Genomic DNA, 57671 nt, shown 5'->3' on the forward strand with positions numbered 1-57671 from the left:
TCCTCGCTAACTCCAGTGCAAAACACGACGTTTGCACTCGCGCTAACTCCGACTAGGTCAACGTCCGGGCAAGGCGGCCGCTATCGGATGCGTACACTTCAGCTGTCCGATGACCTCGAAGACAACCATTGGCGAACGGGCAAAAGGAAGACCAATGCAGAAATCAATTAGACAACATTCCTGCCCTTTGAACGTGGCGTGTCGAACGTCGGCTCTCGCCAGAAGCGGACGTTCTGTGCTTCCCCGACCGGCCATCAGGGTGCGACAACAGATAGGTTGGTCGCGGTCGTTGCGCTTTTGGTTCTTAGGGCAAGTGAGCGGAAATTCCCTTGCCGAGCGCGCGGGTTCGGCCGCGATGTGGCGGCCATGGCCGGCGCGCAGGTCTGGCGGACACTGCGCCCGGGGAGGAAAGCATTTTATCGGACCGCCGCTTGGGCGCAGGCGCGGCTGAGCCTAGGTGGTCGCGTTCGTCAGGACCCGGTCGCGCCTGCGCGCCCGCAGGATCCTCATGGCGGTGGGCGTGGCGGCGAATGATCCTTCGCCCGATCACAGGCGCGACCGACCGTCCCGTTTCACCACGATCCCGCCTTTCATCACGAACGACACGTCTTCCAGGACGCGCACGTCGGCCACGGGATCGCCGTCGACGGCGATGAGATCGGCGTAGCGTCCCGCCTGGACCGAGCCGATATCCTGGCTGGCGCCGATGAGGTCGGCGGCGTTGCGGGTGGCGGTGAGGATCGCTTCCATCGGCGTCAGCCCCGCGCCGACGAGCAGCGCGAATTCCTGCGCATTCTCGCCATGCGCGGAAAGACCGAAAGTGTCGGTCCCGAAGGCGATCTTGACGCCGGCGCGGTAGGCGTTGCGCAAGTTGTTGCGGATCCGCGGCGCGACCTCGAGCGCCTTTTCGGCGGTCGAGGGATTGAGCTGTTCGGGATGCGTCTTCGCGCGCTCGTAGACACGCTCGGCGACCAGCATCGTCGGCACGAGATACGTCCCGTGCCGCTTCATCAGGGCGAAACTCTCCGCGTCGGCATAAGTCCCGTGCTCGATCGAATCGACGCCGAGGGCGACGGCGCGGTCGATCGCCGCCTTGCCGTGCGCGTGCGCCGCGACCTTCATGTCGAGCGCATGGGCGGCGGCCACCACCGCGGCGATCTCGTCATCGGCCATGAGTTGGAGGCGCGGATTGTCGCCGATCGACATCACCCCGCCCGACGGCATGATCTTGATGACATTGGCGCCCTCGCGGTGGTGCAGCCGCACGGCTCGTCGCGCCTCCTCGGGGTTGTCGATCACGCCCTCGGCCCACTCCGGGTGCGAGAGTGCGGGGTCGAGACCGTTGGCATGGTCGCTGTGCCCGGCGGTCGGCCCGAGCGCCGCACCCGAGACCCACAGACGCGGTCCGGGCACCACGCCTGCGGCGACGTTGCGGCGAAGCGCGGCAACCGCGCGGGTATCGTCGCCCAGGCTGCGCAGCGAGGTGAAGCCCGCGAGCAGGCTCGCGCGCACATCGTTCACGCCATCGACCAGATCGTCGTAGGAGGTGCGCGTCACCGCATTGCGCACCGGATCGCCCTTGTGGAACGTGCTGAGGATATGGACGTGGCAGTCGATCAGGCCCGGCAGGACGGTCGCGCCGGTTAGATCGACGATCTCTGCGTCTGCCGGGCTGACGTAGCCCGGCTCGATCGCGGTGATGCGATCGTCGGTGATGAGGATCGAGACTTGCGATCGCGGCGCCGCGCCCGTGCCGTCGATCAGGTGCCCGGCGTGGACGACCACGTCGCGCGCGGCGGCCGCGCCCGCATCGAGCGCGCACCACGCCGCCAACACCGCGAGCACGATCTTCTTCATCGCAATTCCCCTGTTTGCCCGGCGGGCCGAAGCCGCCGTCCCGATCAGTGCAGCCGCCCGCCGCTTCGCTGCGGTGCGTCCTCGCGCGGCTCGGCCAGATAAGCGTGGATGTCCTTAACATCCTGCGCGCTCAGGACGTCGGCGAACGAGGCCATGCCAGCATCGGCGAAGATCCCCTCGCGCACGATCTGGTCGAAGGCATCGTGTACCTCGGGCGCGATTTTCCACAAGTTGGGGTAGCCGCCCAGACCCGTCGGACCGCCGTGGCAGCGCGCGCAGTTCTGTCCGTAGAGCGCCGCGCCGCGCGCCACCGCCGCCGCCGGGCCGCGGAATTTCGCCGGCGCCGGCAGGTAGGGCTGCTCGACCCGCTCGGGCGGCAGGGCGATTGCCGCGCCATCGAGCTTGAGCACCACCAGCCGCTCGTAGTTCTCGCGCTCGGCCGCGACGGCGCCGGTCGGATAGGCGACGTTGAGCGCCCCGCCGAAGCCCGCCATGACTGCCACGTACTGCACCCCGTCGATCGTATAGGTCATCGGCGCGGCCATCACCCCGGTGCCGATATTGACTCGCCGCAGCCGCTTGCCGCTGCGTGCGTCGTAGACGTCGAGGAATCCGTCGGCGGTGCCCTGCATGACGAGCCCGCCCGCGGTCGCCATCGCGCCGCCGCTCCAGAAGGGGATCGGATCGGAGGTCCAGACCGTCTTGCCCGCGACCGGGTCCCAGGCCTTGAGCACGCCCTGGAAAGTGGGCTTGGGCTGCCCCTCGAGCACCTTGGACTGCGCGGCATCCTCGTGCGCGCCGAAGGCACCGAAGGCCGGGAAGGCCGCGACGGAGGACTGCAGGTTGCTGTAGGGCCGCTTGGGCTGGGGATGGACCGCGAAGGTCATCGGCGCCTCGAGCACCGGAATATAGACCAGCCCGGTCTCCTCGCTATAGGCCATCGGCGGCCAGTTGTGCCCGCCCGCCTCGGAGGGCCAGACGAGCTTGGTTTCCTTCGAGTAGTCGCCCTGCGCCGTCATCACGGGCCGCCCGGTCTTGAGATCGACGCGATCGGCCCAGGTCACGGTCGTGTACTTCTCGGCCGAGAGCAGCTCTCCGGTGCTCCGGTCGAGAACGTAGAAGAACCCGTTCTTCGGCGCCTGCATCAGCACCTTGCGCGGCTTTCCGTCGATCTCGAGGTCGGTCAGGATCATGTTCTGCGTGGCGGTGAAGTCCCAGCTGTCGGCCGGGGTCGTCTGGTAGTGCCACTTGCGACGCCCGGTCCGCGCGTCGAGCGCGACGATCGAGGAGAGGTAGAGGTTGTCGCCGCCCGCCGGGCTGCGCACCCAGACCGGGTGCGGCATGCCGTTGCCGGTGCCCACGAAGACCGTCGCGGTCTCGGGATCGTAGACGATCGAATCCCACGCGGTGCCGCCGCCGCCCAAGTCCCAGCGCGACTTGGGGTCCCAGGTCTGGCGCGCCAGGGTGACGTCCGGGCTCTCGTCGCCGTTCGCCGGATCGCCGGGCACGACCCAGAACCGCCAGGCGAGCTTGCCGGTCTTGCGGTCATAGGCGCTGACATAGCCGCGCACGCCCATTTCGGCGCCGCCGTTGCCGATCACCACGACATCGCCCGCGACGCGCGGCGCGCCGGTGATAGCATAGCTCATCTTGCGGTCGGTGATCGTATCAACCTTCCACAAGGGCTTGCCGTCCTTGGCGTCGAGCGCGGCGAGGTAGCCGTCGAGCGTGGCGATGTAGACCTTGCCGCTCTCCACCGCCACGCCGCGATTGACCACGCCGCAGCAGGTCCGTCGGGCGAAAGTGCCATCGACTTGCGGATCGTAGCGCCACAGCTCCTTGCCGCTCTTGGCATCGAGCGCGTAGACGACGCTCCAGGGACCGGAAAGATACATCACCCCGTCAACCACGAGCGGCGTCGCCTCGACCCCGCGATGGGTGCGCCCGCGCACCACGAAATCGTCGAACTCCCAAGCCAGGCCGAGCTTGTCGACGTTGTCGGCGGTGACGTCGCCGGCCAGATAGTAGTGCTCGGTCTCGCGCGCCCAATCGGGCACGGCGCCCTCGCTGCCCCCGCTCGACGAACAGCCGGCGAGCGCGGCGAGCGACAGCAGACCCGCGGCAAGCGCGAGACGCAACCGCGCCATGGAACGGATCGAAGCGGGCGAAAGACGCGTGGGCATGCTGCGGGGACCTTCCGTTTCGCCTCAGAACTGGCGGCGGACTTCGACGCCGACGGTGCGCGGCCGGATCGTGGTCGAGCGATCGGAGCCGGCACCCAAATCGGTATCGATGAAGGGGCTCACGTCAAACAGGTTGTTGACGTAGAGCCGCACGGTGGTGTCGCCGTCGCCGAGCGAGGCGAAGGCGTTGACCACCTGGTAGCTCTCGCGGAACTCGGCGAGGTTGGGCACGGTGCCCGCGACCCCGTCGGAGAACGTCACCGCCTGGACCTGGCCGAACTGGCGCCGCGCGCGGCCCTGGTACTGGTATTCGGCGCGAAGCTGCAGCTCCCAGCGATCGGCGACGGGCAGGGTCTCGGCGGCGTAAGCGCTCAACATCCACTTGGGCACGGCCTGGACCGTGTCGCCGTCCTGCGCCGCGGTGCCGGGCGCCGCGCTGACGATCTTGGCATCGGTGTAGGTCGCGGTGCCGCCGACATGGAAGGCGTCCGAAAGGTTGAAGCGCGCCTCGATCTCGGCGCCCTTGATCTCGGCGCTGCCGGCGTTGCCGGTAAAGGCGAAGCCGCAGTTGGTGAGGTTGATCTGCTGCTGGATCTTCTTCCAGTCGGTGTAGAACAGCGCGCCGTTCAGCATCACCTTGTTGCCCGCGAACTGGTTCTTGGTGCCGAGCTCGTAGCTCCACAGGTTGTCCGATTCGAAGGCATCGGGTGCCGAACTGAGGCCCAGGCGCGAAAGGTCCGCCGAGCACAGCTCCTCGTTGATCTTGAAGCGGTTCGGGCCGCCCGGGCGGAAACCCTTCGCCGCCGAGGCGTAGACGAGGTGGTCCCGGTCGACCTCGTAGGAAACGCCCAACTTGGGATTAACCCCCTTTTCGTTGCTGCGGCGGTCCTCGACGACGGTGAGGCCGCCGTTGAACGGCCCGTCGCCAAGCAGGTCGAGCTCCTGCTTGATCTGGAAGAGGCGCACGCCGGCGGTCAGCGTGAGGCCGTCGATCACCTCGTAGTTGGCCTCCCCGAAGGCGGCGTACTGGTCGGTGACGGTGGTCGTATCGCCGAGGTAACCGGTCTCGGTGCCGATCACCGGGGTCGCGCCCGGCGTGGTCACGATCTGGTAGAGGTTGTCCTTCTGGTGCGAGTAGAACAGCCCCGCGACCCAGGTGAAGCGCGCGCCCGGTCCGGTGTCCGAGGCGATCCGCAGTTCCTGGCTGAAGGTCTTGGTCCGGCTCAGCGAGAGATTGTAGCTGTCGAGCGCGAAGAGCGGCGGCACCAGTCCGCCGATGAAGAAGCTGTAGTCCCGCTCGTAGCGCAGCTTGCGGTCGAAATAGGCGGTCAGCGAGGTGAGGCGAACCCCGGGGAGCTCCTTCTCGACGTTGATGCTGTAGATCCCGGCCTGGTCCTTGGTCGGCTGCGCCAGCCGGTAGGAGCTGGTCAGATCGGGCGTGTTGACGAAGAACTGGCTCGGATTGCGCAGGCGATAGTCCTGGTAGAACAGCGCGGGCGTGATCGACCAGCTCGGGTCGGGCTGCCACAGCAGCGAGAGACGCCCGACATAGGTGTTGGCGCTGTTCTGGTCATCCTTGTCGCGCGTGCTGAGCGAGGGCTGGGCGAGCGGCACGTAGTCCGGCGAAGCCGCGCTCGAATAGTTCGAGTTCTGGACGTCGAGCCCCGCGACATTGTCGATGTAGCCGCCGTCATGGCGGTAGAAGAGCCCGCCGCGGATCGCGAGGTGGTCCTCGACGATCGGCAGGTTGATCACCCCCTCGGCGGTGTAGGACGGATCGCCGTGCGCGGTGAAGGCGAGCCCCGCCGCCGTGCTTCCGCCGATCCGCGTCAAGTCCGGCTTGGCGCTCACGTACTTGATCGCGCCGCCCATCGAGCTGCCACCGTAGAGCGTGCCCTGGGGCCCCTTGAGCACTTCGAGACGTTCGACGTCGAAGAACACCGGATCGAAAGCGCCGCTGAAGGTCGTGGCGATCGTTACCAGCGAGATGTCGTCGAGGTAGATGCCCACCGTCGGCGAGGAGGCGACAGTGCTGACGCCGCGGATATTGTAGTTGCCGAGACCGCGCTCGACGCCCGAGAACGAGAAGCCCGGCACCACGCGCAGCACGTCCTTGACGTCGACCGCGCCGCGGTCGCGCAACTGGTCGGCGCTCACCGCATTGACCGAGATCGGCACGTCCTGAAGCCGCTCGCTGGTCTTGCGGGCGGTGACGACGATGTCGTCGCCGCCCGCCCAGCCCTGGTCCTGCGCGAGCGCTGCCGGCGCGAAGGCGGGCAGCACCGCGAGGCCGAGGGACGAACCGCAAAGCGCGGCAAGGCGAAGACGCGCGGCGGCGGTGGAGATACGGCAGGACGACATTTCAAACCCCCATTCGAAACTGTGACGCGCGCCGTTCGGCGGCGCGATCGATCGATCTCATCATGACGCTTCGGTGGCGGTCGTCCTCTTTGCCGCCATGGTTTTTGTTTGCGCAGCACCGAAAATCGCGTCGCCGCAAAGGTTCTTCGGGCCGAGCCATAAGCACACCGCGCCCATCGCGGGCATCTCTCGAAAATCGCAAGCTGTATCGACCGCATGGGGGCATCGCATGAATAGCACAAGTAATTCAATCGATTGGCGCGCCAAGGCCGCCGCCCTCAGCCTGCCGCGAGAGCACTTCGTGGACGGCCGCCATCTTGCATCGACCGGCCAGGACCGGTTCGAGACGATCGATCCGGCGACCATGGCCGTCCTCGGCGACTTGCCGCAGGGCACGGCGGCCGACGTCGATGTTGCCGTCGCGGCGGCGCGGCGCAGCTTCGAGCAAGGCGTCTGGTCGCGCGTCACGCCGCTCCACCGCAAGGCCGTGCTGCTGCGGCTCGCCGAGCTGATCGAGCGCGATGCCGACGAACTGGCGCTGCTCGATACGCTCGAGATGGGCAAGCCAATCGCCGCCGCACGTGCCGAGATCGCCTTCGCCACCGGTTTTTTCCGCTACTACGGCGAGGCGACCGACAAGATCTACGGCGCCACCAACCCCTCGGCCAGCGACACGATCGGGATGAGCCTGCTCGAACCGCGCGGTGTGATCGGCGCGATCGTTCCCTGGAACTTCCCGCTGGTCAACGCCGCGGTCAAGGCCGCCCCGGCGCTCGCGGCGGGCAATTCGGTCGTGCTCAAGCCTTCGGAACTGGCGAGCTTCTCGGCGCTGCGCCTTGCCGAGCTCGGCGCCGAGGCGGGCATCCCCGCGGGCGTGTTCAGCGTGCTCGCCGGGCTCGGCACCACCGTTGGCGAGGCGATGGGCCGCCACCGCGACATCGACCTCCTGAGCTTCACCGGCTCGACCGCGACCGGCCGGCGGCTGATGGTCATGGCCGGCGAATCCAACGGCAAGCCGCTCATGCTCGAGTGCGGCGGCAAGTCGCCGCAAGTGCTGTGCGCCGACATGGCCGACGATATCGAGGCGGTCGCCGCGCGCGTCGTCCAGGACGCGTTCTGGAACCAGGGCCAGTGGTGCGCGGCGAAGTCGCGGCTGATCGTCGAGGACTCGTTCCACGACACGCTGATGGACGCGGTGCTGGCGGCGAGCGCGACGCTCGTGCCCGCCGATCCGCTCGATCCGGCGAGCAACTTCGGACCGCTCGCGAGCGCCACCCAGGCGAACCGGGTGACGGGTTTCATCGCCGCCGCGCGCGCGGAAGGCGGCGAATGCCTCACGCCCGAACGGACCCTGCCCGAAACCGGCTGCTACGTCGCGCCGACGGTCTTTACCGGCATCTCGCGTGAGATGGGCATCGCGCAGGACGAGGTCTTCGGCCCGGTCCTCTCGGTCCTGCGCTTCAGCGACTTCGACGAGGCGATGGCGCTCGCCAATGCGACCCATTACGGCCTCGCCGCGACGGTCTGGACGCGCGACGCGCGCCGCACCCATGCCGCCGCCAAGGCGATCCGCGCCGGCAGGGTCACGCTTCGCGCCAGCGCCGCCGCCTCCGACCACAGCGGCTTCGCGCTCGGCGCCGAACCCTGGGGCGCATCGGGATTCGGCGTCGAAGGCGGCATCGAAGGGCTGCGGGCCTATAGCCGGCTCAAGTCGCTTGAATTGGTCAGCTGATGGTGTATGCTTCGGCATCGCGGCATGGAGCAAATCATTGATGGGAACAGCCGAGCAGCAGCGAATTGCCTCCCTCGATCCCACCTTGCGGCCGGTGATCGAAGCGCTCGATGTTCAGTTCGAATGGCCAGCCAATGCCTCTGCGAGACTTCAGGGAACGCCGCGCCTGCGTAGCCGTAGCGAAGGCGTGGCCGGCTGGATGCGCGGGCTGACGATCCGCCCCGGCTTCTCGCTGGTGCTAAACGACACCAGGTACGGCGCGGAGCAGCTCTATCGCCACCGCTGCGCCGACGCTCTCAAGTTTCACGTCAAGCTCGACGGTGCGAGCATGGTCGGCAACGACGAGGGCCTCCAATCGGTTGTCCGCAAGGACCAGCTGAGCTACCTCGTCCTGCCGCCGCACTCGATGAAGGTCGAGCGGGTGGGCCGCATGACCCGCGAACGCTCGATCACGCTCATCTGCGAACGCGAATTCCTGCGTGCGATGTTCGAGGGGACTACGGGCAGCCTGCCCGAAGGGATCGGCGATTTCATCGCCGGTCGCTCGCCCCGCTTCGAGCATCGCGGCGCGCCGCTGCCGGCGAAGCTTCGCCGCATGGCCGAGGAACTGCTCGGCCAGCCCGAGGGCGCGCTCGGCGATCTCATGATTGAGGCCAAGGCGATCGAGCTCTTGTGCCATGCCTTCACCGAAGTGTGCGACATCCCGCCCAGCGCGGACGGGATCTCGGCGCGGACCCAGCGCCGCGTCGGCGATCTCGTCGCCATTCTCGACAGCGAGGGGGCAAACGGCCACAGCGTCGGCGAGCTGTGCCGCATGCTCGCCTGGAACGAGACGCAGATGATGGAGAGCTTCAAAAAGGTGACCGGCTCCACCATCTCAGGCTACCGCCATCGCCTGCGCATGGACGAGGCGCTGCGCCGCCTGCGCACGAGCGATGCCTCGATCACCGAAATCGCCTTCGATGCGGGATACGAGCACAGCAGCAATTTCGCGACCGCCTTCAAGCGCACCTTCGGCGTCTCGCCGACCGAAGCACGGACCCAATACTTCTGAGCCGCGCATAGAAGTTTCGGCGCTGCGCAAGGGCGCACCCTGGCGTGCTTGGCTAGCATCGGGCGATGACCACCGCACATAGCTTCAGCGCCGATTATCAGGGCGCCCGCGCTCGCTTTCGCGAGCACGCGAAACGCGCTGGCGGCACGCTCGACACGCTCGCTCATCCCGAAACCGGACCCGACGGCTGCACGCTCAGCACCGACATCGCCTGCTTCGGAGACCGTGACGCGCCCGCGCGGCTACTGCTAATCTCGGGCACCCACGGCGTCGAGGGCTTCTGCGGATCGGGCGCGCAGATCGACCTGCTGCGCCGCGGCGAAATGCAACGCCTGCCGGCAGGGATCGGCGTGGTCATGGTCCATGCGATCAACCCCTACGGCTTCGCCTGGCGCCGCCGCGTCACGCACGAAAACGTCGATCTCAACCGCAACTGGATCGATTTCGCCGCCCCGCTCCCGCGCAATCCCGGCTACGACGAACTCGCCGGGGCCATCGTTCCGCGCGCCAGGACCCCCGCCGCACTGAGCCAGAGCGCGGCCGCCCTCGACGCTTATGGCGAGAAGCATGGCCAGATCGAACTCGTTCGGGCGCTGAGCGGCGGGCAATACGCTCATCCCGAAGGCATTTTCTACGGCGGCACCGCGCCGACCTGGTCGCGTCGCGCGCAGGAATCGATCGTATCCGAGTATCTTCGCGGCGCGGGCACGGTGGGTATCATCGACTATCACACCGGCCTCGGCCCCGAAGGCTATGGCGAGCAGATCAACACGCACCCCCGGTCGAGCGCGGACTTCCGGCGCGCGCATGCCTGGTACGGCGCGGCCCTCGCTTCGGTCGCCGACGGCACATCGGCCTCGGCCAAGATCGCCGGCGACGGCCTCAGCGCCGCGCCGGCGCTGCTGCCGGGCGCGCAAGTCACGGCCATGGCGCTCGAATTCGGCACGCAACCCCTCGATGACGTACTCGAGGCGCTGAGGTCAGACGCATGGCTCCACGCCTACTCGGATCCGAGTGGGCCGCAAGCCGGCGCGATCAAGCGCCAGATCACCGAGGCCTTCTACGTCGATCGCGACGATTGGCGCGGAATGGTCGCGGGCCAGTCCCTGCTCGCCGTGCGGCAAGCGCTCGCAGCGCTCGCGAGCGCCGTCTCCCCCGCGCGGTGAAACCGCGTGGCAGGCGCCGCGCCGCTCACAGTCCAGGCAGGTCGAGCCATTTTTACGCGCACACGCGATGGCGATTTCGTAGCCTGCATCGGCTTGGCGCATAACGCCGATCGCCGGATCGTTCCAGTGCACGCGCTCGATCCGCCACGCCGCCGCCTCGGTGTCGTCGGCGATGATGACCATGCCGGCATACTGCGAGACCGCTGTATGGACCTACGATGACCGGCTATGATGTGTAGCTGACATTCCTAAGGCCTCACCGGAACGGCTTAAGTTGGTCGAAATGTTCGGAAGATTGCCTGGAAGGCAGGTTCCTTGTCCGGCAAACGCGTCAAACCAAACGACATAGGCTTTTTGCCTTTGAATGACCCTCGCCGTTGCCGCGGCGAGGGTTAATCACTTTCGCGCATGAAGACTGTTACGTCTCGCGGTTTGATTCGCTACGTGACATCTTTGAATAACACGGGAGACGCTGCCTTTTCGGAGTTCTCTTGCTCTCACGACGGCACCGCCGTCTTTGACGGCAATCTACGCGTACCTAGCGGAGCACCTTATACGCCATTGACTTATACGCCAATGGCGTATAATTTGGGTATATGACGAGTTTGCAGACCGTAGTGGAACTGTCCGAGTTTCTACGACGGGCCAAGGCGATCATGTCCTACGAGGAACGTGCCGCGGTGGTGGATTACCTCGCCGCCAATCCAGAGGCAGGCGTTTCGCTGCGAGGCGGGCTGCGCAAAGTGCGGATTGCACGTGAAGGAGGCGGAAAAAGCGGTGGGTATCGAACCGTCCATGTATTTGGCGGCATGCAGATGCCAATCTTTCTCGTCACCGTGTTCGCCAAGAATGAGAAGGATAATCTCAGCAAGGCGGAACAAGCAGAGCTCATCGCGCTCGGGAAACTGCTACTTGCGCATTATGGAGATCGTTCATGAGTGCCTTTGAAAGTATCAAGCAGGGGCTGACCGAAGCCCTGGCCTTTGCTGAAGGCAAGGACACCGGAGCGGTCGTCCATCAGGTAGAAGTTCCTACCGTGGATGTCGCTGCGATCCGCGCCAGTACCGGCCTGTCTCAAGGCGCGTTCGCGCGCAGCATCGGCGTGGCGAAGGGGACGTTGCTAAACTGGGAACAGGGCCGCCGCCGCCCCACAGGGCCTGCTCAGGTTCTACTGGCAATGATCGCCAAGAAGCCTTCGCTCGTGAGCGAACTGCTGCGCTAAGCCAAGTCCACCACCGGACAATTCAGGGCCAGTGGCAGTTCTATAGGACAGCCGATGAGACAGGCTCCATCGTCAAGATGGATCGAACTGCGCTGATGCATTCTAGCTATGGCCATCATGGCCATAGGAGATGTGTCATGGGATTATCAGAATTCGATCCCGCCATTCCCGCACGCGTTTCGTGGAACGCCGGGCGCAAAGTGGGGCCAAAGCGCGCGCTCAAACCGCGCCAGATAGGGGCGGTGCGTTTCTTTCTCGACCAGAATCGACGCATTCGGGATCGCGCCCTCTTCGATCTCGCGATCGACAGCAAGCTGCGCGGTTGCGACCTGGTGAAGATGAAGATCGGCGATATCGTCTGTGATCGGAAGATTCGAAACCGGGCTACCGTGGTTCAGCAAAAGACCGGGCGGCCCGTTCAGTTCGAGTTGATGGATGATGCTCGCGCAAGCCTTCTCAAATGGCTTGAGCTTCGGAGTGGCTCTCTGGAAGATTTTGTCTTTCCCAGTCGCACGAACCATACGGCCCACATCAGCACGCGGCAGTATGCCCGTCTCTTTAATGAATGGGTGACCGGGATTGTTGCCCTGCGGAGGGCCAAGGCATCCATCATCTACAAGGCCACAGGCAATCTCCGGGCGGTCCAGATCCTGCTCGGCCATACGAAAATTGAAAGTACAGTCAGATACCTTGGGGTCGATGTAGAAGACGCCTTGGTTCTGGCAGAGGGCACGGAGATCTAACATTTATTGGCTCCCCGTTTCGGTGGGGAGCCAGAATCCTTCTGCCACGGGTAAGCTGCCACGAATTCAGACCTACTGCGCAGCGCCTACCGGCCCAGCTTCCGCATACGGCAAGAGAAAGCTGCTGGCCCGCTCTAGAGGAACGTAAATACGCGCTTGAATGACCGGGAAGGGTCGGAGATGTTGGAAGCGAGCCTTCAGATTGAGCTGAGGTGGGAAGCGAGGACCGAAGCTGTTCGAGCAGGCCGTTAGCTTCCATGGCTCGTAAAAATTCTTCAGGTGACATTTCAGGTCGCTTCAGGCGCTCGCGCATTTTACGGATTGCAGCGATCGCCCGCCCCTCATCAAGGGCAATCGTGTCAGCAATGAAGTCATCGGCAGTTCGTGCCTCAATGTTGAGTTTGCCGAGGATGTCAGCCGGGAGATCCTTTAGATTCTCGGTAACGAGGGCTTGGGCTTGCGTTTTGACGGCAGCGGCGATGACGTGTTCGTCATCAGGATCGGGTAAGCCAAACTGCGCGCTAACAATCAGCTCAAAATCTTCGACCATTGCTTCTGGGAAGGCCGTCTGCATGGCCATTATCGCTCGCGCCCCTCGTGCCTCAGGATCATCGAAATCGCGCTCGCAGGCCCTCTTGATCAGAGCTGCTTTAGTCTCGTTAAGAATAGGCACTGACCAGCGAATGCGGAAAAAATTCGGCTTCGGCAAGCGACAGCAGCAAATTGCGCCGCCAGACACTGACGAGCGTACAGGCATCAATTAGGGCAGTGTAGCGGATTGCGAACACTGGGTCAGACCAAGTCGGCATCGCCGCTGATGAGTTCGTCGAGGGCGCGCGAACGTTCATCATCGCGTTGCGCCTTGTAGCGGAACACGTCATCGGCCCGGATACGGCGATGTCGCCCTACCAGAGTGTGGGGCATTGCCTCCTGCTCAAGCAGCTTGATCAGATAGGGACGTGACACATTGAGGAGGTCTGCAGCTTGCTGGGTCGTCAGCATTTCCTGGATCGGCACGAGTGTTACTGCACTGCCGCTGCCGATATAACGTAGCAATTCAAGAAACAGGTCAGACATGGCGGGAGTGAGAGTAATTTCGACCGGCTTCTTCGATTCCGGCACCCGGAGACGCAAGGTTGCTTCGCCCGACTTTTGGGCAGCAAGCATGCGACGAAGCTGGTTAGCGATCTGGCGGTCATCAGCCGACGGCATATGGCCGCCGAACGGCTCTGAATGCGCAGGCAATGTCATGGGAACTCTCCGTGGTAGAGCGATCAATACCTCATATTCGAAATAAACGCAACGAAAATTGGTTCCCCTGGGGAGGGGCAACCTTCCCATCGCCCTATCAGCCGGTCTGTTTGCAGCGAGAATCGCCAGATGGCCTTCAGTTCCAAGGTAGCATAATTACGATAGGTAACTGGCGTGGAACCCTGGGCCCCCTGACGCTTGGAGTGAATCGATGAAACGGAGCGGTTCGAGCCCGGAGCAGCAGCGCAACGCGGCAATCTATGTTGCCGTAATGGATGGGGCGACCTTCGGGCAGCTTGCTCAGAAGTATGCCATCAGCAAGGTGCGCGTGCAGAAAGCCTACGCTCGGGAGCGAGAAAACGTATCTGAGCGGCCGAAAGGGGTGGCTCCCCTCCATGGGACCAGCAGCTTGAAACATCACCCTTTCCCGCACCGCCAAACCGGGATGCCGAGCTTCTTCGCCTTGTCTGCAAGGTTGTCCTGAATGCCTGTGCCCGGAAAGGCAAGAACGCCCACGGGCACGACTTCGAGCATCTGATCATTGCGCCTGAAGGGTGCTGCGCGTCCGTGCCTGGCCCAGTCCGGTGCAAACCCGATCTGCGGAACGCCGCGGTGATCGGCCCAGCGCGAAGCAATCTTTTCTGCGCCTTTCGGGGACTTGCCATGCATCAGAACCATGTCGGGATGCTTGGCGTGAACCTGGTCGAGCTTGGCCCAGATCAGCTTGTGGTCGTTGAACTCCAGGCCACCGGTACAGGCAATCTTTGGACCTTCGGGCAACAGCACGTGGTTCTGCGCACGCTTGCGAGCCGCGATAAAGTCGCGGCTGTCGATCATCGCCGAGGTGAGATTGCGGTGATTGACACGGGAACCGCTGCGAGGAAGCCATGCCTTTCCTGCGCGGCGCTCGTAATGCTCGCCCGCCTGATCGCGCATGAGTTCGAAGGCATCCTGCCGTTCCACCAGCGTGCGGCCCTGTGCGATCAGCCGCTCCAGTTCGACGGATCGCACCTCGCTACCGTCCTGTTCACGCTGCGAACGGCGCTGCGCCTGTTCGTTATCGTCGAGTTCGCGGTTGGCGCGTTCGGCGGCGCGATGGAAGACGTTCGCGGTGGACCAGAGCAGGTCATTGAGATCGGGTTCCATGCGCGTGTCGTCGAGGGTAGCGATCAAGGCATCGAAGATGTCGGCGATCGCACCGGCCAGCATGTTGCCGTCGGGAAGGGGTCTGGGGTCCGGTTCGTCCTCGAAGGGACGATAGCCGTGCAATTGCAGTTCGGTCAGTACGTGATCGGTCGGGCAGGATGTACTGGTATGCTCAAGCTCGTTCGATTGCCTCACGGGATGCTCCATCGCCTCATGCCGCGCCCCGCGCGGCCTTCGTGGCGACCAAAGCCGTCGGGACGAGCGGGCTGGCACCCGGCGCGGCAGCGATGGGCCGAAGCGACAAGCGAAGGACCGAGGGCGGCGACTATTTTGGTTCGCGATGGCAAAGCGCTCCGATAGGTAGCGCGCCGGAAAATAGTCGCCGCAAAGGTTGCCCGGCCGGGCGGCCTGACGGCCGATCGCCCTCTCGAAGGCCAGGGCGCGGCTTTGCTGAGAAGGAGACTATCCTGCGAGACGATGGCCGATAAAGCCTATCACGATCGTCCTTGTCCCTACGCAGAGGGTGCCAGGAAGAGTGCTGCATCTTGAGTCGTCATAGATACACGCAGACACTCGCGGACCGCGTCGATGCCGCGATGCCGCAAGTCGTCGTTGAAGTCGTCCAATGCGGGCTGCAGCGCGATAACCTCAATGCCGGCCTGTTCCCCCCTGTCCTTGAGTGCCGCGAGCACGCCTTCGCCTGCCGGATCGACGTCTTGTGCGACATAGAGCCTGCGCAAGGATGCTGGAAATGCAATCGCGGCAAGGTGGGCGGCGGAGAGTGCGGCCAGCATGGGCATGGTCGGCAGAGCAGAGCGAAGCGACAGGACGGTCTCAATGCCCTCGCCAGCAGCCATGACCGGCCCTGCTTTGCCAAAGCGCACAGCGTTCCCAAGCAGATCGCCGAGCGCCCGGCGCGAGGTTGCAACAGGCGCCTTGCCGAGTGTTTCCTCGTTGAAACCGTCAGGATCGAGCCAGGTGCGATGAATGCCGGTAATCTTGCCGTTCCGGTCGGTGACCGCCGCAAGCATGGCAGGCCAGTGCTCCGTCGGGCAATCTTCATAAGTCCGGTAGTAACAGTGGGGATGGAAACGCAGGGCCTCGGCCGGGATTGGCGAAGTGATGCCACGGCCCTGCAAGTAAGATTGAGCAAGCGTGCCCTCGATCGGTGCGCCCATGGCAAACAGGCGGCGGGCCGCATTTCGTTTTCCGGAGGATGCATTGGATCTGGCCTGCCGGCGGGGCGAGGCTTGGGGCTCTTCAGGTGGCAAGCGAAGAAAGCGGCGTGCCTCATCCGTCACGTCCCCGAACTCGACCAATCCGCATGTCTCGCGGATCACGTCGAGCAGATCGCCGTGCTCGCCCGTCGCCGCATCGGTCCACTTTCCGGCGACACCCTTGGCCGTGTCCCTGAGGCGCACGTACATCGAGCGCCCAGCGGTATTGCGTACATCGCCCACCTGCCAGTAGTTGCCCTGCCGTGTGCCGTGGGAAAGGTAATGCCGGCATACCAGTTCGGCCCGGTCGGCAAGGGCGCGCGCCAGGTCTTGTGCTGTCTCGATCATGATGGTCCTTCATGCAAAGGGCCCGCCGTCGGCACGCAGGCGAAGCAGCGCTTCGCGGGTGATGCCGGTTGGGCGGGCCAGTCGCGTTGTTGCCGGTGCCTATTCGACTGCGATTACCTGCGCGTCGGCATCATTGTCGGGGACCAGGGCAGATTCTCCGATATCCTTTTCACCGCCGGACGCTTGCGTTTCTTCGCCTGCGGCCTCGCCGTCGGTGGAATCGGCCAGCGAGAACGCGATCGACGCGCCGCCCGGAGTGCGAAGTGGCTCGGGTAGCCAGCCCGTATCGGCCAACAATTCTTCGGCCTGCGAGGCCATGTCGCCTTTCTTGAGGTGCGCAATGCGATCGGCGGCATCGTGCCCCCTGCCTTCGGCGACTGCCTGCAGGATTCGCGCCTTTGTGACCCGACCAAGGAACTGGTTGACGGTGGGCCGCCATCCGGCACGCACCATGTCGAGAGCCACGGTCGCGGCCAGTTGGTCGGCATGGGCGAGTGCGCGCGGTCTGCGGTTCCAGGCTTCATGCACGGCATTGACCGACATGCTGACGACATGCGCAAAGAGCGCCCGGCGCCGGGCCTCGTCCCAATCGCCAAGTGCCTCCCACAGTTCCGCGGATTCCTTGGGGAGCAACGCGGCCCAATCGTCATGGCGGGTGCGGATTGCCTGCGCGCAGGCACTGTCATTGAGCCCCGCCGCCTGCGCCCCGAAACTCACGCTCTTGAGATCGAGGTCCAGGCAACTGTCCGTGCGGTAATGGTAGAAGACCTGGAGTGTCAGGGCGTGGAGCGCGGCGAGGAAGGCAATGTCGGGCTCATCGCCAAGAGCCTGACGCAGGGCCAGTGTACGATGCGCCGACAATTCAGTCATGAGCCGATCGGAGATCGGGGAAAGGACCTCGTCCTCCACCGCCTCGGACTGCGGCGATCCGGCTTCCCCCGTCAGACACGGCTCACCAGCATCGCCCATGGCAGCGGCAATCGCATCGCTGCGTTCCGGTTCACCGAGGCATTCGAGCGGCTGTTCGTCCTCGGGACGCACGTAGCCCCGCTCGATACGCAGCACGCCGCCCGGTGCAATGCTGACGAAGGCCCCTGCCCGCGCCATGTCGTCGGGTTCGAAACGCAAGGGCCGGGCTTCGAACGCTTCAAGGGCCGTCTCGAGGTCAGCGAAGCGTGCGTCGATATCATCGCTCAACTCGTCGGCGCTCGCATATTCCTCCGACAGTCGGTCATATTCAGCCTGCAATGCCTCGCGGGAAGTTTCCTCTTCTGCGGTCAGAGGCGATGGTTCACCAAACAATTGGCGCAGACCAAAGGTATGGCCGTAGGGAAAGTCGGGGGCCGTCTCGACCCACTTCCAGCCTTCCGCAGCAACGGCGGCAGCCTCCTCGTTCAGACGCTCGGTCACAAGCATGTCGACGAGTGCGACGTCTTGCAGCCACCCGCCATCGTCGCCCTGAAACAGGTCGCGCATGATCGTGCCGCCGGCTTCAAGATAGGGATCGAGGCCGATGAACTGCACGCGCTTATCCGATGCACAAACCGATTCCTCGGTCAGCAGGCGCCGGATGGTATGGGGGTGTTTGTCGTAGGCCCGATTTAACCGTTCATAGGCCTGTTCCTGGCGCTCGTGGTCGCTCGACACCGTAAAGGCCATGAGTTGATCAAGGTTCAGACCGTCCTCGGCATAGACCTCGAGCAAACGGGGCGACACCGAAGCGAGCTTTAACCGCTGCCGGACGACATTGACCGAAACGAAGAAAGCCGCGGCGATTTCCTCTTCGGACTGGCCCTTCTCGCGTAGGGCCAGAAACGCGCGGAACTGGTCGAGAGGATGCAAGGGTGCGCGCTGCACGTTTTCAGCAAGCGAGTCTTCCTCGGCAAGTCCCTCTGCGCGTACGATGCAGGGCACCGGCGCAGTGCGGGTAAGGCGCTTCTGCTTCACCAGGAGTTCGAGCGCGCGGTAACGGCGCCCGCCGGCCGGAATCTCGAACATGCCGGTTTCGGCACCGGCCTCGTCAGTAACAGGGCGTACGCTCAGGCCCTGGAGCAGGCCGCGACGCACGATGTCCTCGGCCAGTTCCTCGATCGAGACACCGGCCTTGATACGCCGGACATTCGATTGGCTCAGCATCAGCTTGTTGAAGGGAATGTCGCTCGACGTCGACAGGGTAATCTTCTTTGCAGCAGTAGCCATGGAAATGTACTCCGCGACGGGCAGCCGGGAGCCTCTCTCCCAGCTTTCCAACCCGTCACGAACGAGGGCACCGCCCTCTGACTCTGAGAGGACGGCGCCAGGCAGCGACAGCTGAGGGCGAGGAACGGACCCGGCCGGAGGCATCACGATCGACGCCTCCGGTTGCCCCCCGAAGTCAGGAAGCGCGATCGAAGAGCTTCTTGGCCCGGCCCTCGAGGTCGAGCCTTGCATCCTGGTTGGTCTTGCGACGTGCGAGGGCGGTGATGCCCTGGACGAAGTCGAACACGCTCGTGGGCGGATGCCCTTCCTCGGCAAGAACCGTGTCCACGATCCTGGCGGTGTCGGCGCGCGAGAAGCCCCGCTTACGCAGGAAATCGACGCGGTCTTCATCGCTGCGCGCTACGATCCTTTCGCGAGCCGCCTTGATGCCGTTGACGAAGGGCATGGGCGATGAATCGGCAAAGCGCGTCAGGGCCGGCGCCGCCTCATGGGCGAAACGGGACGCGGCATACTTGGAATGGCGGATCGAGATTTCCTGGAAATCCTCGACGCCGTCGGGTAGGGGCGAGGGTTCCCGATGGGATTGTCCTCTACCCCTCCCACGAAACCGGACTTGATAGTTTCCCATCATCCGGCTTCTACGCTTGCACCGTACGATCCAGTCGTTCCTGTAGCCGTCCGGCATGATGCGCGACATGGCAGTCGTGGCAGAGCACCACACGCTTGCGCGTTCGGGCTGCCTTGACGCGGGTCCACAAGGTGGTTCCCTGCATATCACTCATCTTTCGAACGTGATGCACCTCCACCGGCACGTCTTCGGTGCCGCACGCCTGACATTCCCTCGCTCGCAGGCGATCGACGAAGTCGTTCCGGCCTGCGAAGTGGATATGCGGTGACGTTTGGCGGTCGACATGCCCGGATGCCGGTGTTGGCCGAACATCCTTGAGGCGGAACATCGGCATGAAGCGCCGCTGATGGCGGCCCTCATACCACAGTCCGAGGCGATCCCCGTTTCGGAGCCTCTCTGCCGTCACCTTGACCGAACATTTATGCTTCCGCGAGACGGTCTTCATGAAGCTCCACCACCAGAGGTGATGAAGTCGTCCGACCTCATCTTTCCAGAGCGTGCCGAGCTTGTAATACTCAGCCAGCCCTCGCATCATCGCATTATATCCGGTCAAGATCGCGACATCGGAGTTGTTGATCAGTTCGCAGCGCGCCTCGCCCCGGTTGATATAGATATTCCCGAGACGTTGGCGTTCCGCAAACCGGGCGAGCCTGTCTACCGGCACGTGAAGTTGCATGCGGTCGCCGGGCAGACGCATGGTGACGGCACGGCCGCCCTTGATCATGCGTTTGGTCTGCCCTTCACCATATGTCTTCAGCTGATAACCGAGGAACATAGCGCCCTCGTCCGCCTTCCTGATCCCGCTTTTCTCCTCGGACACCTCCAGCTTCAGGGTTTCGGCCAGATAGGTTCTGACTTCGGCCATGATGCCGCGGGCATCGTCCTTGCTGCCGATCACGCCGATAACGAAGTCGTCGGCATAGCGGCAGTAGCGGAGTCTGCGGTAGTTGGGGTCGAACGGGTCGAGAGCCGGCTCTTCGAGTCGTCGCCGCTCCCATTCCCTGATCTCTTCGACAAGCGCCGGGATTTCCTCCTCTTGACCATTGGCCCGCCGCCGTTCGATCTTTCTGCGTCTGATCTGGATCTGCTTGGAGATTTCGAGATAGGCATCGCTGCGCCGTCTCGTCTGCCCCTTATCGAACCGCGCTTTCATCTCCGCCATGAACTCGTCGAGCTCGTGAAGGTAGACGTTAGCCAGTATCGGTGAGATCACGCCGCCTTGCGGAGCGCCGCTGAACGTCCGGTGGAACGTCCAGTCTTCAAGGTAGCCAGCCTTGAGCATCCGCCCAATCAATCGTATCAGGCGATCATCGTCGATGCGCCTGCGTAGGAGACTGAGCAGGATGTCATGGTCGATGTTGTCGTAGTAACCGACTATATCGACCTCGATCAGCCACTTCACGCCATGCCATGTGCGCCTGATTTCGGTCAGAGCACTGTGACATGACCGCCCCCGGCGGAAGCCATGCGATTGATCGGCGAAGACCGGCTCATAGACATGTTCGAGCAAAATCTTCACCGCCGCCTGCACCAGCTTGTCGTCGGCAGTAGGAATGCCCAACGGGCGTTTCTTCCCATTGGGTTTGGGGATGTATTGCCTGCGGGCAGGAGAGAAGCGATACGAGCCGTCCAGCACGGCGGCCATGATCCGTTCCATCCTTTCGAGCGAAAAGCCGTCTAGGGTGTTGTCGGGATCAATGCCGGGCGTGAGCGCTCCTTTGTTGGGAGCGACCTGCTCATAAGCCCGTTCCCAGAGGGACGAACAGCCGAGCAGCCGGAACAGACCGTTGATACGCTTTCCCTGGCGTGACAGGTCGATGATTGAGTCCAGTCTCTTCTCTACGGTGAGCGGTTGCATCAGCAGACCTCCGTTATGAAGTTGAAAGACCCAGCAAGCGCGCCGCCCTTCACCCGCGCAGAGGGGATTCCCCGTCCGGTTACCCGGCCAGTTTCACCCATGCCCGTCCATCCTTGGATGGCTGTCCCGGACATTACCCCGGGCGTTTGGCTAATATGGCGGCTCCGTCGCCATACGGGACACCGGAGAGGTGCCCGCTTAGACGATCCCATGTTTACACGATCAGTGAGATGCGACGTGGTTAGGTGGCCCGTTCGATCGTTGGCCTCTCGACGAGAGGTGGACCGTGCGACCAAGTTTAGGAGGACGCTATGGGGTAGTCCTCCCTTCGCACGGCATGACGCGTCAACCATTGCTGCGCCATGACCCGCATAAAGTTCCTGAATCTGGGCTTCACGCAATCCAGCATTCACCATACACGTCTTGCCCTGACGCCCCGATAGCCTACAATGGCTTCGGCCCGGAGACGCCTTTTACCCGACATGCTATTGTCCCCTGCCGCTTTCACGGTCGCAGCCATTGCTGGCCAAGGTAAGTCGGGTGAGCATCAGGCTGTTCTTGGTTTCCTGAGAAGTCATCCTTCACTCAATTGATCGCGCCACCATGGCGCACCCACAAATTGCGATTCATACACACGGCGCGCAGGTAGAACGTCGCGATTCCCAGCGTCTTGGAGCCGACCTCGGAGTTCCAGGCATAGAAGCCGCGGAAGAAGAGATCGGGCTCGCCATTGGGCAGCTTGCCGGCCTCGATCGGATGGGTGTCATCGACCAGGAACAGAAAGACATCGCGGTCGGAGGCATAGAGCGTCGTCGTTTCGCTGCTGACATCGACATGGGGGTTGTAGACCATCGAGCCCCAGTCGAGCACGCCGGGGACCTTCCATCGGGTATCGCCCACACCGTCACCGGCAATGCTCATGACCGCGCTCACCAGTTCGTGATCCCAAATACGGCCATTATCCCGACTCTTCAGGACCGTCTCACAGACGCAATGATGATGAGGCAGCTCCATGATCGATCGCCTTCCTGTTGGAGGTGCGATGTTTTGCCGGGGTGGGCTCGAGCCCACCCCGGCAAAACATCGGCGCCCGGAGACTTCCCATCCCCAAGCTCTTCTTCACCGATCTCTCCTCCCTCCCCTCCACCGTCGTAATCGATGGGCAGGTTCACGGGCTGACGCCTGACGAAATCTCAGCAGCCAGCAGGTGTGGACTGGTCGATGGAATGCCGTTTATCCTGCGCGATGACGGGAGCTATGATCATCAGCTCAACCGCTTCTTCCGCTCCTGTCCCACGATGGGCGTGCGGTCGCTCAACAGCCTTCGGGCCTACGCGCGCGATATCGTCGTCTGGATGCGGTTCCTGGGCGAACGCAGAAACGGCAAATCCCTCTGGCAGGCCGATCGTGATGACGTCACCGCCTTCCACCATGCCCGGCGGCTGTCGAAGCCGCCCTATCGAATCTCGGCCGCATCGTGGAATCGCGCCGTAGCCGCGCTCGACAAACTCTATCGCTGGGCGCGCGACGAGAATCTGGTCGCCGATCTGCCGTTCACCTATCGCCAGAGCTGGGTCCGTTCGGCGCCGGACGGACCACGTCAGGCCGTAGCCGCCAATTGCGCGCGCGAGCCTGGGGCACGCAAGGGTAACATGCGCTTCGTCGATCTGGAGCGCTATATGCTGTTCCGGGATGTCGGCCTGCGAGGCCGGCTGCCGGATGGACGTGAGGATCCATACTGGCGTGGACGCCACGGTGAGCGCAACGCTCTGTTCGCCGAGTTCCTGATCACGACGGGGCTAAGGCTGCAGGAAGCATCGAGCCTGCTGCTCGGCGAGCTTCCACACCATAAGCTCTCCGACCCGTCGATCCGATCGGTGCCGTATCGGCTTGCGGCGGCTACGGCGAAGGGAGGTCGCGGACGAGATATCCGCCTGCCCGTCAGGCTGCTGGCCCAACTGCACGACTATGCGCGCATCGAACGGGAAAATGCCGTCAGCAAGCGAGGAGGCCGCGCCCCACCTTCGAATGCGCGGCCAATCCTCGCGACGCCGACTGGGCGTAGATCCCTTCGTGTCAGCAACGGTGATCGTGAAGCTGTCGTCAGCGTCGATCGCTTGTCTCCGACCGAACGCGCCAGGCTCGTCGATGCAGATACGTTCGCACCGTTAAGCCTGTGGCTCACCGAAACCGGGCGGCCGATGACGATGCCGGCATGGGAGGCGGTATTCATGCGCGCGAGCGCCCGCTGCCATGCACTGGGGGTTGAAATCGACGTGACCCCACACATGCTGCGCCACGCCTTTGCCGTCCATATGCTTGCCCTGCTTCTGCGCGAGCAGGTCAAATACGCCGCCAGCGGTGACGCGGGGCAGACCGGCTCGGTCTATCGGCGCCTGATCGGCGATCCGCTGCTCAAGCTGCAGCGGCTGATGGGACACAGCCGGATCGAGAGCACCTACATCTATCTGGATCATCTCGACGAAAGTCAGGCGATTATCGATGTGGCGGTGGAGCAGTGGGGGCTTGATCTCGCGCCGAAAAAAGCAGCGTGACACGCGGGCACCATGCCCGCTTCCCGGAAGCTGCGCCGGAGTCCCCAACAGGTGCAACGGCGCTCGATCCGCGGCGGTTCGCTGTTCGCTGCGATGACGGCAGCGAGGTGCTGGTAGACATGCGCAACTGGAAGCGCACAGCCCTTACAGCCGAAATGGCGGTGTTGCTCGATGAATATATCCGCCGGATGGGACCAAGCCCCATCGCCCGTTCGGTTCAACGAAAGGTCAGGCAACTGGGTCTGTTCTGGACGTTCCTGGATATGAATGATCTGTCGGTGAGCGGGCTCGGCGACATCGATACGACGCTGATCAACGATTACGAACTCTGGTTGGAGCGCAATGGCGGAGGGCGCTTCCACCAGCGTCACCTTCTCGCAACGCTGATTGGGCTTCTGCGCCTTGCACCGGAAATGCGCGGCGGCATCCTCTCGCAGGAGACGGTCGCACGCCTGACCTTCATCGGCCACGGCGAAGGCGGGGTCAGCCAGCCACGAGATGCCTATAGCAGCGGCATTGCAAACCGGCTGAGAAATGCCGCCCGCGTACAGATCGAAGACGCGCGACGCCGGATAGCACTGGGCGACGCGCGACCGCCGATTCCGAAGCGCATGGAGATCGGGACTCGCGTCCACGAGCATTATGCCGCCGTGGTCGACGCGATCGTTCGCTTGGGTCAGGTCGGCACACGCCGCAAGGACGTAAGACGCTTCGTCCAACTCGCCGGGCACCGTGGGATCGATAATACGATGGAAGCCCTGCATGCCGGCTTCTACCTGACCCGGCTCGACTTCATCGCGTTCCTCGTGCTCCTGTCTCTTGAGACCGGCATGGAAATGGAATGCCTGCTGCGTCTCAAGGCGGACTGCCTGCGTAATCCCACCAAGGGCTATGTCGAGATCGAGTATTACAAGCGTCGCGCGCGCGGATCGGAATGGAAACGCTTGCGTGTACGCGATGGTGGTAGTGGCACGCCAGGCGGCCTGATCAAGCTCGCCCTCGCGCTGACCGAGCGGGCGCGAGGGCATCTCGGAACAGATCGGTTGTGGGCGATCTGGACCATCACAGGGCTCCGCGTGGCTGGCGACGATAGCCGCAAAGGCATAGAGGTCTTTGTCCGTCACCACCAATTGCTCGATGATGACGGCGCGCCGCTACACCTGTCGCTGTCGCGCCTTCGCAAGACCAACAAGGCCGAATGGTATCGCAAGACCGGTGGGCAGCTCGAGCACTTCGCTGTTGGGCACTCGATACCGGTCGCGGCGCGGCATTATGCCGAAATCCCGGCACTTCGACCGATCCACGAGCGAACCGTCGCCGAGGCCAGCGGAGACGCGCTGGAAATGGCGCTACGGCCAACTATCCTGTTGCCCGACGCCGATGGAGATCAGCATACTGCGGGCGAGCAAGGTGGGAAACCTGCGTACTGTAGATCTTCATCCGGTGAGGACCTGTGGCTTGCCCGCTGTAGCGGCTTCTTCAAAAGCCCGTTCGGTTCAGCGGGCGAAGCCTGCCCGACGCCCTTCTGGGGGTGCCTTGAATGCGAAAACGCGGTGATCACGGCGCGCAAGCTGCCGGCGCTTGTTGCCTTCCAAACCTTCATGGTTGTGCAGCGCGAGGTGCTCGACGCCGAAGAGTGGGCAAGCAAGTTCGGCCGGGCCTGGTGGCGGATTGCGGGCCAGATCCTGCCAGCCTTCCCCATGGCGCTGGTCGAGGCAGCCCGCACCGAAGCCGAATTATCGGGCACGGAACTGTTCTATCTTCCCGTGGAAGCACGACTATGAGCGAGAGCCAGCCAGCCCTTGCGCCGGGACTTTCCGCGATACGCGCCCATGATGACGTTGTGCTGGCTTCGATGGCGCTCAAGGATGGCACGGACCGTGCCAAACTGTCCCGATTCCACGACGATATCTGGGATATCGACCCCGCAATCATTCACGTCACAGCGCGTAATGCCTTCCGCACGATCGACTTCAGCGGGATTGCCTGCCCCATCGAACGTCTGACAGCCAAGGAATATATCTATGCATGGCTGAACGAACTACTCCCGGATCGCGCGGGGCGTTTACGCCCGCTATCGACCCGCACCGCGCTGGCGACGCTCTGCAGGTTCATGGCGTTCGTCCGGGAGCGAGTCGGACGGTTCGACGTTCGGATCATCGACCAGGCATTGCTCGATGGATATCTCGCCGAACTGAGGGCGCGAAACGTGCAGCCGAGCCGGGTGGCGGCATGCCTGCGGCCGATCGTGCAGCTTCGCCGCCTGGCACCCTTCCTGTCCCACGGTGGGCTGCGCTTCGTGCCTTGGCACGGACGCGCGATCTACACCGTCGCGGGCTGCAAGGGTCGGCCCTCCGAGAATCTCACGCCGCGCATACCTGAGCCGGTAATCGGCGCACTTATCCGTTGGTCGCTCAAATATATCGACATCTTCGCGGCCGACATCTTCGCAGCGCGCGCTGAACTGGATGCACTTGAAACGGCCTATGCCGAGCGCCCCGCCAGTACAAAGCATAGCCGTCTGGCGGACCGGATGGCGGAGTGGACCGCTGCCCGTCGGTTGGCGGGCCGTGGTGTTCCTGTCTGGAACCGCCCACAGCGGAATGGGGGGATGAGCCAGGCCATCGCGGAATCCGACCGTTACGACGGTCACGTCGTGAACATGCGGCTGATCGCCATGCAGGCAGGGATCCATCCGACCACGCTCAGTCAGCCCAACATGAGGGCGCTCGTGCTCTCGGCAATCGAGGAACTCGGCATCGAGCATGGCGGTATGGACACGCTAATCACCCTCGATCCCGATAGCGGACGTCCTTGGCGTGAACGGTTCGATGCGTTCGATCTTGTCCGAGAAGAGCGGCACCTGCAAACGGCAGCCTACATTCTGTGTTCCTATCTGACCGGCATGCGCGATGGCGAAATCCAGGCCATGCGCCCGAATTGCATCAAGCGAGGCAAAAGTGCCGATGGGCGGATCGAGCGGATCGCGGTGCAGAGCATGATCTACAAGGGACGCGGGACACACGGTGAGATCGAAGAATGGGTGACGATTGCACCCGTCGCACGCGCCGTTGAGGTGGCCGAGCGCCTTGCGCGCCGCCATCGCGCACCGCATCAGCATGACGGTTTATGGATCGTGCTCGAACGGGGCACAGCCGTTGAGCGCACGCTTCCCCACATCGTGCAGCAGATCAACCGCTATCGTGAGCACCTCGACGCGCAATATGGCTCTGTCGACATGCCTGCCGTGCCGCTCGTTGATGGCCGAAACTGGGTCTTCAACACCCGCCAGTTCCGTCGCACGCTTGCCTGGTATATCGCCAATCGGCCGTTCGGCGTGGTTGCCGGGAAAATCCAGTACAAGCACGCCTCGGTCGCCATGTTCGACGGCTACGCCGGAGCGTCAGCATCCGGGTTCCGGCAGGAGGTCGAGCAGGAACGCGCCCTTGGTCAACTCGATGATATCGTCGTCCAATATGAGGGCTACCGCAATGGCGAGAGACTGGCGGGACCTGCAGGCGCTCGGATCACTGCGGAAATGATGCGGGTAGCAACTGCCGCCGAGCTGCCCGGCATTGTTGCAGACGAAAAACGGGTGAAAGCGATGCTCGCTCATCTGGCGCGAACGCTGCATGTGGGCGTGCTCAACGACTGCTTCTTCGATCGCGCGACCGCGCTATGCCTGCGGAGCGCCAACGAAGGTGCGGCGCCGCGGCTCTCAAACTGCGCGCCGGATCGCTGTCCGAACTCGTGTATCACGAGCCGCCATGTTCCGGCATGGCAATCCGCCATCGATGATGCCGAGGCGGTGTTGAAGAGCAAGCGCCTGTCAGCCGCCCAACGCACGGCGATACGTGCGGATCGGGACCGCATGAAGAAGGTGATCGCGCTATGGGCGGATCCAGCGGCATGAAGCCGGTCAGCACCGAGACCGAACGCAGATTACGGGGCGCCCTGGCGCGCCTCGTGGCGAGCGGCGACCGGCTGTCGGTCGCGAACCTGGCGCGGCAGGCGGGTGTGAGCCGCGCTACCGCGAACAGGGCGGTTGCGGTCCGGGCAGAGCTGCGCGAGGCCGCAGCCGGGCGCCAAGGTGCCGCACCGGCAGCAATCGACAGCGGCGAGCAGTCGCAGACCATAGGCGAGAATATCCTCGCCCAACACGTGCAGGTACGTGCGCTGCTACGCGGCGAGGAACGCAGGCGAAATGCCGACGCCGGCAACGTCGTCCCCATCCTGCGGCGATGATACAATCTGCTCCGGCGGGGGCGTTGGCTGCTGAGCGTGCATCCAGTCCGCAGCCTGCTGCGCCTTGCTGGCAGCCGTGAAGATCGCGCGTGAGTCATTCTTCAACACCTCGAGCCAGGAGGCAATGTACGCTGCATGATCGGGACGTGGGTGATGCGCGATGCCGAGGTCCGCGAGCACGAGGCCGCTCAGAATCTCAACGCAGCACTCCTCGGCCGCATAAGCGGCGGAACCGAAGCGGCCGGAGAGGTCGCGATCGAGCCGATGCTTGGCTCCTGAGGCGTGGCCGTTCTCGTGAAGCCAGACACCGTAAAAAGAGGCAGCGTCGCGGAAACACTCGAACGGGGGCATGCACACCGTATCCGTCGAGGGGCGATAATAGGCCTCCGAACCGCCAAAGACAGTCGCGATACCCAGGCTGGAAATGAACGCTTCCGCTGCGGCATGGCGCGCCGTGTCCGGGAGCATCGTGATGGGCGGCACCTCATAGCCATCAACCTGCGCCACGTTGAAGACGGAAAATGCGCGCGCGAACATCTTGCGATGGCCATTCTCGTCCTCATCGCTGTCATCGTCGGCAGCGGAAGACACCTGCTTCCAGAACACCACGGTGGTGGCGTGCTCGCCCTTGCGGACTTGCGCGCCGGCCTCGATCCATTGGCGATAGGTGCCCCACAGCCCATCGCTGTAGCCGCCCGCCATCGCCGCCACCCAGAGCGCCACGGTGTTTATGCCGCGATAGCGCTTGGCCGAACTGACGTTGGTCGGGCGCGCAACGCTGGTGCCATGATGATGCCAAGGTGCGCGCCAGTCACCGGCCCCGTTCTCGATAGCTGCGATAATCTCGGCGGTGACGCGCGTGTAGACGTCAGCGCGCTCGCCAGCCTGCTTGCGATATGCCATGTTCATCTCCTGGGAAATGGCCGCGAGCGCACGTCGGCATCGCCCGCATCGGGGCGCGCACGGGGCTCAGCGGTGCGATGGAAAGATTAGTGAGCCGTCGGTGAGACAGGTTGACTGTTCAGATAACGCCCGTATTCGGGCCCGGTCACAGCCCGCAGTTCGACACGGCCATCCTCGACCTCGAGCGTTTTCACCTGCTCTGCACGATGCGACGTCAGGCCATACTGGAGGTTGATACCGGCCAGCGGCGCGGGCAGCTGTCGCAGATAGGCGGCCGGTGCGCCAACCAGACTGGCGAGCTGACCGAAGCTCCAGTGCGTGGGCGCAACCGACCGGTCTGAGCCCGGCAACATCAGCGATAGGCGCTCTGCATCATCGCGGCTCGCCTCCACCCGGATCGCCGCGCTCTCCAGCGTGCGGGTCCGGCTGCGCTCGGCACGGCCGCGAACGGCACCGAACAGATCGGACAGTGAGAGATAGCGCTCGTCATCGGGCCGGGAAAACCATTCCGAAGAGACGCGCGAGATATTGTCGCCGCGCGTGACATCGACCTTATAGCCACCGCTGCGACCGGACTCGCCATCCAGAACTTCCACCTGTGTCATGGGAAATCTCCATGACGGGCGCCGGGAGCCTCTCTCCCAGCTCAAAACCCGTCACGGCCAATCCCCTTCCCTCCTCTACCTCACTCACTCGGAACGGACACAACGCACCTCGCCAGAGGAGCGTGACACCCCATACTGATCGAATGAGGACAGCCGTTGGCGCCGTGACGACGAATTATCGATATCGGGCATCTGCATCTTCGATTGACTGACCCAAGTATGACACGAGCTTTGCGCCACAGGGATTGCGACGATGAGCGCCGGTTCGGCCTCGCGTGGCAGACAAAAGATAAAGTGATGTTCGCAGTGAACCATCCGAAGTCCCGGGTGAAGCTCATTCATCTCCTTGAACGCTCCGTGCCCAATCGCAAGGCGAACGATAGCTTGTTCGAGCTTGAAAATGTAGGAACGGACCTGTTCGTTTCCCCATCGCTTGTGGGTATAGCGGATGATCTAACGCAAGGCGTCTTCGGCTACCGCCGGCAAAACTTAGGCAGCAGTTAATCCCGACTATCCTCGCCGAGTTCTTCATCCAGCATCGTGCCGACACTCTTGGCTGAAATGCCGCCCGCCAGATTTTGGGCAACGCGCTCATTAAGAAGTGCTTTCAGTTCCAGCCATGCCTCATCGGTACCCGCATTGGCCGGGAAAAGCCGTTCGATCGCATATTGCCTGATTGTCTTGCCCTGTAAGGCTGCCAAGGCTTTCAGGCTCTGGTGCTGTTGTTCAGAAATGTCGATTGTAAGCCGGCTCATGGGACCCTCGCCAATTTTTACAAACCCACATGAGCACAAATGTGGGTTTGTTGTCATGCCCGCCTGCTGAAAGCGCAGTCGCGGCGCGTCATTCAATGAATGGTGCGGACTATCCTCTCATCGCAACCATATTGATAATGACTTGCAAGTGCATGAAATCTTCCCTATCCGCCCGGCCGAAAGGGAGATCTCATGACCGTCAAGTTTCGCCACGCATTGCTCGTTTTGCCCATGGCCGTCGGTGCGGCACCGGCCTTTGCCCAGAACGCCGCAAACTTCGATGCAAAGGCGGATGGTCCCATTATCGTCACCGCGGCGCGCACCGAATTGCCGGCGAACGCCTTGCCGATGACGATCGATGTGCTCGACAATGCGACCCTTGCACAGCAAGTGGCGATCGGCGGTTCCGTCGTCGATGCGGTGTCCGCCCTGACGCCGTCCTTCTCGCCGACCCGCCAGAAGCTGTCGGGAGCGGGCGAAACGCTGCGTGGCCGATCCCCGCTTTATGCGATCAACGGCATTCCCCAGACAGCCCCGCTACGCGATGGCGCCCGCGACGGCTTCACCATCGATCCGTTCTTCGTCGACCGGGTCGAGGTCATTTACGGGTCGAACGCACTTCAGGGCATCGGCGGCACCGGCGGCATCGTCAACCAGGTGACGGTGGGGCCTGCGCAGCATGACGGAATTTCCGGACGCGTACTGGTGCAGGGGAACGCAGACACAGGCTTCAGCAGCGACGGTATCGGCGGCAAGGTCGCAGGCCTGATCGGTTGGCGCGGCGGACGCTTCGACGCAACCGTTGGCGCTGCCTTCCACAAGCGCGGCGTCTACTACGATGGTAAGGGTCGCCGCATCGGCGCTGACCTGACTCAGGGTGAAACCCAGGATAGCCGCTCGTGGTCCGTCTTCGGCCGCTTCGGCTACGCGCTTTCGGATACGGCACGCCTCGATCTGATGCTGAGCCGTTTCGAACTAGAAGGCGAAGGCGACTACGTCCCCGAGAATGGCGACTATACCATCGACCGGCCCACCACATCGGTGCGTGGGACACCGCCTGGCAAGTCGGCGACGAACCGCACGGAAAGCGCGGCACTGACGCTGACCGACAGCGACCTGTGGGGCGGCAGCCTCATGGCCCAGCTGTTCTGGAACCGTTCGCGCGACACCTACGGCGGCGAACCGGTCATCGCCGGCGAGCAATTCATCGCCACCTTCCAGGACGCCTCCATCGCGCCCATCGGCACGCTGTTCGACCAGTCGCAGAACCGCAGCCGCAAGTATGGCGGCAAACTCTCGTACGAGCGCAAGGTTCCCGGTCTGGAGGCCCTGACGGCGACGCTCGGTCTCGACGTGCTGTACGATGCGACCGAGCAGCGGCTGATCGCTACCGATCGCAGTTGGGTGCCGCCCACGGATTATCGCAGCATCGCGCCCTTCGCGCAGTTCAACCTGGCGCTGCTGGACGACAAGCTGCGCTTTGCCGGCGGTGTGCGCTACGAAGACGTGAAGATCTCCATCGACGACTACACGACGCTGGCCAGCTACGGCGGCTTCGCCGTTTCGGGAGGCACCCCCAAGTTCAGCGACACGCTGTTCAACGGCGGCGTCATTCTGGAGCCGGTCGCTGGCCTGCGCGCCTATGCCAGTTACGCGGAAGGCTACACCGTTCCCGACGTTGGCCGCATCGCACGCGCCGTCAACTCGGCAGGCGTGGACATCGACGACTACGTGAACATCAGTCCGATCGTCTCCAACAACCGCGAAATCGGCATGGAGGCCAAGCGCGGCCCCCTCGATGCGAGCGCCGCCTACTTCTGGTCGACGAGCAAGAACGGTTCGCTTTTGGTGCGGACCGGCGGTGTCTTCGAGGTCCAGCGACAGCGGGTCGAGATCGAGGGTATCGAGATCAACCTGTCGGCCAGGACGCCGGTCCCGGGACTCACGCTCTCGGCAGGCTACGCGCATCTCGAAGGCCGCACCGATGGTTCGAATGACGGCATCGACAAGGTGGACCGGGACCTCGATGGCGCCAACATCTCGCCGGATCGCCTGAACCTGGCGGCCAGCTATCGCAGCGGACCATTCTCTGCGCGGGTTCAGACGCTGCTTTTCCTGTCCCGCAAATTCGAGCGGACGCCGGCCAATTTCAATGAGACTTACGCCTTCGACGGCTACGATGTCACCGACATCAGCCTGCGCTATGAAACCGGCTTCGGTGCCCTGACACTCGCGGCGCAGAATATCTTCGATACGTTCTACATCGACTACTATACCCAAACCGTCCGCCCCACCGACAACGCGCACTTCTTTGCCGGACGCGGCCGCAACTTCACGTTCGGTTGGGACTATCGCTTCTGATGTGTCGGCATTCATGAAGCTGCTCGACAATGTGCACCGCTGGACAGGAGGCCTCATCGGCCTCCTGCTGGCGCTCCTCGGCCTCACGGGGACGATCCTGCTGCACAAGGACGCCTGGATCACGCTGCCTCATGGCAACGATCCCCAAATGCAGGAGACATCCCTGCTCGCCGAAACGACGCAGCGCCTCATGACGGATGCCGCAAGCAGGCCGCAATCGATCACTTTTGCAACTGCCGACTTCGGGCTCGATCGCCTGAGCTTTGCCGATGGCGCAGGTGCCTACGTCACGCAGACAGGCGATCCGGTGACAGACTGGTCCAGTCAATGGCAACGACCCGAGCTTTGGATCTTCGATTTTCACCATCACCTTTTCGCAGGTGACCAGGGCGAGTTCGTGATCGGCATTGCGGCCCTTTGCGGCCTGTTCTTCGTGGTCAGCGGCATCGTCCTCTGGTGGCGAACCCGCAAGACCTTCCAGTTCCGACTGGTTCCGGCACGCCTGACCCGTCCCGCAATCGTGCGGCATCATCGCGATCTCGGCGTCATCGTCGCCCCCTTGCTCGCAGTTTCACTGATAACTGGCGCCGTGCTCGTCTTCCGGCCGATGGCGGCCGTACTGTTCGGGCCCGGTGCACCGGAAGAAATCAGCCGTGCTCTCGCGGCGCCGAGCGCTCGTCCCGTAGCCGTCGCGGAGGATCTCGATTGGGCGGCGATGATCGTGCGCGCGCGACAGCGCTTCCCCAATGCCGAAGTGCGCAGCATGTCGCTGCCGCGCAATGACAATGGGCTGATCACCTTGCGCATGCGCGGGCAACAGGAATGGCTGCCCAACGGCCGCACGACGGTCTGGTTCGCGGCCGATACCGGCGAAGTCATTGCAACGCGCGATGCCGCCGACCTGTCCCGGACGGTCGTCGCCTATAACGCGCTCTACCCGCTTCACGCCGCAAAGGTCGGAGGACTGGCCTTTCGTATCGTGATGACGTTGTCGGGGCTGGCTCTCACTCTTCTCGGATCGCTCGCGGTTTGGAGCTTCTGGATTGCCAAACCGAAACGCAAGACGAAGCCGCAGCATACTGCAGCCTCGCGCAGCTAACGCCTCGCAGGCGCACTTCCCTCGGGATGCTTGCCGCACTGGCCCGTTCGGTGACATTGGTGCTGACTATGCCGCTCGACTTCTCTTCGCTTGCCCATGCCGTCTCCCGCCTCGAGGAGGGGCTGACGCGCTATCTGTCTGACACCTCGGACGCTCAGATCCGCGATGGCTTGATCCAACGCTTCGAGTTCACCTACGACCTCTCGCACAAGATGTTGCGCAGAGCGCTGGAAGCCGCGGCGGCAAACCCCGAGGAAGTCGAGCGGATGAGTTTTCCAGAACTCATTCGCACCGGCGCGGAACTGGGCCTTGTGGCCGGAAATTGGCCAGACTGGCGCACTTACAGAGAAATACGCAAAATTACGTCGCACACTTACGACGAGGCCACAGCTCTGCAGGTTGCGCAAGCGATCCCCTGCTTCCTTGATGAAGCACGCGCGCTCCTTGGTCGCCTGCAAAACCGACCGACCGCGTGACACGGGCGCTTGTCATTTCTGACAGCGAACGCAATGAAGTGCGCCGTGTCCTTTCAGCGCACCTGCCCCCGGATTTCCAGGTGCACGTGTTCGGCAGCCGGGCGGGCGGCTCACCCAAACCCTGGTCGGACCTTGATCTAGCGCTGACGGGGCCAGTCCCCCTCCCCTTAGCGCTGCTTGCGGAACTGGCCGACGCCTTCGACGAAAGCGCCTTGCCGTTCAAAGTTGACCTCGTCGATCACAGGACAGTGAGCGAGGCGTTCAGTGCGATCATCGATGCCACTGCGATCCCCTTCAACCTTTGATTGATGAGGAAGCGAGAGGTTTTGCCTCATACTTCAGTCAAATCTCCTGGCATGGCGACAGAACGATCCGGGCCGAAACGCAAGACGAAGCAGCCGCATCCTGTAGCGACACACAGATAAGGAACCGCCGGCCTTGTCCACCCGTTGAGGCATGAATGGACAAGATCAGGACATTCGCCGCAATGGCACCGGCGTTGATGCTCGTGGCATGCGGGCAGACGCAAACTATGCCCGACGACAACGAGGCAACGGGCTCAACCGGCTTCGAAACTGCCACAGAGCGGCATCAGGCACCTGAAACCGAAGCGAATGCCAGCAGTGATACGGCAACGGAAACTGCGAAGTCTCAGCTGACGCCTGACGCCGAACGCGGCGAGACAGGTGCGCGCGACATCCTGCTGGATTTCGCCCGCGCGATTGAGCTGGGACAATATGCCAAGGCCTGGGCCATGCTCAGCCCCGCGGACCGGGAGAAATGGAGCCAGCCCCGGTTCTCAGCCCTCTTCGCCGATCTGGACAAGCCCACCGTCGCCGTTCCCTCCGGAGTGATGGAAGGGGCTGCAGGCTCAAGCTATTATACGGCGCCGCTCACCGTCACCGGAAACGACAAGGACGGCCGTCCGGTCAGACTGGAAGGTCAGGGCCGGGTCAACGATGTTGACGGAGCCAGTCCAGCGCAGCTGCGCTGGCATTTCGAGTCCGTGAAGCTCGACTGGACGCACTGATTTCGACCGGATTGTCTCACTGCCATCGCTGTTCGGCCAAGTCAGGGGCTTGCGTCAGTTGGCGACAGCGAGAGGCTCGGTTCGGGCCAGAACGATGCGATTGCGGCCGCTCGCCTTCGCCTGGTAGAGGGCGCTGTCCGCCGCTGCGAGCAAACCCGGAAGCTCGGTGCCGTCGGGGCCAAGTTCTGCGATGCCGATACTGACCGTCGCTTTCACGCCCAAGCCGGTCCGGGGATCGGCCGCCACTTCGGCAAAGCGGCCTGCCACGCCCTGGGCCACCGAAATCGCCTCGGCACTGGACCTGCAGGGCAGCAATGCGGCGAATTCCTCACCACCTATCCGAGCAAGGATAGTGCCCTCCCCAACCGTACGACGCGCGAAACGGGCGAAGAGCTTGAGCGCTTGATCCCCCATGGCATGGCCGAACCGGTCATTGATCGACTTGAAATGATCGAGGTCGAAAGCCAGCAGAAAGACACGCGTTTGCGCGTGCGCCGACCGGATATATCGCTCACCCTCTTCGAAGAACCAGCGCCGGTTGCCCAGGCTGGTCAGGTAGTCGGTACGACTTGCCGCCAGCAACTGGGCATGGGTTTCCTCGCGCAGCAGGGCCATGAGCGCCATGGGCAGGCCGACCGAATAGAGCACGCCTGCATACATCGTGACAGTGCTGGCCGTGACCAAAAGGTGTGGCCCCACTGACGACACCAGAAGGGGCAGGATCAAGGCCCTGCCCGCATAGAACAGGGCGTGGACAGCCGCGAAGGCTACAACGATGCGCTGCGAGCGCAGGGCATGGAGGCGATCGTTTCGCCACATTTCCCAGGCCGTCAGGCCACTGGCCAAGGCAATGGGTCCGGCACAGAAGTAGTGCCAAACTTCCTGCTGCCAGCGTGTGCCGGCAAACGCCCACGCCAGTGCAAGGGCGACAAGCAACGCCAGCGAGATCGCTCGGCGCCTGTGGCCGCCAAGCGCTGCGACGCCTTCGAAAAGCAGGAGATACCCCGAGAGCATGATCATGCTGGCAGCGATCGCACCCAAGGTGCCGGGAAGGTGGAAGCGAGCCATTGCCAGAATGCAGCCGGTCGCGAGGGTGGCAAAGCCCGCGGCAAGGAAGTGCAGTTCTTTCCTGCGCTCGGGCCGGGCACGACATTCCCAGAGCGTCATACCGGCGCTGAGCAGCAGAGTTCCAATGGCAAGGAAATAGAGGGTAGAAAGGTCAAAGCGCATCGCAGGCACCGAAGTTTCCCTGCGTCTATGCGCAATCCGGAAATTTCCTCTTAACGCCGGGCAAGAGTTCGACCCAATGCCCTTGCGCGGTTTTTGGAGACCTGTTCGCAGCCTTCGAACAACGATCCGCAGGGGGGCGACCGGATCTGTTGCCGGCCTCAGGCCGTGCTCACGACACGGAAGACCTCGCCGGATCCCGCATCGCGCACCAGATCGACGCTGGTGCCATTCCAGTGATAATCGAGGTGTCGTCCCTGGACGGGATCGGAAGCGCCATCGGGGTAGAACAGGCCGACGCATTCGCCGCCGTCATGCCGGATACTGGGATAGACGATGCCATCGCAACCGGCAGCCTTGAGCGCGGACGCGATACCCTGCGATGCGGTATAGCTATCGGGATCGAGGGCAGGACATTGCGCGGCGCCCGGCCTGAGATCGTGCAAGTTTGCGCCCACTGTCAGGACGATCTCACGGAACTGCGAGGTCCATCCCGGCGCTTCGGCGGTGCGGGCCATGAACCGGGCATGGTGATGGATCGTCTCGAACAGCGCGGTTTCGAACGAATTGCCGACATAGAGGACACCGTAGCTGCCATCGGTGAAGCGGCTTGCACGATCGGTGCTGACGTGGGTGAACGGCGCCATCAGGTAGGACGCGCCGTGACCGCCGACCCGGCGCTCAACCGGCACAAGATCGAGATTGCCGATCGTCGCCATGATCCGCGGATTGGTTTTCTGTTCTGCCGAGAGCAGCAGCGGCCAATCTGCGGGATCGGCAATATCCTCGAACAGGTCGATGGGGGGAAAGGTCCTGCGGATGATGCGGACCGCACCTTTCCACTCGACCCGCGTAACCTGCAAAGCCTTCGGATCGGTCACCAGGCGCCGCGTTCGGCATCGAGATAGCGGCGCACCCGCATGATGTCGGTCAACTCTCCGCCGAGCATGACATCGAGCGCGCTCGCTCCGGCAAAGGCGGCGTTGCCCGCCCTGACCCAGGCATAGCCGCGCCCCGCTTCGGAAAAGATGATCCTGAGCGCCTTGTGTATGCCCATCAGGTTCGAGAGCCGCGTCGCGCCGTCGCGCGAGATGCGGCCCGGCCCTTGCGCCTTCCAGCGCCGATAGCTGCGCACCGGCATGTCGAGCAGCGTCGCCGCCTGCTCGTCGGTCAGGTCCCATTTGCCGAACAGGTTCAGCACGGCGCGGAACATCGCCGCCGCTTCATCCTGGGTAATCGGATCGGGCCGGAAAGACCCGCGGACTGTATCAATGGGTTCAAGAGCCAGCATGGCATTTCTCCATATGGCACTATATACACCATATGATGCCATATGGCAAAGCATGCTGCGCTTGCCAGAAACCTCGTCGTGCGTATGGCCGACAGGGGGGAACCCGTCAGCCGCCGCGCAGCAACTGACGGATTTCGCGCTTCACGCCCTGATCGCGGTCAATAGACGAATTCGGTCTTGCGGCCGTTGATGATGATCTCGCGCGTCGAATGGATCGGCCATAGCGGCTCAGGCAGGGTCGCATCGAAGGCGTCGACGCGCTCTTTCATCGCACGCACGCGCTCTGGCTGCCGGGCGGCCAGGTCGTTCCGCTCCCACGGATCGGCCACGATGTCGTAGAGGTGCGTCTGCTTCCAATCGTCCGAGTGCCACAGCTTGTAACGCCCCTCGCGGATGACGCGGACCGGCCGCTGGTCCCACATCAGCGTGCGGGGCGCGCTGTTCGGCGCGGCAATCGTGTCCAGCAGGTCGATGCCCTCAAGCTCGCCCGGGATCGGAGTATCCGGGGCCACGGCGTCGAGGATGGTCGGCGCGATGTCCAGCGAACTCACCGGCGCATCGATGGTGCCGCGCGTCTTGAGCCCGGCAGGCCAGGACATCATGAACGGCACGCGCGTTCCCCCTTCCAGGTACGTGAATTTGCCTGCGCCCCACGGGTGATGGGCATCGCAATACCCGAATTGAACCGGGCACCCGTTGTCCGACAGGAAAATCACCAGCGTGTTGTCGCGAACCCCTTCGTCGCCCAGCGTCTTGAGAATGCGGCCCACGCCGACATCGAGCGCATCGATCATGGCCACGTAAGTGCGGCGCACCGGGTCCACGATCTCGCTGTGACGATCATAGTAGGTTTGCGGGACCTGCATCGGCCAGTGCGGCGCATTGTAGGCCACATAGGTGAAGAAGGGCTGCTTGCTGGCGGCGCTGCGCTTGATGAAGTCGACGGTGCGTTCGGTGATCGTCTCGGTGAGGTACTGATGCGGTTGCTCGACGATCTTCATTTCGGGCCCGTCGAACAGACGTCCGCCGCCCTCGCGCTCCCGGGGTTCGTAACGGTCCGCCTTGGTGGGCGTGGTGACGATGCCGGGCGTATCGGGATCGGCGTAGATCGTCTCTCCGGCCAGAAAGCCGAAGAACTCGTCGAAGCCCCGCCGCGTCGGATAGAACTGGGGATCGGCACCCTGATGCCATTTGCCGAAGGCGGCCGTGCGATACCCTTGTGGCTTCAGGCGCTCCGCGATGGTCGGAACGTCCGTCGGCAGGCCCGCCCCGGCATTCTCGTTGCCACGATCGACGATGTTGTACATGAAGCCGTAGCGCATCGGCATGCGTCCGCTCAGCAGCCCTGCGCGGGACACGGCGCAAATCGATGCGGTGACGTAGCCGGCGGAGAAATTGACGCCCTGCTCGCCGATACTGTCGATGTTGGGCGTCCTGATCGTTCCCGCCCGATTGATCGAGACGTCCGTCCACGGCAGGTCGTCGACCAGGATCACCACCACATTGGGACGAGAGGCCTCGCGCGGCTCGACTCTGGCGAGGGACGAAGAAGGGGCGTCGACGGTTGCGCATCCGGTCAGGCCAACCATGCTGACGGCACCAGCCAGGGCGAAAAGTGCCTTCCTGCTCATTCGCCGGCTCCAGTCTTGCTCGGCAGAGAGTTCATGTCGAAGATTTTCATCGAGGGTTCGTACCGTCCCAGCAGCACTGCCTCGAGGTAGATCGCGCAATTGCGCACGAACATATAAGCGTCTTCCTTGGCCTGCACGATCGCGGGCATCGCCGCACGTGCCAGCGCCGGGGCGACATAGGTCAGCGCGTTGATCGCCTGCAGCCGAACCGCATCGGACTGATCCTTGCCGAGCAACGCGACCAGAGCGTCGACGCCCTGTCGTCCCATCCCGACGTGGGTTGCCGCTTCGGCCAGAACGACGCGAACCTGCGGGACCTGTTCGGCCTGCAGGGCCGCACCGATTGCCTGCGCGGCTGCACTGGCAGCTTCCCCGAGGATCAGCAGACCCGTTGCCGCCCAGTAGCGCATCAGCGGATCGGCGTGCGTCAGAAGCGACCCGAAATGGCTTGCCTGAGCGGCGTCCGCCCTTGCTGCCGATGCCGCCAGCGCCATGATGGCCGGCAAGGGATAGGCCCCGTGCTCACGGCTCGCGTCATAGCCTTCGCCGGCCATTCCCTCGGCAATGAACCCGTTGTCGTTAATGGCGATCATCTGTGCGTCGAGCGCGCGGCTCATTTCCGCCAACTGCCTGCTGAATGCCGGATCCCCGGCAAGGTTGTGCACCTCGTCCGGATCGCTTTCAAGGTCGTAGAACTCCTCGTAGCCCCGTGGCTCGAAGAAGCGCGACTGGGCAGCGTTGCACTCCCCGGCCAGCCAGGCCCGCTCGTAAGCCTGATAGCCCTTGGCCAACCACGCGAAGGCCTGATGCTGGCCGCAGGGACGGTGCGGCGCATAGTTGCGGATATAGCGAAAGCGCCCGTCGGTAACCGTGCGCACGAAGTCGTAACGTTCGTCCATGCGATTGCGCATGCCGAAGGCATATTGCCGGGCCGGCGCGCACTGCCGTCCAAGGAACGCGTGGCCCTGCATGGTGGCGGGGGATTTCCGTCCTGCGAGCGACAGCACCGTCGGCGCGAGGTCGATAAAACTGACCGGGCTTTCTTCGACGCTGCCCGGCGGGTTGGGCGAAAGATGCGCAAACTTCGCAGGCACGCGCACGATCATCGCGCAGCGCAGGCCTTCGTCATAGCAATAGCGCTTGGACCGCGGCATGACCCCGCCGTTGTCCGAGTAGTAGAAAACGATCGTGTCCTCGGCGAGACCGTCCGCCTCGAGTTCTCCAAGCCGTGCGCCGACTTCACCGTCCATCCGCGTCATCAGGTTGTAGTAGCTGGCGAAATCCTGCCGTATCTCCGGCAAGTCGGGAAGGTAGGCCGGGACGCGCACGTCGGCGGGCGTCACATCGCCATCCGTCGGCTTGAAAATGCGCGATTCATGCGTGGTCATGAGATTGAAGACCGAAAGGAACGGCTTGCCCTCAGGACGGTCGCGCCAGTGCGCGTCATGGCCCTGGCGGTCCCAGATCGCCTGTGGGTCAACGTCGCAATTGTAGTCGGTCTTCGCGTTGTTCGTGCAGAAGTAACCTGCTTCGCGCATCAGTTCGGGATAGGTCCGGATCTCCTCGGGCACATGCGCAAGGGCGCGCATGTGCCCGGCGGGACCGCAGCTCTCCGGGTACACCCCGGTGAGAATGCCGAAGCGCGACGGCGCGCAGACCGGTGCGTTGGAATAGACATTGCGATAGAGGATCCCTTCGCCCGCGAGGCGGTCCAGCACCGGCGTGCGTGCGATCGGATCGCCGTAAGCCCCGATGAAGGGATTGTTGTCTTCACTCACGATCCACAGGATGTTGGGACGCGCCTCGCCATCGTTCCACGTCGCGCCGGACACTTTCGTGGCGAACGCGAGCGCAGCAGCGCCGGAAAGAACCTGCCTGCGATTGATCCCGCCCCGCCTCATTCTCCGGACCGCCCACCGGGGATGTAGGTCTTGCCTTCCTCGTCCGCCTTCAGCTTCTCGGGCGTGTCGCGATAATAGCCGTTGAAGGCCGTGGGCAGGTTGGGCTTCGTGTACCAGTCGGCGGGGAAGTCCGCCGCGTGCGGCCCATCGACATTGCGTTTGACGATACCTTCGCTGAACTTCTCGGTATAGGGAATGTGATGCTCGCCCTGCCTGTTGGCAAGCTGATCGAACAACGCCTTTCGCAAGGTGACCTTGGTTTCGAGATGCTTCGGATCGTCGATCAGGTTGTGCATTTCCTCCGGGTCATGACGCACATCGTAGAGTTCCTCGATGTCCCAGATACCGTGGTACTGGATATACTTCATCCCATCGCGCTCGATCGCAAAAGTGGTCGGCGTCTGCGGGAAGGACACATCCCAGTAGTACTCGTAGACGAAGTCGCCCGGGTTCCAGTCCTTTGCGGCCGTCTTGCCCTCGGCGAGCGACAGGAAGCTGCTGCCTTCCATCTGCGCGGGCTTGGCAACGCCTGCTGCATCGAGAAAGGTTGGCGCCAGATCCAGGTTGCGCACCAGCGCCTGGTTGACCGCACCGGCGGGAATGGTTCCGGGCGCGTATACCAGCAACGGCACGCGCACCGACGGTTCATAGGCGTTGCGCTTGTCGATCAGGCCATGATCGCCGACCATGAAACCGTTGTCCGAATAGAACACGACCATCGTGTTCCGCTCCAGACCGTTGTCGCGCAGGTAATGCAGGATCTTGCCGAGGCTCTCGTCGACGGGGGAAAGCGTTGCGTAATAGTCGCGCAGGTAGTCGGTCATTTTCCGGTCGGTATGATACGGAAAGTCGATGCCGTGCCAGCTGTTGCGCTGGTTTCGCACCCAGACCGGCTTGCCCGCATTGTTTTCCGGCGTGTTGGCCGCCGAAGCTGGCAGCGTCACCTTCAGGTCCGCGTACTGATCCTTGTAGCGCAGCGGCGGCTCCGGGTCGGAGTGGACCGCCTTGTGGCTCAGGTAGAGGAAGAACGGGCGGCTCCGGTCGCGTCCCTGCTTGAGCCAGTCGAGCGCATAATCGGTCAGTTCGTCGGTGATGTAACCCGTGCGGTTGACGTGCGTGCCGTCGACGTTGAGCTGCTGGCGCTTGCCCGCCGCCACTTCGGCGGGCGAGAGCCGTTCCGTCGGCCAATAAGTGCCCTGCCCCGCGAAACTGACCCACCGATCGAAGCCGGGCCGGGGTGCATCGGTGGCATCGCCCATGTGCCATTTGCCGAAGAAGGCGGTCTGGTAGCCTGCCTGTTGCAGATAGCTCGGGAAGAAGGTCAGGCCCTTCTCGCTCGAATTGCTGTTGTCGATCACGCCGTGGTTGCGCGCGGTTTCACCGGTCAGGATGGTGGCCCGGCTCGGGCTGCAGAGCGAGGATGTCACCACGGCATTGGGAAAATACGTCCCGTTCCTGGCGAGGTAGTCGATATTGGGCGTCTGAAGGCCCGGCGTCAGGAAGCCCATGGCATCGAAGCGCAAATCGTCGACCAGCACGAAGATCATGTTCATCTGCTGATGCTCTGCCTGCGGGACGGACCGGGCGCTCGCAGCCACGGGCGTCCGGGCCGGCGCCTTCGCGCTCAGCGGCGAAACCGCCGCCATGGCCGCTGCGCCCGCAAGCGCGATGGCACGAAACAGCTTCTTGGGACGCCTGCCGAGGCCGGGCAGCTTCGGCGGATTCGAGTCTTTCACCATTCCAATTGCTCCTCGCCGCAGCATGAGGTCTGCGGGTCTCTTTCCGGTCGATGACGAAGTGCGGCGGCCTGACCCGCTTGCGGAAGCCGTTTGCGCGCCTGCGGAAAGATCTCTTGTGCCTGACACTTGCCTGTCCCTTTGTGCCTGATCGTCGCGAGCGATCGGTCAATTTACCGCTAAACTATAAGTGGGGTGACTCGCGGTTGTCAATCAACCAGAAGCCTTTTCGCAGCGATCGCGACCAGCTGCCGCGGGAAAGCGACAGCAACCGGACCGCTCATCTTCGGCGGCAAACAGGTCCTGCGTGAGTCCAACCGGTTGCCGCAGACCCTTATGCTCGACGATGTACCGGGACCTCATCCCTTCGACGGGCGAGCGGCTGATTGCCACGCCCTCGCCATCCCGTCGGCCAGCGAAGTGACGAGCCGGCAAAGATTGCGCTCCAGAACGAACTAATCCGATCGGGCAAGAAGAAGTTGCGCGTCAATGGCGTGTCGATTCCATAATTGGCCTTAAGTTTCCGCCCACGGCATTTGGAACCTGGTCTCCAGTAAATCTGCGGGATCGACAGCGTTTACGCAATCGTTCGCCGTGGAGTTAGAGCGCAATTCCCTTTCCTGCCGGGAGCGAACTAACGAAAGTTAAATGCCCGGATAGGCTATGTCTCGTTTCGATACGGACGACTTGGGCCGGCCATGTCTGAAACCAGTCCCTGAAAATCATAAACACCTGAATTATCTCAATTTACTTTCGAATCTCGGATATGTCGCGAAGTTCGCATGCTGTGAATTCGACAATCCCTCCATTTTGGATAGTGCGAATCGAAATATCTTTAGTTAGATAGCGTTAGCTAACGACGGACGGCGATTTTCATAAGCGTGGGGACGCTTGGGAAGTTGAAGTCCGGAAAGTCGAGCCGCTTCGGCTCATGAGAGGGGCGATCAATGCGTTTACTGCTTATCGCGCTGGCAACCAGCGCGCTTGCCGTGCCTGCCAGTGCGGCGGAGGTTGAGAATGCCCGGTCCCTGGACATAGCCGTCAGAGGCGTGATCCGTGATCATTGCGCGATCGGAAACATCGCGGACATGGATTTCGGAGATCTGAACCGGCGCGGCCTGGGCATTCGCGCAAGGGTCGATCTTGACTGCAATGTGCCATTTACAATGACGATCAAGGGTGCCCATGGGGCTCTGACCCATTCGAGCATGCCGAACGGTCAGGGACCGTATGGCGGTGCATTGCCATACAATATCGCCGTCGAGATGCCCGTTCGTTATCCGGCGGCGCGGACCGTTTCCCGGTCGTTCAACAGCAGGCAGCTGCAAGCAGGCGGCGTCATTTCCAGCGACGGCGGCATTGCCACGGATGGCATGGTCCTGGATGTCGAGCTTGGGACGCCTTCCGGTGAGGCCGGTCTTCTGGCCGGTTCCTATTCCGAGACCATCACGATCACGGTCTCGCCCATCTAGCCATTTCTGCCTGGGGCCACCCCCCCGGATCAGACCCGACGGAGCAGGCACCGCTGTTCCGCCGGTTCCCCTGAAGCCCGGTGCAAAAGTCATGCCGCATCCCTGCCAGTCGACAGGAGCGGAAGAGAAAAGGAAGTTCGGACATGAAGAAGATTCTTTGCGGCGCAGTTGCCGCCGTCGCTCTCGTCGGCGCCGTTTCGCCTGCCTTTGCCCAGACCGCCCAGCGCCACTATGCTGGCCTGCCGTTCGTTGGTACGGCTACCAATCCTTCGAATACCCGTCCGGTATGGTTCATCCCTTCGGCTCAGGAAGCTGCCGATGGCGCCGTCGCGTTCGGTTTCGGCACCCGTTACACGTCCTACGCCGATGCCCCCAGCGACAGCGAAACCGCCACTCCGCAGGTCGATGTCGTGTTCAACCTCTCGGGTTCGGTCAACAAGGACTGCTCGTTCTACTCGGGTAACAACTCGAACGCGCGCAACATCGACTTCGGCGTGATCGGCGTGCGCACCGGCAACAACGAGAACGTCAACTCGGCTTTCGAGATGGTCGGCCCGGCCACTGCCAACATCGAATCGCTGACCGCCGGCTGCAACTTCAACAACGAAGTCGAAATTGCCAAGAACGACGTCAATGGCCTCGTGAACTCCGCCGCCGGCGGCTACGACACCAACGAATTCCAGGCCAACATTCCCTACACCGTGAATGCTTCCTGGACTGGCGTTGCCGTGAACTCGGTCGCTGGTGGTTCGGCGCAGTCGCTGAACGTCGGCTCGAACGATCTGTCGAAGACCAAGCAGCAGGGCGCATGGCGCTCGGCCATGAACATCGCGATCACGGCTCCGGTCGTGAACAAGGGTCTGGTCGCCGGCACCTACAGCGGCACCACCACCCTGACGCTGCGCGCTCTCTGATCAAGCAGCTCAAGAATGAAGCGAGGGGAAGGAGCGATCTTTCCCCTCTCTTCATAAGTTCGCGAGACACCCGGTAAATCGAAGGCAGTGAGAATCATGGCAGTATCGATCGCATTATGTCGCCGTTCTGGCGGCCTGCTCATGGCATTGGCTGCTCTGGCATTCACCACGTCGCCTGCGCTGGCGATGCGCGTATCGCCTATGGTTCTCGAAATGGAATCGCGCGGAAGCGATGCGGTCGCCCGCGTCGAAGTTCAGAACATCAACCCCGGCAATCTTGCGTTTCAGACCCGCGTCTACGAGATGAACATCGACAAGAACGGTGACATCGTCGAGACCCCGGGCGACGACCAGTTTCTGATCTTCCCTCCCCAGGGCGCATTGCCCCCGGGCGGTCGACAGGTCATTCGCCTGCAATGGGTGGGGAACCCGGAACTCGCCACCTCGCAAGCCTTCTATGTCTCGGTGGAACAATTGCCGGTCGCTCTTGCGCCGGGAGCCAGCGATACCGTGGGAGCGCAAGTCCAGGTTCTCTATAACATGCGCGCGCTGGTAGTCGTGGCGCCTCCCGGAGCGAAGCCCGACGTCAAGGCCGCCTCGGTACGACAGTCCCTTTATCAGCCGCCGGCTCCTCCGGGATCGAGCGAACTCCCGCCCAAGCAGGATGGCGTCGAAGTGACGCTCCGCAATGACGGGCGCCGCCATGCGATGATGGCGAATTTCGGTTGGCACCTCGAAGGCACCGATCGCGACGGCAAATGGCTGAGAGTCGATATCTCTCCCGAAGAGCTCAACCGCGCGATCGGGACCGGCTACGTCGCCGCGATGGGCGAGAGGGTCTTCAACCTCCCTGTGCCTGGTTTCGGACCCGGGCCAATCAAGTTGACTTTCGCCAAGTGAGACACTTCACACGCGCATTGCTGTGTTCTGCCACTGCGCCTGCCCTGCTTTGCGCAGGCAAGGCGAGTGCGCAAATCTCAATTCCCCTGCCGCAGGGCCCTGCCTCTTCGCAGGCGGGGGGAGAAACAAGCGGTCCCAGAACGCTCCCGGAGCCGTTCCCGTCCCAATCGGTACCTCTTCCCGGCTCGACACCTACTACGGCAACGGACAATTCGCCCCAGGCGGACACCCCCTCGGCGCCGCAGCTGCCGATGGGCGCGCACGGGCGTCCCGACATCAATCCATACGAACGCGATATCGACATGACGGTCCCCTTGACCTTCATGGGGCGCAGCCTCGGCGATATCCCGATGCGGCTGACCGCCGACGACCGCTTCCTGATCGATTCCACAGCCTTTCTCCGGCTGATGGAGCCGATTCTCAACGATGGTGCACGTGCGGAACTTGCCGAACATCTCAAGGGCCTGTCCGATTTCGGCCCCGAGAATCTCGAGCAGACCGGTGTTGCGCTAACCTACGATCCCAGCACCCTGGCAGTTGTCGTTGTGGACGTTTCGCCCGAACAGCGCGCGGTCCAGGATCTGTTTGCGCCGCCGCGCGACGACCTCGATGACATAACCTTGCAGCCTGCCGGTTTCTCGGCCTATCTCAATCTGAGCGCTGTGGAGACATACGTCTGGAACTCGCAGTCGACAGATCCTCCGACGCTCAATTTCGATGGCGCCATGCGTTTCGGCAAGGTGGTGTTTGAGGGCGCCGCCCAGCTGGGCCAGAGCTTTGGCCTGACGAACAGCAGCTACAAGTTCACGCGCAACTATGCGCGACTGGTTTACGATGAGCCGGAATCCTACCGGCGCTTCTTCGTCGGCGATCTGGATCCCGAAATCCGCGGCCAGCAGGCTTACGTGCAGTTGGGCGGCGTGGGCGTGCTGCGGCAGCAGCGTCGTTTCAACACGTTCCGATCCGCGGTATTGCAGTCAAACCGTCAGCTTGTCCTGCAACGCGAATCCACCGTCCGGTTCCTGCGCAACGGGGCGCTTTACCGGGAAATTCGGCTCCAGCCAGGCCGATACGACTTCAGTTCCCTGCCGCTGCTCGCCGGCAGCAACGATATCGCGATCCAGGTTACGGACAACTCGGGCGCGACACAGAACCTGGCATATCGGCAATACCTCGACCCGATCGACCTCGATCCGGGTGACTACGAGTATGGCGCCTTTCTCGGCAGCACAAGCCGCACTTTCGGCTCGCAGCCCCAGTACGGTGGTCCGATCGCCTTTACGGGCTTCTTCCGGAAGGCCTTCGTGAACCGGCCGGCGATCGGCGTTGGGCTTCAGCTGAGCAAGGATGTTCAGACTGTCACAGGACAAACCCAGTTCGTGCTCAGCAACGCGGGCCGGGTGCTCCTCGACGGAGGGGCCAGCAACGGCAAGATTGCAGGTCAGGGATTTGCCCTGGGTCTCAGCTACGAGCACTACTTCGACCGGGAAGGTCTGTCCGACAGCTTCACATTGAGGGCGGACTACCTGTCCCCGAAGTTCGCGACACTGGGCAACATCGAGGGCATCAATTCCACCTCCCTGTCTGTGTCCGCCCAGTTCACGCACCAGTTCGATCTGCGTTTCATGACGACCTCGACGGCGTCCTATCTCAAGGGTCGCAGCGGCCTGGGCGACAGCTATCGGATAGGTTCCACCGCCTATTATCGCATCGACCGGCAATGGACTGTGCGCGCCGGAGTCGATTACGCAAGATATCCGTCGAACTTGTCGCGCGGATCGGGCTTCAGCGTCATGATTGGCCTCGTGTTTCAGCCCGATTATCGACGCAGGGCGGAGGCACGATACGAAAGCCGCAACAACCTGGCTGAAGTTTCATACAACCAAAGCGGCCTCAACCAGCTCAACAGCGTTGGCTTTGGCGGCATCATGACGCGTCAGGATGACAACGTCGTGGGCCAGGGTTACGCAACATATGCGGCCAACACATTCGAGGCTTCCGTCAGTCATGCCGCTTACGGTTCCGACTTCTCGGATCTGGGCGCGGTCAATGCAACTTCGGTACGCGTGGGCACCACTTTGGCATTCGCTGGGGGAATGTTCGGAGTAGGACGGCGCATCAACGACAGCTTCATGTTGCTCTCACCCCACAAGAACCTGGGCAAACGCAGGGTCGTCGCGGGGCAGTCGCTGGCTCACAACGACTATATCGGCAAGAGCGGTGTCCTCGGAGCTGCCGTCAACAACGCCATGGCGTCCTATTCGGCTCAGACTGTCCAGTACGATGTCGAAGATCCGCCCGCCGGATACGACACCGGGCCCGGCGTGGTCCGCGTTCGCCCACCCTACAAGAGCGGCTATGCGCTGCGCGTGGGCACTGACGCATTCGCCAGCGCCATTGGCACCCTTTTAAGCAAGCCTGGAAAGCCAGTTTCCCTGATTGGCGGCCGCGTCACGCTTCTGGATGTCAAGGACAATGAAAATCCTGAACCGCAACCCTTCTTCACAAATTCCGTAGGCCGTTTCGCGATCTCCAACTTGTTGCCGGGACGTCGCTATCTGGTAGAAACCTACGGCGCCGCCGGCACAATTGACCGCGGTTTCGAATTCACTGTCCCCGCCGACACCGATGGCCTGCTGGATCTCGGTACGCTGCAGTCCGGCTTGAAAAATTAGGGAGCCTCGATGTTTCGTTCTTCATGGCTTGTTGGGGCAGCGCTGCTGGCCTCATTTTCGTCGGCACAAGCATCAGCCGCTGCCCCCGGGCTTGCGCAAATGGATTGCGTCGTTCGCATGACGGCTACGCCCACAGCCTGGACCATACAGGGTTACGACCCTTTCGGGGACGTCGCGCCTGAGGCTACCTTCAACATTGTCTATGTGAACGACGGGGAGAAGGACTGCCGGTTTTCTCCGGCTTTCGACTTGGATCAGCCTCCGTTCGGTCTGTCCTCCGGATCGGGTGACCGGATCGGCTATGTCTTGCTTGATCTCACGGATTCGCAGGACGTTACGCCTCGCGCGGGCCGGTCTGTAAGGACAACCCTGCAGCGGGAAATCGTTCTGAAACCGCACCAGTCCCGCACAATACTGTACAAGCTGGCAGTCGACGCGGACAAAGTTCGCGATGCAGGAAATTTCTCGCAGAATGTGATTGTCGAAGCGCGCGACGCCGGTTTTCGAACATATGGCGGCACCCGGCTGACGCTGGGCATAGATGTTCTGCCTTCAGCCCGGATCGGGTTGGCCGGTGCGTTCACGATGAACGATGGTCAGGCCGTGGTGGATCTGGGAGAGTTAAGGCAGGGGGTTGCTCCGGTGCCGTTGCAGCTTCGAGTGAGCAGCACAAGTCGCTACGATCTTGCAGTTTCGTCTGCGAACTTGGGCAAGCTGCGGATGGATTCCACCCAATGGAGTGTGCCTTATTCGCTCGCCATAGGCGGGCAATCGGTAAACCTCTCTGGAACCGCCCCGCTTTCCGGTCCGGTCGGTCGCGGATATCGCCGCGATTCACTGCCGATCCAGTTCATTGTTGGAGATGTGTCCAACAAACGCGCTGGCGTCTACAGTGACATCATCTCCATATCTGTATCGGCACGGTAACCTCCAGGCACCATCCTGTCCCTTTCATCGGCCGATCAGTCCCTTAACTGAATATTAGCGCGGCCCACCCTAGAATCAGCCCAAGATTCAACCTTATGGCAGAAGGTGCTTGGATGGTTCGGAAAGTCTCGCTCGGTATCGGATGCCTCGCTCTCGCGATCTTGCCGCTAACTGCGCAAGCTGCGGCGATAGGCTATAATCTACAGCTGACCGTTCCCGTATTCTGTTCTGTGAGACATCAGCCCACCGGCAGCGGCATTGTGGATCACGGGGCCATTTCGCTGGGCACGTTCCGCGAATACTGCAATGCGCCAGGCGGTTATGAGGTGGTAGTCAACTATGCGCCCGGTTCATTGCGCGGCGCGACCCTGATCGCCGGAAGCGACGTCGTCGTGTTGAATGGATCGGGGCAGGCTGTGCTTAGCCACACGACCGGCCCGCGTGTTCGGGAGCGTATCATAGCGGCGATTCCCGGTGAAAACGGGTTCGATACCGACAGGCTGGACATTCAGATTCTGCCGATCTGATTGCCTCGCTGCTGACCCCGCCTATTCGTGCGGGCAGGCAAGCGGGGTTTACTGATTGAGCACCCGAACGGGAGGGCCAGGCGGCAAGACCTGCCCCGTGGCACCGTTTGCAAGAGCGGTGCCATTTCGCCGATCCCGTCAGGACAAGTTGGCGCCTGCTAAGCGACCCGGGACAGTCTGGCCTTGCGGGCCGCGCTGTCGCGTCCGCCACCCACAAGCGCCTGCAGGTCGAACAAGGCGCGGACCAGGCCGATACCGGGAGGCCCTGCAATGTAGCTCGACTCCCAGCAGGGCAGGAACTTCTCCTTGTATGCGCGCAGACCTTCGAAGCCGTACTGGGCCTCGCCATGCTTGTAGAGCAGATGGCCTAGCCGCGCCCATACGGGGGCCAACCGCCTCGCCTCTATTCCCGACAAGGGCGCAAGACCGAGGTTGAACCAGCGATAACCGTTTTCGCGTCCCCAGAGCATGAGGTGGATGAACAGGAAGTCCATGGTTCCGTAGGGCATTTCGTCCGCGTGGCGCATCAGGTCGACGGAGAGTTCCTCGCGGTCGTCGGTCTTCCAGACATTCGCGAAGGCCACGATCCTCCCCTCCTGCCGCACGACGGCGCAATCGAACATGGACATGTAGCGTGGGTCGAAGGCCCCGATGCTGAACGCCTTTTCGGTGTGGCCCTTGGCCTGCAGCCATGCCTTCGAGATGGCTTCCAGATCGGCCATGATCGACGGGACCTGGCTGGCGGGGACGATCTCGAAGGTCGCGCCTTCGCGCCTTGCCCGGCGCTCGGAGTAACGCAGGCTCCTGGCTTCGGGACAGTCAAGGTTGAAGCGGTCGAGGTCGACCCTCGCGTCTTCGCCATACTTGATCAGTTGCAGGCCCAGGTCGATGGCCAGAGGCAAGGCCCGGTCGCTCAACTGGTAGAGCAGCAGGCGCCCCTGCGACCTGTCGCACATGTCCCGCAACCGCCACAGCAATTCCGACCATTGCTCCCGGTTGCCGACCGGGTCGCCCATCACGATCCAGCTCTGTCCCTGTACCTGGTACATGACGAAGGCATCGCCGGCTGACGAGACGAGAAACCGCTTGTCGCCGCAGTAGGCCAGCGCTGCATATGTGCGATCGGAGAGCGCCATGGGGTCGATCGCTTCGGGCAATGCGCGCAAGGCCGCCTCGTCCACAATCTCGCGGGTTCGGAACAGCCAGTGCAGCGCCGCTGCCGTCAGCAGGACCGAGGAGGCAAAACTGGCGCGAAGGAAGCGCGGCGCATTGCCTCGCCATGCAAAGTCCCACCACAGTTCGCTCTGATAGGCGACGTGCTTGTAGGCGAACAAGCCGATCCAGAACGAAAGGCCTAGGGCTAGGGCAACGGCAACCAGCCAGTCACGCGAGAGGCCAGCGCTGGTCAGCGAACTGCGCCGATAGAACGCGGCCCGGGTCCACTGCAGCAACCCGGCGATGACCAGCAGGACGCTTGCCTCCTCGTAATCCAGGCCCTTGAGCAGGCTGAAGGCAGCACCGGCGAGCAGGATGATCCTTGCCAGGTGGAAGGCGCCGTCCTGCCTCTGATAGAGACCCGGCGCCAGCAGCAACAGGGCGGTTCCCGAAAGGCTGGCGGCGATATGCGACGCCTCGGTGAACGGCAGAGGCAGCACGCGGCGCAGGATCCGGAGCCGATCGTGCAGACCCGGCAACGCTCCCGAGACCAGCAGCATCGCGCCGCCGCCGAATGTGAGCATCGACAGGAGGATCGGCGAAAGGCTGGTGGCCACGACCTGCGAATGCCCGAGGATCGATCCTACGGACCCGCGCCATTGGCGATGCTCCTGAATGGCAAGGACGGCGGCCGCGATCACCAGTGGCAGCAGGTAGTAGATGACGCGGTAGGCAATCAGCGCGCCAAGCAGTTCGGGCCTTGCGACCTGCGGCAGAAGGGCAAGGATCACCGCTTCGAATACACCGATGCCGCCCGGGACATGGCTGATCAGCGAGACCACGACGGCCAGAACATAAGCCAGGAACAGGACCGGAAAGAGCGATGCCCCGATCCCCGGTACCAGCACGAAAAGCGCGGCGCTGGCGGCGGCCATGTCGCAGCAGGCAACGACGATCTGGACAAGCGCCTGACGCGCCGAAGGCAGCGGCAAGGTCCATCCCGCGACGCTCACGGCCCGGCCCGAATGCCTTGCGGCGAACAGCGCCGCGGCGACGGCGGCAAGAACGGCGAAGCCGAAGCCGCGCACCATGGGAACCGGGAGTTGCAGCCCCCCCAGTGCAATGGCTCCGGGGGTCACCGCAAGGGCAACGCCCGTCATCACGACAAGGCCCAGCCAGAAGGTCATCCCGGCAAGTCCGATGATCCGCGCAACATCGGCGCCGCTCACCCCGCCCGACGAATAGATGCGGTAGCGCGCGGTTCCGCCCGTGAGCAGGCCCAGCCCGAGATTGTGGCTGAGCGCATAACTGGTGAAAGAGGCAAGCCCCGCCGTGCGGTAAGGAACGCGCCGCCCCACGATCCGCAACGCCGTGACATCGTAGAGCGTCAGGAACAGATAGCTCAGGGCAGTCAGGCCGATGGCCATGCCGAGACGCCAGGCCGGAATGCCATGGAACGCGGCCCTGGCCTCGCGGAAACTGATCTCACCCAGCAACTTGTGCAGGGCAAACAGACCCAGGCCGCCCAATATCAGCGTCAGGATAGCGCCCAATGGCTTTTGCCAGCGGGACAGTGCCATGGCGTAACGGCGCAAGGTGATCCGACCTGTCCTCAAGCGCGGCGCCAGACCTGGCTCTTGCACAGCAGTCCATGGAGCAGGCAGCCGCTGATCCGGATGGAATCCCTGTCGATCTCGCGAATTTTCGAGAAGAAGGTTGCACCGTGATCGGGAACGAAGACGTTACCCTGCCAGGTTCCGGGCGAAACACGGTCGTATTCGCTGAGCACCCGGGTTCCCAGCAAGTGCTCGGTCCCGCCCTCGCGCGCGTCGTCGATGGCATCGGGCGAGGCCCAGACCACCCAACCGCAGAGCCGGTCGGCGCAGTTGCCCGTTTCCACCTTCACGGTGCCGCTCGGATTCACCCAGACGCCGTTCAGCGACGGTGGCACCTGCGCGCTGGCGCCATCCGGAAAACCAGCCATGCAAATTGCCAGAAGCGCCAGGCTTGCGAGCAATGGCCGTATCGCTTTGCCCGCCAACCCCGGAACCGATCGCATGCGATAGAAGTGCATCATCCTCGTTCCTTCGCCGTGGTTGCACGCGCCGAACGGATCGCATCCGATATCACCCGATGAAGGGCATCAACATCGTCATTCAGATAGTGACCACCGGGCAGTTGCACATGCATGACATTGGGCTGATCCATGTACGGGCACAGGCTCGTGGTTTCCTTGGCCCCCGAAACACAGACGACCGGGATCCAGGTCAGCCTGCGCGCGCCCTGAACGGCATCTGCATCGGGCTTGGACCAGTTGAACATCTCGGACGGCGATGCCCGCAGGAACAGCGTATCGGTAGGCACGACCATGATGACCTTGGCGATCTTCGCCCGCACCGGCCCGGGCATGGCAGAGAGCGCGACCGGGATCATGTCCGATCCGAACGACTGGCCGACAAGGATCACACGGTCGGCATGGCCGAACGTCAGCGCCTTTTCGATGGCGGTCTCGACCAGCGCCCTGACTTCCTGCGGTGACCGCTGATGCCGGAAATAGACGAGCGAGTTGACGCCGATGACGGGAATGCCGTCTGCGGCCAGGCGCGCGGCGATCTTCGGCCCCATTCCGATCCGGAAGCCCATGTCACCCGACAGCACGACGGCTGCCAGCCCCGCCCTGGCATCCGTGGCCTGCGGGCTTGCAGCAACCGGCACGAAAGTTTCGCCGCCGAAATATCCGATGTAGCCGAGAAAGCCGGCTCCTGCTGTCAGAACCGCTGCCAGTGCGATAAGCAGTTTCTTCATGGCTGCGCGCTTCCTCCGACGCCGCTCATGGCGTCCTCGACCTGTCCCTCCACTCGTATGACAACTGTGTTGGTCTGCCCATGGATCTTTGATTACAGTTTCGTAACAGTCGTAAGGTCTCCCGCGCGCAAACCTCCGGAAAACGAGGAAAGCGCTGATGCCCCAACATGACGAAAGCGTAACGTGACTTGCGCGCGGCCCAATCGCATTTTTCGTTCATGCCCGTCGGAATCCTAATCAGCCAACCCCCTGCCCCGCGATCGTCGCCTCGTCGATCGCCATGAGCCGGCCTGCACCAGCCTCGTTGCATCGCCTGTGCATGGCAGGTGTCATGCTCTCGCTGGCGGCCGCCGCCCTGGCCCTGTTCTTCGGCGCACAGAAGCTTGCGGTCCATACGATCATCCACCACGCGGACCGCGATACCCTGCCCGGCTTCACCATCGCCAGGGCGACGCCGCCTGCCCGCGGGCTTGTCATTACCAGCGTGCGCACGGACAGCGAGGCACAGGCCCTGGGGATTGCTGCGGGCGACCGTCTGGTGGCGATCAACGACAAGTCCGTGAGATCCGTCAGCGATGCCCGCCGCGATCTCGCCAATGCCAAGGGCACGCGATTGCATCTCGACTTGGTGAGGGATCACATTCGTCGTACGCTGGTCCTGCAACACAAGGCTGATCGGCATAATGAGCCATAAGATTCTGCTCGTCGAAGACGATGAGGCCACGGCCGCTTACATATGCAAGGGCTTGAACGAGGCGGGGTTTACCGTCGATCATGCCACAGACGGCAGGGACGGTTTCTTCCAGGCCAGCGACGGGACGTATCAGGCGATCATCCTCGACAGGATGCTGCCGGGACTGGACGGTCTGGCCGTGCTCAACGCGTTGCGTGCGGCAGGGATCGAGACGCCGGTCATCTTCCTTTCCGCGCTCGGAACGCCTGACGACAGGGTTGAAGGGCTGCTGGCAGGATCGGACGACTATCTGGCCAAGCCGTTCGCCTTTGCCGAACTGCTTGCCCGGCTTCGCCTGCTCTTGCGCAAGGGAAGCGCTCCGCAGGCGGAAACGAAACTGACGTGCCGTGATCTTGAAGTCGACCTGCTATCGCGCAAGGTGCGCCGCGCAGGCGTGCCGGTCGATCTCCAGCCCCGCGAATTTCGCCTGCTGGAATACCTGATGCGCCACGCCAATCAGGTGGTGACGCGCACGATGCTGCTGGAAGGCGTGTGGGACTACCATTTCGATCCGGGCACCAACGTCGTCGACGTCCACATCAGTCGCCTGCGCAAGAAGATCGACAACGGTTTGGGCGAACCCTTGCTTCACACCGTGCGCGGCGCGGGATACCTGCTCGGCGCCGAGCGCTGACGCTTGCGCCGGTTGTTCTTCCTGCCCCGCTCGACGATTGCGCGTCTGGTCGCGATGCTGGTCATCGCGCAATTCGCCGCGACCGCCGGAATCCTCTACTTCGTGCGCCTTTCCTCACAGGAAACGCTCCTGAGCGAGCAGAAAGCCGTCGTCGCCGAGCTGCGGGACGGACTGCTCGCGGAATACCGAAAGGAAGGCAAGCCCGCCCTCGTTGCCGCCATTCGCGACCGGCTGCAGTTCCCGCAGTCGGGCATACCCGTGATCCTCCTTCTCAACCCGGACGGCACCGTCGCTGCGGGCAATCTCGACAACTGGCCGCCGGTTATCGGGGAGACGACCGACTGGACGACGCTGACCCTGTACCGAAAGGACGCCACGGCACCGGAAGCCATGGCATTTTCTGCCAGCACGCTGCGGGACGGGTCGCATCTGCTGACCGGGCATGTCATCGAAAGCGGCCTGCAGTTGCAGAAGATCAATGATGAAGCCCTGTTCGCAGCGGCATTGCTCGCCTTGCCCATTTCGCTCCTGATCGCGCTTCAGGTCGGGCGAAGCATCGCCAGGCGGATCGCCGCGATCGCCAGAACGGCCGAGGCGATCGGTGCGGGCGATCTCTCCCACCGTGTCCCGCTCAACGGCACCCACGACGCCTTCGACCGGATGGGAGCGGGCATCAACGAGATGCTCGAGCGGATAGAGCTGCTCGTCGAGGAACTGAGAATGGTGACCGACGGCCTCGCCCATGACCTGCGGTCGCCGGTGACCCGGCTCAAGTCGCATATCGAGCAAGCCTTCGCCGATACCCGCGATCCGGAAGACCTGGCGGTCTTCGAAAAGATTTCCGCCGAAGCCGACACCCTGCTGCGCATGCTGACGACAGCCTTGCAGATCAGCCGGGCCGAGGCCGGCATCGGCCGCGAACGCTTCGAGACCGTCGCCCTGGGCGACCTGCTGGAGGATCTTGGCGAAATCTACGGTCCCTCGGTCGAAGACTGCGGCTTTGGCCTTGAGACAACGGTCCCGGTCCCCATCGCGATTTCCCTGCACCGCGATCTCATCAGCCAGGCGCTCGGCAACCTGATCGAGAACGCCTGCAAATATGCCCGCGGAGGAACCACCATCCGCCTCAGTGCACGCAAGGACGATAACGCCGTCGTGCTCACGGTATCGGACGATGGCGTCGGCATTCCCGCCGAGTTGCGCGACATTGCCCTGCGGCGTTACAGCCGCCTCGATCCCGCGCGACACAAGCCCGGAGCCGGCCTCGGTCTGGCCCTCGTCGCATCCACGGCCAGATTGCATGGTGGAACCTTCACCCTGGAAGACAACCAGCCTGGCCTGCGCGCGGTGATCAGGCTTCCGGTGCACGGCACGGATGGCGACACCGTGCCCCCGCCAACATGACGAAGATGTAATCTGCAGGAAATGCTGCGGACGGGATGCGGGGTCTAACAGGGGTTTCGACAGGCAATGACGCCACGTCGAAACTGGAGTTCAAGACATGAAGACCCGTTCATTCGTCACTGGTATTGTTGGCGCCCTGATGATCGCCGCCCCGGGTCTTGCCGTCGCTGCGACCGCAAGCACGGCGAGCCACACCAAGGCCGCCACCGCAAGCTGCAAGGGCCTCACCGGCAAGGCGCTGAAGACCTGCAAGGCGAACATGACCCACAAGAGCGCAACGAAGCAGTCCGCGCCCAAGTCGACGGCCAAGTAATCCTGCCCCATCGGAGCACGACAGTCGCTGGAGCCCCCTCGCTCCGGGAAGCCTTGACGCAAGCCCCGATCGACAGGCTTTCGAACGACTTTCGTGCTCCGCTTAACAAAGAAATCCATGCCCACAGCCGATTGAGGCCCAGTCGGTTGGCGACAACCGGCAACACTTTGCGAAAAAGCCGTCCCAGATCAGGACCTTGCCTCAAAGGGACTATCTTCGCAGTTGCAAAAGAAATAATGCTGCAGTGCAGTTGATTGGAGGTCTGGCACCCGGCCAAGTCAAAGATCCGACTGCCGACTCCAACACCAAACTCAGGCCCGGCATCGCCCGGGCCTTTTTCATTACGCACCAGGCGGCAACGACGTCAGTTTCCAATCTCATACTCATCCGCAACTGAGGGTCGGCAGATTGGCGCCCTGCGATAGAGTCCAT

47 protein-coding genes and 3 pseudogenes are annotated in these 57671 nt (G+C 63.0%); 25 read left to right on the forward strand and 25 right to left on the reverse strand.

The annotated features are described in order from the left end of the window. Positions 1-546 precede the first annotated feature (546 nt). From B5483_RS20350 to B5483_RS20360, 3 genes are read right to left on the reverse strand one after another with little or no spacing between them, the layout of a single operon-like run. Entirely contained in the window at positions 547-1857 is a 1311-nt protein-coding gene (locus B5483_RS20350; RefSeq protein WP_079731759.1) for a metal-dependent hydrolase family protein, read from the reverse strand. Positions 1858-1901: 44 nt separating this feature from the next. After that, positions 1902-4004 carry a PQQ-dependent dehydrogenase, methanol/ethanol family gene (locus B5483_RS20355; RefSeq protein ID WP_245829439.1) on the reverse strand — a complete coding sequence of 701 codons (2103 nt, stop codon included), beginning with the start codon at positions 4002-4004 and terminating at the stop codon, positions 1902-1904. A gap of 60 nt (positions 4005-4064) precedes the next feature. Beyond that, on the reverse strand, positions 4065-6401 hold the full coding sequence (locus B5483_RS20360) for a TonB-dependent receptor (protein WP_079731760.1): 2337 nt from the start codon (positions 6399-6401) through the stop codon (positions 4065-4067). Positions 6402-6630: 229 nt separating this feature from the next. On the opposite strand from B5483_RS20360, the gene B5483_RS20365 reads away from it, so the two are divergent. The 3 genes from B5483_RS20365 (at position 6631) to B5483_RS20375 (ending at position 10353) form a co-directional block, all read left to right on the forward strand. Further along, entirely contained in the window at positions 6631-8133 is a 1503-nt protein-coding gene (locus B5483_RS20365) for an aldehyde dehydrogenase family protein (RefSeq protein WP_176168143.1), read from the forward strand. A 40-nt stretch (positions 8134-8173) separates the two neighbouring features. Continuing rightward, a complete protein-coding gene (locus B5483_RS20370) occupies positions 8174-9187 on the forward strand; it encodes a helix-turn-helix transcriptional regulator (protein ID WP_079731762.1) in 1014 nt (337 codons plus the stop codon). Between the two features lie 65 nt (positions 9188-9252). Further along, positions 9253-10353, forward strand: a complete 1101-nt coding sequence (locus B5483_RS20375; protein ID WP_079731763.1) for a M14 family metallopeptidase — start codon at positions 9253-9255, stop codon at positions 10351-10353. 25 nt (positions 10354-10378) lie between these two features. On the opposite strand, the pseudogene B5483_RS22985 reads toward B5483_RS20375, so the two are convergent. Then, a pseudogene (locus tag B5483_RS22985) lies at positions 10379-10551 on the reverse strand (urocanate hydratase); the annotation flags it as partial. Positions 10552-10949: 398 nt separating this feature from the next. Between B5483_RS22985 and B5483_RS20380 the strand changes: the two are divergent. The 3 genes from B5483_RS20380 to B5483_RS20390 all read left to right on the forward strand — a co-directional run bounded on the left by B5483_RS20380 (position 10950) and on the right by B5483_RS20390 (position 12318). Continuing rightward, positions 10950-11291: a type II toxin-antitoxin system RelE/ParE family toxin gene (locus tag B5483_RS20380; RefSeq protein ID WP_079731764.1), complete on the forward strand. Its 342-nt coding sequence runs from the start codon at positions 10950-10952 to the stop codon at positions 11289-11291. Beyond that, positions 11288-11575 carry a helix-turn-helix domain-containing protein gene (locus B5483_RS20385; protein ID WP_079731765.1) on the forward strand — a complete coding sequence of 96 codons (288 nt, stop codon included), beginning with the start codon at positions 11288-11290 and terminating at the stop codon, positions 11573-11575. Before B5483_RS20380 ends, B5483_RS20385 begins: the two co-directional genes overlap by 4 nt. 137 nt (positions 11576-11712) lie before the next feature. After that, entirely contained in the window at positions 11713-12318 is a 606-nt protein-coding gene (locus B5483_RS20390; protein ID WP_079731766.1) for a tyrosine-type recombinase/integrase, read from the forward strand. Here B5483_RS20390 and B5483_RS23575 read toward each other — a convergent pair. From B5483_RS23575 to B5483_RS20435, 8 genes and pseudogenes are all read right to left on the reverse strand, one after another. Further along, a complete protein-coding gene (locus B5483_RS23575) occupies positions 12257-12991 on the reverse strand; it encodes a PIN domain-containing protein (protein ID WP_245829441.1) in 735 nt (244 codons plus the stop codon). The two genes, B5483_RS20390 and B5483_RS23575, sit on opposite strands and share 62 nt — an antisense overlap. Positions 12992-13110: 119 nt before the next feature. Then, positions 13111-13569 (reverse strand): helix-turn-helix domain-containing protein, encoded by a 459-nt coding sequence (locus B5483_RS20400; protein WP_079731767.1) that lies wholly within the window; start codon positions 13567-13569, stop codon positions 13111-13113. A 417-nt stretch (positions 13570-13986) separates the two neighbouring features. Then, positions 13987-14910 (reverse strand): DUF2493 domain-containing protein, encoded by a 924-nt coding sequence (locus B5483_RS20410; RefSeq protein ID WP_245829443.1) that lies wholly within the window; start codon positions 14908-14910, stop codon positions 13987-13989. Between the two features lie 317 nt (positions 14911-15227). Further along, the gene (locus B5483_RS20415) at positions 15228-16280 is read right to left on the reverse strand and encodes a DUF7146 domain-containing protein (RefSeq protein WP_079731770.1); all 1053 of its coding nucleotides are present in this window, start codon (positions 16278-16280) and stop codon (positions 15228-15230) included. A 99-nt stretch (positions 16281-16379) separates the two neighbouring features. After that, positions 16380-18479, reverse strand: coding sequence for a ParB/RepB/Spo0J family partition protein (locus tag B5483_RS20420; RefSeq protein ID WP_079731771.1), 2100 nt, complete (start codon positions 18477-18479; stop codon positions 16380-16382). Positions 18480-18654: 175 nt separating this feature from the next. Beyond that, a pseudogene (locus B5483_RS20425) lies at positions 18655-19032 on the reverse strand (hypothetical protein); the annotation flags it as partial. 85 nt (positions 19033-19117) lie between these two features. Further along, on the reverse strand, positions 19118-20965 hold the full coding sequence (locus tag B5483_RS20430) for a reverse transcriptase/maturase family protein (protein WP_079731772.1): 1848 nt from the start codon (positions 20963-20965) through the stop codon (positions 19118-19120). Positions 20966-21577: 612 nt separating this feature from the next. After that, positions 21578-21928, reverse strand: a pseudogene (locus tag B5483_RS20435) (hypothetical protein); the annotation flags it as partial. A gap of 92 nt (positions 21929-22020) precedes the next feature. Here B5483_RS20435 and B5483_RS20445 point away from each other — a divergent pair. The 4 genes from B5483_RS20445 to B5483_RS20460 are packed head-to-tail and all read left to right on the forward strand — an operon-like array spanning position 22021 to position 27765. Continuing rightward, positions 22021-23520, forward strand: a complete 1500-nt coding sequence (locus B5483_RS20445) for a tyrosine-type recombinase/integrase (protein WP_176168144.1) — start codon at positions 22021-22023, stop codon at positions 23518-23520. After that, the gene (locus B5483_RS20450; RefSeq protein WP_079731773.1) at positions 23517-25304 is read left to right on the forward strand and encodes a hypothetical protein; all 1788 of its coding nucleotides are present in this window, start codon (positions 23517-23519) and stop codon (positions 25302-25304) included. Before B5483_RS20445 ends, B5483_RS20450 begins: the two co-directional genes overlap by 4 nt. Then, positions 25301-27433 (forward strand): hypothetical protein, encoded by a 2133-nt coding sequence (locus B5483_RS20455; protein WP_007013282.1) that lies wholly within the window; start codon positions 25301-25303, stop codon positions 27431-27433. Before B5483_RS20450 ends, B5483_RS20455 begins: the two co-directional genes overlap by 4 nt. After that, positions 27412-27765, forward strand: a complete 354-nt coding sequence (locus B5483_RS20460) for a hypothetical protein (RefSeq protein ID WP_038575789.1) — start codon at positions 27412-27414, stop codon at positions 27763-27765. Before B5483_RS20455 ends, B5483_RS20460 begins: the two co-directional genes overlap by 22 nt. On the opposite strand, the gene B5483_RS20465 is transcribed toward B5483_RS20460, so the two are convergent. The 4 genes from B5483_RS20465 to B5483_RS20480 all read right to left on the reverse strand — a co-directional run bounded on the left by B5483_RS20465 (position 27700) and on the right by B5483_RS20480 (position 30028). Beyond that, on the reverse strand, positions 27700-28668 hold the full coding sequence (locus B5483_RS20465) for an ArdC family protein (RefSeq protein WP_013831460.1): 969 nt from the start codon (positions 28666-28668) through the stop codon (positions 27700-27702). The two genes, B5483_RS20460 and B5483_RS20465, sit on opposite strands and share 66 nt — an antisense overlap. Before the next feature lie 86 nt (positions 28669-28754). Beyond that, positions 28755-29273: a hypothetical protein gene (locus B5483_RS20470; RefSeq protein WP_079731774.1), complete on the reverse strand. Its 519-nt coding sequence runs from the start codon at positions 29271-29273 to the stop codon at positions 28755-28757. An 84-nt stretch (positions 29274-29357) separates the two neighbouring features. Next, positions 29358-29726 carry a type II toxin-antitoxin system RelE/ParE family toxin gene (locus B5483_RS22990; RefSeq protein ID WP_342743700.1) on the reverse strand — a complete coding sequence of 123 codons (369 nt, stop codon included), beginning with the start codon at positions 29724-29726 and terminating at the stop codon, positions 29358-29360. Positions 29727-29773: 47 nt separating this feature from the next. Then, positions 29774-30028 carry an antitoxin gene (locus B5483_RS20480; protein ID WP_079731775.1) on the reverse strand — a complete coding sequence of 85 codons (255 nt, stop codon included), beginning with the start codon at positions 30026-30028 and terminating at the stop codon, positions 29774-29776. A 192-nt stretch (positions 30029-30220) separates the two neighbouring features. On the opposite strand from B5483_RS20480, the gene B5483_RS20485 reads away from it, so the two are divergent. The 5 genes from B5483_RS20485 (at position 30221) to B5483_RS20505 (ending at position 34994) form a co-directional block, all read left to right on the forward strand. Next, on the forward strand, positions 30221-32389 hold the full coding sequence (locus B5483_RS20485) for a TonB-dependent receptor (RefSeq protein ID WP_079731776.1): 2169 nt from the start codon (positions 30221-30223) through the stop codon (positions 32387-32389). A 13-nt stretch (positions 32390-32402) separates the two neighbouring features. After that, positions 32403-33488 carry a PepSY-associated TM helix domain-containing protein gene (locus B5483_RS20490; RefSeq protein WP_079731799.1) on the forward strand — a complete coding sequence of 362 codons (1086 nt, stop codon included), beginning with the start codon at positions 32403-32405 and terminating at the stop codon, positions 33486-33488. A 26-nt stretch (positions 33489-33514) separates the two neighbouring features. After that, a complete protein-coding gene (locus B5483_RS20495; protein ID WP_245829447.1) occupies positions 33515-33964 on the forward strand; it encodes an HI0074 family nucleotidyltransferase substrate-binding subunit in 450 nt (149 codons plus the stop codon). Next, a complete protein-coding gene (locus B5483_RS20500) occupies positions 33961-34269 on the forward strand; it encodes a nucleotidyltransferase domain-containing protein (protein WP_079731777.1) in 309 nt (102 codons plus the stop codon). Before B5483_RS20495 ends, B5483_RS20500 begins: the two co-directional genes overlap by 4 nt. 227 nt (positions 34270-34496) lie before the next feature. Further along, positions 34497-34994 carry a hypothetical protein gene (locus B5483_RS20505; protein ID WP_245829449.1) on the forward strand — a complete coding sequence of 166 codons (498 nt, stop codon included), beginning with the start codon at positions 34497-34499 and terminating at the stop codon, positions 34992-34994. A gap of 54 nt (positions 34995-35048) precedes the next feature. On the opposite strand, the gene B5483_RS20510 is transcribed toward B5483_RS20505, so the two are convergent. The 6 genes from B5483_RS20510 to B5483_RS20535 all read right to left on the reverse strand — a co-directional run bounded on the left by B5483_RS20510 (position 35049) and on the right by B5483_RS20535 (position 42783). Next, entirely contained in the window at positions 35049-36224 is a 1176-nt protein-coding gene (locus tag B5483_RS20510; RefSeq protein WP_079731778.1) for a GGDEF domain-containing protein, read from the reverse strand. A gap of 158 nt (positions 36225-36382) precedes the next feature. Next, the gene (locus tag B5483_RS20515) at positions 36383-37102 is read right to left on the reverse strand and encodes an RES family NAD+ phosphorylase (RefSeq protein ID WP_079731779.1); all 720 of its coding nucleotides are present in this window, start codon (positions 37100-37102) and stop codon (positions 36383-36385) included. Then, the gene (locus tag B5483_RS20520; protein WP_079731780.1) at positions 37099-37512 is read right to left on the reverse strand and encodes an MbcA/ParS/Xre antitoxin family protein; all 414 of its coding nucleotides are present in this window, start codon (positions 37510-37512) and stop codon (positions 37099-37101) included. Before B5483_RS20520 ends, B5483_RS20515 begins: the two co-directional genes overlap by 4 nt. A 158-nt stretch (positions 37513-37670) precedes the next feature. Then, positions 37671-39143 (reverse strand): sulfatase family protein, encoded by a 1473-nt coding sequence (locus tag B5483_RS20525; RefSeq protein ID WP_079731781.1) that lies wholly within the window; start codon positions 39141-39143, stop codon positions 37671-37673. Next, on the reverse strand, positions 39140-41044 hold the full coding sequence (locus B5483_RS20530) for a sulfatase family protein (protein WP_079731782.1): 1905 nt from the start codon (positions 41042-41044) through the stop codon (positions 39140-39142). Before B5483_RS20530 ends, B5483_RS20525 begins: the two co-directional genes overlap by 4 nt. Next, entirely contained in the window at positions 41041-42783 is a 1743-nt protein-coding gene (locus tag B5483_RS20535; protein WP_245829451.1) for a sulfatase family protein, read from the reverse strand. Before B5483_RS20535 ends, B5483_RS20530 begins: the two co-directional genes overlap by 4 nt. A gap of 944 nt (positions 42784-43727) precedes the next feature. Here B5483_RS20535 and B5483_RS20540 point away from each other — a divergent pair. From B5483_RS20540 to B5483_RS20565, 6 genes are all read left to right on the forward strand, one after another. Further along, the gene (locus tag B5483_RS20540) at positions 43728-44252 is read left to right on the forward strand and encodes a hypothetical protein (RefSeq protein ID WP_079731783.1); all 525 of its coding nucleotides are present in this window, start codon (positions 43728-43730) and stop codon (positions 44250-44252) included. Between the two features lie 143 nt (positions 44253-44395). Beyond that, positions 44396-45166, forward strand: coding sequence for a hypothetical protein (locus B5483_RS20545; RefSeq protein WP_245829453.1), 771 nt, complete (start codon positions 44396-44398; stop codon positions 45164-45166). A 141-nt stretch (positions 45167-45307) separates the two neighbouring features. Beyond that, complete coding sequence (locus B5483_RS20550; RefSeq protein ID WP_245829455.1) at positions 45308-46066, forward strand: fimbrial biogenesis chaperone; 759 nt, start codon at positions 45308-45310, stop codon at positions 46064-46066. Positions 46067-46317: 251 nt separating this feature from the next. Next, positions 46318-48741, forward strand: coding sequence for a fimbria/pilus outer membrane usher protein (locus B5483_RS20555; RefSeq protein ID WP_079731786.1), 2424 nt, complete (start codon positions 46318-46320; stop codon positions 48739-48741). A 9-nt stretch (positions 48742-48750) separates the two neighbouring features. After that, the gene (locus B5483_RS23580) at positions 48751-49668 is read left to right on the forward strand and encodes a hypothetical protein (protein ID WP_245829457.1); all 918 of its coding nucleotides are present in this window, start codon (positions 48751-48753) and stop codon (positions 49666-49668) included. Positions 49669-49763: 95 nt separating this feature from the next. Then, positions 49764-50195 carry a hypothetical protein gene (locus B5483_RS20565; protein ID WP_245829459.1) on the forward strand — a complete coding sequence of 144 codons (432 nt, stop codon included), beginning with the start codon at positions 49764-49766 and terminating at the stop codon, positions 50193-50195. 158 nt (positions 50196-50353) lie between these two features. Here B5483_RS20565 and mprF read toward each other — a convergent pair whose 3' ends face one another. The 3 genes from mprF to B5483_RS20580 form a co-directional block, all read right to left on the reverse strand. Then, the gene (gene mprF / locus B5483_RS20570; protein WP_079731787.1) at positions 50354-52930 is read right to left on the reverse strand and encodes a bifunctional lysylphosphatidylglycerol flippase/synthetase MprF; all 2577 of its coding nucleotides are present in this window, start codon (positions 52928-52930) and stop codon (positions 50354-50356) included. Between the two features lie 32 nt (positions 52931-52962). Continuing rightward, positions 52963-53334, reverse strand: coding sequence for a DUF2147 domain-containing protein (locus B5483_RS20575; RefSeq protein WP_231634792.1), 372 nt, complete (start codon positions 53332-53334; stop codon positions 52963-52965). An 89-nt stretch (positions 53335-53423) separates the two neighbouring features. Further along, positions 53424-54155 (reverse strand): AcvB/VirJ family lysyl-phosphatidylglycerol hydrolase, encoded by a 732-nt coding sequence (locus B5483_RS20580; protein ID WP_079731788.1) that lies wholly within the window; start codon positions 54153-54155, stop codon positions 53424-53426. A gap of 319 nt (positions 54156-54474) precedes the next feature. On the opposite strand from B5483_RS20580, the gene B5483_RS20585 reads away from it, so the two are divergent. From B5483_RS20585 to B5483_RS20600, 4 genes are all read left to right on the forward strand, one after another. After that, entirely contained in the window at positions 54475-54849 is a 375-nt protein-coding gene (locus B5483_RS20585) for a PDZ domain-containing protein (RefSeq protein WP_245829461.1), read from the forward strand. Then, positions 54839-55522 carry a winged helix-turn-helix domain-containing protein gene (locus B5483_RS20590; RefSeq protein ID WP_054947924.1) on the forward strand — a complete coding sequence of 228 codons (684 nt, stop codon included), beginning with the start codon at positions 54839-54841 and terminating at the stop codon, positions 55520-55522. The genes B5483_RS20585 and B5483_RS20590 overlap by 11 nt, the downstream gene beginning before the upstream one ends. A gap of 3 nt (positions 55523-55525) precedes the next feature. Beyond that, positions 55526-56926: a sensor histidine kinase gene (locus B5483_RS20595; RefSeq protein ID WP_079731789.1), complete on the forward strand. Its 1401-nt coding sequence runs from the start codon at positions 55526-55528 to the stop codon at positions 56924-56926. Positions 56927-57023: 97 nt separating this feature from the next. Beyond that, a complete protein-coding gene (locus B5483_RS20600) occupies positions 57024-57239 on the forward strand; it encodes a hypothetical protein (protein ID WP_079731790.1) in 216 nt (71 codons plus the stop codon). The last annotated feature ends 432 nt before the right edge of the window (positions 57240-57671 follow it).

It is taken from the genome of Novosphingobium mathurense (assembly GCF_900168325.1).
Classification (GTDB): domain Bacteria; phylum Pseudomonadota; class Alphaproteobacteria; order Sphingomonadales; family Sphingomonadaceae; genus Novosphingobium; species Novosphingobium mathurense.

What these genes read in the sequence shown, in the direction of transcription:
- B5483_RS20350 (WP_079731759.1), bottom strand. Translation starts at nt 1,857, where the DNA reads ATGAAGAAGATCGTGCTCGCGGTGTTGGCGGCGTGGTGCGCGCTCGAT.
- B5483_RS20355 (WP_245829439.1), bottom strand. Translation starts at nt 4,004, where the DNA reads ATGGCGCGGTTGCGTCTCGCGCTTGCCGCGGGTCTGCTGTCGCTCGCC.
- B5483_RS20360 (WP_079731760.1), bottom strand. Translation starts at nt 6,401, where the DNA reads ATGTCGTCCTGCCGTATCTCCACCGCCGCCGCGCGTCTTCGCCTTGCC.
- B5483_RS20365 (WP_176168143.1), top strand. Translation starts at nt 6,631, where the DNA reads ATGAATAGCACAAGTAATTCAATCGATTGGCGCGCCAAGGCCGCCGCC.
- B5483_RS20370 (WP_079731762.1), top strand. Translation starts at nt 8,174, where the DNA reads ATGGGAACAGCCGAGCAGCAGCGAATTGCCTCCCTCGATCCCACCTTG.
- B5483_RS20375 (WP_079731763.1), top strand. Translation starts at nt 9,253, where the DNA reads ATGACCACCGCACATAGCTTCAGCGCCGATTATCAGGGCGCCCGCGCT.
- B5483_RS20380 (WP_079731764.1), top strand. Translation starts at nt 10,950, where the DNA reads ATGACGAGTTTGCAGACCGTAGTGGAACTGTCCGAGTTTCTACGACGG.
- B5483_RS20385 (WP_079731765.1), top strand. Translation starts at nt 11,288, where the DNA reads ATGAGTGCCTTTGAAAGTATCAAGCAGGGGCTGACCGAAGCCCTGGCC.
- B5483_RS20390 (WP_079731766.1), top strand. Translation starts at nt 11,713, where the DNA reads ATGGGATTATCAGAATTCGATCCCGCCATTCCCGCACGCGTTTCGTGG.
- B5483_RS20400 (WP_079731767.1), bottom strand. Translation starts at nt 13,569, where the DNA reads ATGACATTGCCTGCGCATTCAGAGCCGTTCGGCGGCCATATGCCGTCG.
- B5483_RS20415 (WP_079731770.1), bottom strand. Translation starts at nt 16,280, where the DNA reads ATGATCGAGACAGCACAAGACCTGGCGCGCGCCCTTGCCGACCGGGCC.
- B5483_RS20420 (WP_079731771.1), bottom strand. Translation starts at nt 18,479, where the DNA reads ATGGCTACTGCTGCAAAGAAGATTACCCTGTCGACGTCGAGCGACATT.
- B5483_RS20430 (WP_079731772.1), bottom strand. Translation starts at nt 20,965, where the DNA reads ATGCAACCGCTCACCGTAGAGAAGAGACTGGACTCAATCATCGACCTG.
- B5483_RS20455 (WP_007013282.1), top strand. Translation starts at nt 25,301, where the DNA reads ATGAGCGAGAGCCAGCCAGCCCTTGCGCCGGGACTTTCCGCGATACGC.
- B5483_RS20460 (WP_038575789.1), top strand. Translation starts at nt 27,412, where the DNA reads ATGGGCGGATCCAGCGGCATGAAGCCGGTCAGCACCGAGACCGAACGC.
- B5483_RS20465 (WP_013831460.1), bottom strand. Translation starts at nt 28,668, where the DNA reads ATGGCATATCGCAAGCAGGCTGGCGAGCGCGCTGACGTCTACACGCGC.
- B5483_RS20470 (WP_079731774.1), bottom strand. Translation starts at nt 29,273, where the DNA reads ATGACACAGGTGGAAGTTCTGGATGGCGAGTCCGGTCGCAGCGGTGGC.
- B5483_RS20480 (WP_079731775.1), bottom strand. Translation starts at nt 30,028, where the DNA reads ATGAGCCGGCTTACAATCGACATTTCTGAACAACAGCACCAGAGCCTG.
- B5483_RS20485 (WP_079731776.1), top strand. Translation starts at nt 30,221, where the DNA reads ATGACCGTCAAGTTTCGCCACGCATTGCTCGTTTTGCCCATGGCCGTC.
- B5483_RS20490 (WP_079731799.1), top strand. Translation starts at nt 32,403, where the DNA reads ATGAAGCTGCTCGACAATGTGCACCGCTGGACAGGAGGCCTCATCGGC.
- B5483_RS20495 (WP_245829447.1), top strand. Translation starts at nt 33,515, where the DNA reads ATGCTTGCCGCACTGGCCCGTTCGGTGACATTGGTGCTGACTATGCCG.
- B5483_RS20505 (WP_245829449.1), top strand. Translation starts at nt 34,497, where the DNA reads ATGCCCGACGACAACGAGGCAACGGGCTCAACCGGCTTCGAAACTGCC.
- B5483_RS20510 (WP_079731778.1), bottom strand. Translation starts at nt 36,224, where the DNA reads ATGCGCTTTGACCTTTCTACCCTCTATTTCCTTGCCATTGGAACTCTG.
- B5483_RS20520 (WP_079731780.1), bottom strand. Translation starts at nt 37,512, where the DNA reads ATGCTGGCTCTTGAACCCATTGATACAGTCCGCGGGTCTTTCCGGCCC.
- B5483_RS20525 (WP_079731781.1), bottom strand. Translation starts at nt 39,143, where the DNA reads ATGAGCAGGAAGGCACTTTTCGCCCTGGCTGGTGCCGTCAGCATGGTT.
- B5483_RS20530 (WP_079731782.1), bottom strand. Translation starts at nt 41,044, where the DNA reads ATGAGGCGGGGCGGGATCAATCGCAGGCAGGTTCTTTCCGGCGCTGCT.
- B5483_RS20535 (WP_245829451.1), bottom strand. Translation starts at nt 42,783, where the DNA reads ATGGTGAAAGACTCGAATCCGCCGAAGCTGCCCGGCCTCGGCAGGCGT.
- B5483_RS20540 (WP_079731783.1), top strand. Translation starts at nt 43,728, where the DNA reads ATGCGTTTACTGCTTATCGCGCTGGCAACCAGCGCGCTTGCCGTGCCT.
- B5483_RS20545 (WP_245829453.1), top strand. Translation starts at nt 44,396, where the DNA reads ATGAAGAAGATTCTTTGCGGCGCAGTTGCCGCCGTCGCTCTCGTCGGC.
- B5483_RS20550 (WP_245829455.1), top strand. Translation starts at nt 45,308, where the DNA reads ATGGCATTGGCTGCTCTGGCATTCACCACGTCGCCTGCGCTGGCGATG.
- B5483_RS20555 (WP_079731786.1), top strand. Translation starts at nt 46,318, where the DNA reads ATGGGCGCGCACGGGCGTCCCGACATCAATCCATACGAACGCGATATC.
- B5483_RS23580 (WP_245829457.1), top strand. Translation starts at nt 48,751, where the DNA reads ATGTTTCGTTCTTCATGGCTTGTTGGGGCAGCGCTGCTGGCCTCATTT.
- B5483_RS20565 (WP_245829459.1), top strand. Translation starts at nt 49,764, where the DNA reads ATGGCAGAAGGTGCTTGGATGGTTCGGAAAGTCTCGCTCGGTATCGGA.
- mprF (WP_079731787.1), bottom strand. Translation starts at nt 52,930, where the DNA reads ATGGCACTGTCCCGCTGGCAAAAGCCATTGGGCGCTATCCTGACGCTG.
- B5483_RS20575 (WP_231634792.1), bottom strand. Translation starts at nt 53,334, where the DNA reads ATGGCTGGTTTTCCGGATGGCGCCAGCGCGCAGGTGCCACCGTCGCTG.
- B5483_RS20580 (WP_079731788.1), bottom strand. Translation starts at nt 54,155, where the DNA reads ATGAAGAAACTGCTTATCGCACTGGCAGCGGTTCTGACAGCAGGAGCC.
- B5483_RS20585 (WP_245829461.1), top strand. Translation starts at nt 54,475, where the DNA reads ATGGCAGGTGTCATGCTCTCGCTGGCGGCCGCCGCCCTGGCCCTGTTC.
- B5483_RS20590 (WP_054947924.1), top strand. Translation starts at nt 54,839, where the DNA reads ATGAGCCATAAGATTCTGCTCGTCGAAGACGATGAGGCCACGGCCGCT.
- B5483_RS20600 (WP_079731790.1), top strand. Translation starts at nt 57,024, where the DNA reads ATGAAGACCCGTTCATTCGTCACTGGTATTGTTGGCGCCCTGATGATC.